At 72.3% G+C, this 41510-nt stretch carries 43 protein-coding genes; 14 read left to right on the top strand and 29 right to left on the bottom strand.

What is annotated here, in order from left to right; all coding sequences use genetic code 11:
* The 6 genes from ABT084_RS31095 to ABT084_RS31070 form a co-directional block, all read right to left on the bottom strand.
* Positions 1 to 1119: homocysteine S-methyltransferase family protein (locus ABT084_RS31095; protein ID WP_351051003.1), on the bottom strand; the 1119-nt coding region annotated here is incomplete at its 3' end.
* The gene (locus ABT084_RS31090; RefSeq protein ID WP_351051000.1) at positions 1116 to 2096 is read right to left on the bottom strand and encodes a carbohydrate kinase family protein; all 981 of its coding nucleotides are present in this window, start codon (positions 2094 to 2096) and stop codon (positions 1116 to 1118) included. The genes ABT084_RS31095 and ABT084_RS31090, both read right to left, overlap by 4 nt.
* Positions 2097 to 2206: 110 nt before the next feature.
* Positions 2207 to 3430 carry a methionine adenosyltransferase gene (gene metK / locus ABT084_RS31085; protein WP_351050997.1) on the bottom strand — a complete coding sequence of 408 codons (1224 nt, stop codon included), beginning with the start codon at positions 3428 to 3430 and terminating at the stop codon, positions 2207 to 2209.
* A gap of 261 nt (positions 3431 to 3691) precedes the next feature.
* The gene (locus ABT084_RS31080) at positions 3692 to 4651 is read right to left on the bottom strand and encodes an aromatase/cyclase (protein ID WP_351050994.1); all 960 of its coding nucleotides are present in this window, start codon (positions 4649 to 4651) and stop codon (positions 3692 to 3694) included.
* A 188-nt stretch (positions 4652 to 4839) separates the two neighbouring features.
* Positions 4840 to 5121, bottom strand: coding sequence for a phosphopantetheine-binding protein (locus ABT084_RS31075; protein ID WP_351050992.1), 282 nt, complete (start codon positions 5119 to 5121; stop codon positions 4840 to 4842).
* A gap of 166 nt (positions 5122 to 5287) precedes the next feature.
* Entirely contained in the window at positions 5288 to 6775 is a 1488-nt protein-coding gene (locus ABT084_RS31070) for a multicopper oxidase family protein (protein ID WP_351050989.1), read from the bottom strand.
* A gap of 264 nt (positions 6776 to 7039) precedes the next feature.
* Between ABT084_RS31070 and ABT084_RS31065 the strand changes: the two genes are divergently transcribed.
* Genes ABT084_RS31065 through ABT084_RS31055 form a run of 3 tightly spaced genes read left to right on the top strand, consistent with a single transcriptional unit; the run spans position 7040 to position 9726 of the window.
* Positions 7040 to 8434: a pyridoxal phosphate-dependent decarboxylase family protein gene (locus ABT084_RS31065; RefSeq protein WP_351050987.1), complete on the top strand. Its 1395-nt coding sequence runs from the start codon at positions 7040 to 7042 to the stop codon at positions 8432 to 8434.
* 15 nt (positions 8435 to 8449) lie between these two features.
* Positions 8450 to 9094: a hypothetical protein gene (locus ABT084_RS31060; protein WP_351050984.1), complete on the top strand. Its 645-nt coding sequence runs from the start codon at positions 8450 to 8452 to the stop codon at positions 9092 to 9094.
* On the top strand, positions 9091 to 9726 hold the full coding sequence (locus ABT084_RS31055; protein ID WP_351050981.1) for a DUF6875 domain-containing protein: 636 nt from the start codon (positions 9091 to 9093) through the stop codon (positions 9724 to 9726). Before ABT084_RS31060 ends, ABT084_RS31055 begins: the two co-directional genes overlap by 4 nt.
* A gap of 91 nt (positions 9727 to 9817) precedes the next feature.
* On the opposite strand, the gene ABT084_RS31050 is transcribed toward ABT084_RS31055, so the two are convergent.
* Positions 9818 to 10222, bottom strand: a complete 405-nt coding sequence (locus ABT084_RS31050) for a hypothetical protein (protein ID WP_351050978.1) — start codon at positions 10220 to 10222, stop codon at positions 9818 to 9820.
* A 229-nt stretch (positions 10223 to 10451) separates the two neighbouring features.
* Between ABT084_RS31050 and ABT084_RS31045 the strand changes: the two genes are divergently transcribed.
* Positions 10452 to 11024 carry a Uma2 family endonuclease gene (locus tag ABT084_RS31045; protein WP_351050975.1) on the top strand — a complete coding sequence of 191 codons (573 nt, stop codon included), beginning with the start codon at positions 10452 to 10454 and terminating at the stop codon, positions 11022 to 11024.
* A gap of 132 nt (positions 11025 to 11156) precedes the next feature.
* Here the strand turns inward: ABT084_RS31045 and ABT084_RS31040 are convergent, their stop codons facing one another.
* From ABT084_RS31040 to ABT084_RS30985, 12 genes are all read right to left on the bottom strand, one after another.
* Entirely contained in the window at positions 11157 to 11981 is an 825-nt protein-coding gene (locus tag ABT084_RS31040; RefSeq protein WP_351050973.1) for an alpha/beta hydrolase, read from the bottom strand.
* Positions 11978 to 12700, bottom strand: a complete 723-nt coding sequence (locus ABT084_RS31035; protein WP_351050970.1) for a beta/alpha barrel domain-containing protein — start codon at positions 12698 to 12700, stop codon at positions 11978 to 11980. Before ABT084_RS31035 ends, ABT084_RS31040 begins: the two co-directional genes overlap by 4 nt.
* 15 nt (positions 12701 to 12715) lie before the next feature.
* Complete coding sequence (locus tag ABT084_RS31030; RefSeq protein ID WP_351050967.1) at positions 12716 to 13480, bottom strand: phosphoribosylanthranilate isomerase; 765 nt, start codon at positions 13478 to 13480, stop codon at positions 12716 to 12718.
* A complete protein-coding gene (locus ABT084_RS31025; RefSeq protein WP_351050964.1) occupies positions 13477 to 14622 on the bottom strand; it encodes an acyl-CoA dehydrogenase family protein in 1146 nt (381 codons plus the stop codon). The genes ABT084_RS31030 and ABT084_RS31025 overlap by 4 nt, the downstream gene beginning before the upstream one ends.
* A 43-nt stretch (positions 14623 to 14665) precedes the next feature.
* Positions 14666 to 15040, bottom strand: coding sequence for an ectoine synthase (locus tag ABT084_RS31020; protein ID WP_330335463.1), 375 nt, complete (start codon positions 15038 to 15040; stop codon positions 14666 to 14668).
* 76 nt (positions 15041 to 15116) lie between these two features.
* Entirely contained in the window at positions 15117 to 15956 is an 840-nt protein-coding gene (gene trpA / locus ABT084_RS31015) for a tryptophan synthase subunit alpha (protein WP_351050960.1), read from the bottom strand.
* Complete coding sequence (locus tag ABT084_RS31010) at positions 15949 to 17004, bottom strand: hypothetical protein (RefSeq protein WP_351050957.1); 1056 nt, start codon at positions 17002 to 17004, stop codon at positions 15949 to 15951. The genes trpA and ABT084_RS31010 overlap by 8 nt, the downstream gene beginning before the upstream one ends.
* Positions 17005 to 17041: 37 nt before the next feature.
* A complete protein-coding gene (locus tag ABT084_RS31005) occupies positions 17042 to 17293 on the bottom strand; it encodes a phosphopantetheine-binding protein (RefSeq protein ID WP_330335466.1) in 252 nt (83 codons plus the stop codon).
* Positions 17290 to 18846 carry an AMP-binding protein gene (locus ABT084_RS31000; protein ID WP_351050954.1) on the bottom strand — a complete coding sequence of 519 codons (1557 nt, stop codon included), beginning with the start codon at positions 18844 to 18846 and terminating at the stop codon, positions 17290 to 17292. The genes ABT084_RS31005 and ABT084_RS31000 overlap by 4 nt, the downstream gene beginning before the upstream one ends.
* Positions 18843 to 19721, bottom strand: a complete 879-nt coding sequence (locus ABT084_RS30995) for a MaoC/PaaZ C-terminal domain-containing protein (RefSeq protein WP_351050951.1) — start codon at positions 19719 to 19721, stop codon at positions 18843 to 18845. The genes ABT084_RS31000 and ABT084_RS30995 overlap by 4 nt, the downstream gene beginning before the upstream one ends.
* The gene (locus ABT084_RS30990) at positions 19718 to 20971 is read right to left on the bottom strand and encodes a beta-ketoacyl-[acyl-carrier-protein] synthase family protein (RefSeq protein ID WP_351050949.1); all 1254 of its coding nucleotides are present in this window, start codon (positions 20969 to 20971) and stop codon (positions 19718 to 19720) included. Before ABT084_RS30990 ends, ABT084_RS30995 begins: the two co-directional genes overlap by 4 nt.
* Positions 20972 to 21015: 44 nt before the next feature.
* Positions 21016 to 22227, bottom strand: coding sequence for an aminotransferase class I/II-fold pyridoxal phosphate-dependent enzyme (locus tag ABT084_RS30985; RefSeq protein WP_351050946.1), 1212 nt, complete (start codon positions 22225 to 22227; stop codon positions 21016 to 21018).
* 506 nt (positions 22228 to 22733) lie between these two features.
* On the opposite strand from ABT084_RS30985, the gene ABT084_RS30980 reads away from it, so the two are divergent.
* The gene (locus tag ABT084_RS30980; protein WP_351050943.1) at positions 22734 to 23537 is read left to right on the top strand and encodes an AfsR/SARP family transcriptional regulator; all 804 of its coding nucleotides are present in this window, start codon (positions 22734 to 22736) and stop codon (positions 23535 to 23537) included.
* 123 nt (positions 23538 to 23660) lie between these two features.
* Here the strand turns inward: ABT084_RS30980 and ABT084_RS30975 are convergent, their stop codons facing one another.
* Genes ABT084_RS30975 through ABT084_RS30965 form a run of 3 tightly spaced genes read right to left on the bottom strand, consistent with a single transcriptional unit; the run spans position 23661 to position 25671 of the window.
* Positions 23661 to 24413 (bottom strand): SDR family NAD(P)-dependent oxidoreductase, encoded by a 753-nt coding sequence (locus ABT084_RS30975; protein WP_351050941.1) that lies wholly within the window; start codon positions 24411 to 24413, stop codon positions 23661 to 23663.
* Positions 24410 to 25396 carry a 3-oxoacyl-ACP synthase III family protein gene (locus ABT084_RS30970; RefSeq protein WP_351050938.1) on the bottom strand — a complete coding sequence of 329 codons (987 nt, stop codon included), beginning with the start codon at positions 25394 to 25396 and terminating at the stop codon, positions 24410 to 24412. Before ABT084_RS30970 ends, ABT084_RS30975 begins: the two co-directional genes overlap by 4 nt.
* Positions 25397 to 25416: 20 nt before the next feature.
* Positions 25417 to 25671, bottom strand: a complete 255-nt coding sequence (locus tag ABT084_RS30965) for a hypothetical protein (protein WP_351050936.1) — start codon at positions 25669 to 25671, stop codon at positions 25417 to 25419.
* 270 nt (positions 25672 to 25941) lie between these two features.
* Here ABT084_RS30965 and ABT084_RS30960 point away from each other — a divergent pair, with 270 nt between their 5' ends.
* From ABT084_RS30960 to ABT084_RS30935, 6 genes are all read left to right on the top strand, one after another.
* Positions 25942 to 26838: a class I SAM-dependent methyltransferase gene (locus ABT084_RS30960; RefSeq protein WP_351050934.1), complete on the top strand. Its 897-nt coding sequence runs from the start codon at positions 25942 to 25944 to the stop codon at positions 26836 to 26838.
* Between the two features lie 9 nt (positions 26839 to 26847).
* Positions 26848 to 28410: a flavin-containing monooxygenase gene (locus tag ABT084_RS30955; protein WP_351050931.1), complete on the top strand. Its 1563-nt coding sequence runs from the start codon at positions 26848 to 26850 to the stop codon at positions 28408 to 28410.
* Positions 28411 to 28423: 13 nt separating this feature from the next.
* Complete coding sequence (locus ABT084_RS30950) at positions 28424 to 29950, top strand: FAD-binding protein (RefSeq protein WP_351050928.1); 1527 nt, start codon at positions 28424 to 28426, stop codon at positions 29948 to 29950.
* A gap of 116 nt (positions 29951 to 30066) precedes the next feature.
* Positions 30067 to 30555, top strand: a complete 489-nt coding sequence (locus ABT084_RS30945) for an SRPBCC family protein (protein ID WP_351050925.1) — start codon at positions 30067 to 30069, stop codon at positions 30553 to 30555.
* Between the two features lie 8 nt (positions 30556 to 30563).
* A complete protein-coding gene (locus ABT084_RS30940) occupies positions 30564 to 31424 on the top strand; it encodes an alpha/beta fold hydrolase (RefSeq protein WP_351050923.1) in 861 nt (286 codons plus the stop codon).
* Positions 31425 to 31434: 10 nt separating this feature from the next.
* Positions 31435 to 32082 (top strand): 4'-phosphopantetheinyl transferase family protein, encoded by a 648-nt coding sequence (locus ABT084_RS30935; RefSeq protein WP_351050920.1) that lies wholly within the window; start codon positions 31435 to 31437, stop codon positions 32080 to 32082.
* Positions 32083 to 32108: 26 nt separating this feature from the next.
* On the opposite strand, the gene ABT084_RS30930 is transcribed toward ABT084_RS30935, so the two are convergent.
* The gene (locus tag ABT084_RS30930; protein ID WP_351050917.1) at positions 32109 to 32660 is read right to left on the bottom strand and encodes a hypothetical protein; all 552 of its coding nucleotides are present in this window, start codon (positions 32658 to 32660) and stop codon (positions 32109 to 32111) included.
* Between the two features lie 93 nt (positions 32661 to 32753).
* On the opposite strand from ABT084_RS30930, the gene ABT084_RS30925 reads away from it, so the two are divergent.
* Positions 32754 to 33266, top strand: coding sequence for a PadR family transcriptional regulator (locus tag ABT084_RS30925; protein WP_351050914.1), 513 nt, complete (start codon positions 32754 to 32756; stop codon positions 33264 to 33266).
* Positions 33267 to 33334: 68 nt separating this feature from the next.
* On the top strand, positions 33335 to 34261 hold the full coding sequence (locus tag ABT084_RS30920; RefSeq protein ID WP_351050913.1) for a carbon-nitrogen hydrolase family protein: 927 nt from the start codon (positions 33335 to 33337) through the stop codon (positions 34259 to 34261).
* Between the two features lie 57 nt (positions 34262 to 34318).
* On the opposite strand, the gene ABT084_RS30915 is transcribed toward ABT084_RS30920, so the two are convergent.
* The 4 genes from ABT084_RS30915 to ABT084_RS30900 form a co-directional block, all read right to left on the bottom strand.
* Positions 34319 to 35314, bottom strand: a complete 996-nt coding sequence (locus ABT084_RS30915) for an AraC family transcriptional regulator (RefSeq protein ID WP_351050911.1) — start codon at positions 35312 to 35314, stop codon at positions 34319 to 34321.
* A 153-nt stretch (positions 35315 to 35467) separates the two neighbouring features.
* Positions 35468 to 35965 (bottom strand): anthrone oxygenase family protein, encoded by a 498-nt coding sequence (locus ABT084_RS30910; protein WP_351050909.1) that lies wholly within the window; start codon positions 35963 to 35965, stop codon positions 35468 to 35470.
* The gene (locus ABT084_RS30905; protein ID WP_351050906.1) at positions 35962 to 36600 is read right to left on the bottom strand and encodes a hemerythrin domain-containing protein; all 639 of its coding nucleotides are present in this window, start codon (positions 36598 to 36600) and stop codon (positions 35962 to 35964) included. Before ABT084_RS30905 ends, ABT084_RS30910 begins: the two co-directional genes overlap by 4 nt.
* Positions 36601 to 36732: 132 nt before the next feature.
* A complete protein-coding gene (locus tag ABT084_RS30900) occupies positions 36733 to 37569 on the bottom strand; it encodes an NmrA family NAD(P)-binding protein (RefSeq protein WP_351050903.1) in 837 nt (278 codons plus the stop codon).
* A gap of 411 nt (positions 37570 to 37980) precedes the next feature.
* Between ABT084_RS30900 and ABT084_RS30895 the strand changes: the two genes are divergently transcribed.
* Positions 37981 to 38979, top strand: coding sequence for an AMP-binding protein (locus ABT084_RS30895; RefSeq protein ID WP_351050900.1), 999 nt, complete (start codon positions 37981 to 37983; stop codon positions 38977 to 38979).
* 63 nt (positions 38980 to 39042) lie between these two features.
* Here the strand turns inward: ABT084_RS30895 and ABT084_RS30890 are convergent, their stop codons facing one another.
* Both ABT084_RS30890 and ABT084_RS30885 read right to left on the bottom strand, forming a co-directional pair.
* On the bottom strand, positions 39043 to 39855 hold the full coding sequence (locus ABT084_RS30890) for an SDR family NAD(P)-dependent oxidoreductase (RefSeq protein ID WP_351050897.1): 813 nt from the start codon (positions 39853 to 39855) through the stop codon (positions 39043 to 39045).
* Positions 39856 to 39995: 140 nt separating this feature from the next.
* On the bottom strand, positions 39996 to 41345 hold the full coding sequence (locus tag ABT084_RS30885; RefSeq protein WP_351051005.1) for an AMP-binding protein: 1350 nt from the start codon (positions 41343 to 41345) through the stop codon (positions 39996 to 39998).
* Positions 41346 to 41510: the final 165 nt, after the last annotated feature.

Raw genomic sequence — 41510 nt, 5'->3', positions numbered from 1 at the left:
CCAACGCGCCTCCAGCATCGCGTCCCGGAACTTCTTCGACCCGTTCGCGTTCGTCCGCTCACCGATCGCCATGAACGCCAGATCCTGACGGAACGCAACCGTCTGGTACAGCGAGGAGGCACCCGGCTCGGGGCGGGGGTCGCGGGCCACCGGGGCCAGGCCCCGGACCCGCTCGACCACCTGGCGCAGGTGCTCCGGCGTCGTACCGCAGCAGCCGCCGACCAGCGAGAGCCCGTACTCGCGGACGAAGGTCTCCTGCGCGTCCGCCAGCTCGGCGGCCGACAGGGGGTAGTGGGCGCCGTCCTTGGTCAGGACGGGCAGGCCGGCATTGGGCATGCACGAGATCGGGATACGGGCGTTGCGGGCGAGGTAGCGCAGGTGCTCGCTCATCTCCGCCGGACCCGTCGCGCAGTTCAGCCCGATCATGTCCACACCCAGGGGCTCCAGCGAGGTCAGCGCCGCGCCGATCTCCGAACCCAGCAGCATCGTCCCCGTCGTCTCCACCGTCACCGAACAGATCAGCGGAACCGACACACCCAGCGCATCCATCGCCCGCCGCGCACCGATGATCGAGGACTTCGTCTGCAACAAGTCCTGCGTCGTTTCCACCAGCAGCGCATCCGCACCACCCGTGATCAGACCCTCCGCATTGATCTGATAGGCGTCCCGGATGGTGGAGTAGCGGATGTGGCCGAGGGTCGGGAGCTTGGTGCCCGGGCCCATCGAACCCAGTACCCAGCGCTGCTGACCGGTGGAGGCGGTGAACTCGTCGGCGACCTCGCGGGCGATCCGGGCGCCGGATTCGGACAGCTCGAAGGTGCGGTCGAGGATCTCGTACTCGGCCAGCGCGGCGTAGTTGGCGCCGAAGGTGTTCGTCTCGACGCAGTCCACGCCGACGGAGAAGTAGGCCTCGTGGACCGAGCGCACGATGTCGGGGCGCGTGACGTTCAGGACCTCGTTGCAGCCCTCCAGCTGCTGGAAGTCCTCCAGGGTCGGGTCCTGGGCCTGGAGCATCGTCCCCATGGCACCGTCCGCGACCACCACGCGGGTGGCCAGCGCCTGCCGGAGGGCGTCGGCCCGCTCCTGCGCGTTCGGCCGCTCCTGCGCGTTCGTCGTCATGCGAGCCGTCCCAGTTCTGGTGCGAGGAGGTCGGCGGCCGTGTCCCCGTACACCGCGCGGACGGTGGCGAGGAGGGCCGCGGGCCGTACTTCGTACGACTGCGAGCCCACGGCGGCGAGGACGAGGGCGGACATCGCACAGCCGAGCTGCGCCGCGGTCTCCAGCGGCAGGTTCCAGCTGAGGGCGGCCAGGAAGCCGGAGCGGAAGGCGTCGCCGACGCCGGTGGGATCCTCCGGGGTGATGCCGGGGACGGCGCGCACGGTGATCGTCGGATCGCCCTTGCGGTCGATGCGGACGCCCTGCGCGCCGAGGGTGGTGATCCAGGTGCCGACCCGGTCGAGGACGTCGGTGTGGCTCCACTCCGCGCGTTCGCGCAGCAGGGCGGACTCGTACTCGTTGGTGAACAGCCAGGCCGCGCCGTCCACCAGGGTGCGCACCTGGGCGCCGGAGAGCCGGGCGAGCTGCTGGGAGGGGTCGGCGGCGAAGGGGATGCCCAGCTCGCGGGCCTGGTCGGTGTGGTGGACCATCGCGCCCGGGTCGTTCGGGGAGACGAGGACCAGGTCGAGGGGGGCCCGGGTGTGCAGGGCGCGCAGGTCGATCCGGTCGGCCTCGGCCATGGCGCCCGCGTAGAACGAGGCGATCTGGTTCGAGTCCTGGTCGGTCATGCACATGAAGCGGGCGGTCTGGCGGTCGTCGGAGACGTACACCGCGCTGGTGTCGACGCCGTGCTCCTTGAGCCAGACCTCGTACTCGGCGAAGTCGGCGCCGACGGCGCCCGCGAGGAGCGGGCCGAGACCCAGCCCGCCGAGCCCGTAGGAGATGTTGGCCGCCACTCCGCCCCGCCGGACCTCCAGCGTGTCGACGAGGAAGGACAGCGAGACGTGTTCCAGCTGGTCGGGGAGCAGCTGGTCGACGAACCGGCCCGGGAAGGCCATGAGGTGATCTGTGGCGATGGATCCGGTCACCGCGATACGCACGTGGACTCCTGTGAGCTGATCTCGACGTCGGCGGGGCGAAGGGCGGGGCGAAGGGCGGGGTGGGACGAGGGGTGGGGCAAGGGGTGGGGCAAGGGGGTTGGGCCGGGTGCTCAGACGCCCGCGGCGGCCTTGAGGGCGTCGGCGCGGTCGGTGCGCTCCCAGGTGAAGTCGGGGAGTTCGCGCCCGAAGTGGCCGTAGGCGGCGGTCTGGGCGTAGATCGGGCGCAGCAGGTCGAGATCGCGGATGATCGCGGCCGGGCGCAGGTCGAAGACCGTGGAGATGGCCTCTTCGATGCGGTCGGTGGGCACGGTGTGGGTGCCGAAGGTCTCGACGAAGAGGCCGACGGGCTCGGCCTTGCCGATGGCGTACGCGACCTGGACCTCGCAGCGGGTCGCGAGACCGGCGGCGACGACGTTCTTGGCGACCCAGCGCATGGCGTAGGCGGCCGAGCGGTCGACCTTGGACGGGTCCTTGCCGGAGAAGGCGCCGCCGCCGTGGCGGGCCATGCCGCCGTAGGTGTCGATGATGATCTTGCGGCCGGTGAGGCCGGCGTCGCCCATCGGGCCGCCGATCTCGAAGCGCCCGGTCGGGTTGACCAGCAGGCGGTAGCCCTCGGTGTCCAGCTTGATGCCGTCCTCCGCCAGCACGCGCAGCGTGTGCTCGACGACGCTCTCGCGGATGTCGGGGGTCAGCAGGGCGTCGAGGTCGATGTCGGCGGCGTGCTGGGTGGAGACGACCACGGTGTCGAGGCGGACGGCCTTGTCGCCGTCGTACTCGATGGTGACCTGGGTCTTGCCGTCGGGGCGCAGGTACGGGATGGTCCCGTTCTTGCGGACCTCGGACAGGCGGCGCGAGAGCTTGTGCGCGAGGTGGATCGGCAGCGGCATCAGCTCGGGCGTCTCGTCGCAGGCGTAGCCGAACATCAGGCCCTGGTCGCCCGCGCCCTGCCGGTCCAGCTCGTCGCCGTCCTCGCCCGTGGCGGCGCCCTCGACCCGGCTCTCGTACGCCGTGTCCACGCCCTGCGCGATGTCCGGGGACTGCGCGCCGATGGACACCGAGACGCCGCAGGAGGCTCCGTCGAAGCCCTTGCTCGACGAGTCGTAGCCGATCTCCAGGATCTTCTCGCGGACGATGGCCGCGATCGGCGCGTACGCCTGGGTCGTCACCTCACCGGCTATGTGGACCAGGCCCGTGGTGATCAGCGTCTCGACGGCCACCCGGGAGGTGGGGTCCTCCTGGAGCAGGGCGTCGAGGATGGCATCGCTGATCTGGTCGGCGATCTTGTCGGGGTGGCCCTCGGTGACGGACTCCGAGGTGAACAGGCGGCGGGACATGTCACTCCTGATGGCTGTGGGAAACGGACGGTCGGGTTCGGGTGCGGGAGAGGTCGGCGGGCGGAGCGGTCGGGCGGGCGAGCGGTCGGGTGGGCGGGTGGAGCGGACGGCGTCGGACCGGTCGGGAGAGGTGTCCCCGATCGATCTTGTGCCATGGCGGAAGGGGGAGGCGAGCCGTGTCCGGATACCCCGGACACGTTCGTGACCTCGAAATTTGACGGGCCGTCAGGTCGCTGCGGGGCGCCGGCGCCAGGGGCGGCCTCAGAGGCTGCGGATCGCGGACTCGGCATGCCGCTTGGCCAGTTCGAGTACGGCCACGCTCTCGCGGCCGAGCTTTTCGCGCAGGTGCGCGCGCGCCCGGGGCACGTCGGCCCCCGGCCCCAGCACCCGCTCGACGTCCGCCGCGCGCAGCAGCACGCTGTGCTGGGAGATCACGGTCACGCCCGTCTCGTCGGGCAGCACGGACCACTCCCCGGTGTGCGCCTCGATCAGCGGCGGTGTCCTCGTCTGCTTGTGGACGATGCGGGAGGCGTGCGGGAAGCAGATCCGTACGGACTCGGTGGCCTGCGGGGGTACGTCGCCCCCGGCCCGGGTGATCATGCGCACCCGCTGCACCCCGGGGACGTCCTCCCGGACCTCCGCCCGGACCACGTGCGGCACCCGGCCGGGCCAGTCGGCGACCCCGTACAGGAAGTCGTAGACCAGCTCGGCCGGGCCGTGCACCCGGACGGAGTCCTCGAAGCCGAGCAGCAGCCCGTCGATTTCGCGCCACCGCTCGGCATTCTCCTTGAGCTGTTCCAGCTCGGCCCGGCTGTTGGTGTCGGTCGCGAGCAGCAGCCACGCGACGTCCCCGGGCCGGTCGGCGGCCACGGTGAACTCGTGCTCCAGGCGCAGCCTGCTGCGCCCGGCGCCGCGCGCCTCGACCGTCCAGGTCCCGGCCATGGTGACGGCGGGCGCGGCCGGGAGTTCCTGGAGGAACTCGATCCGCGTTCCCGCCGCGTCCAGGGTGCGGTGCGAGAGCGCGGACCTGACGCTCCCGTTGGCGGTGAACCACATCCGGAAGCGGTCGACGACCCCGTCGAAATCCAGCCGTTCGACATGGATGCTCGACGCCGCGATCAACGGCCACTGCGTGGTGTCCGCGATCAGCCCGTACACCACTCCGGCCGGCGCGGTCACGTCGATCTCGTACGACGCGCGGTGCACTCGCTCACCCGACATCGGCAGAACCTCCCTGACCTGTGCCCCGACCCTCCTCCCCGTCGCCGGAGGGCTACCGGAAGTCCGCTAGAAGACGGGTCCGGACGGCTCGGGACGACTCCCGGGCCGATGGCCGGATCTCGTGGGTGCCAGCTTCCCTGTCAACTCCCCTGTCAACTCCCCTGTCAGCTTCCCTGTCAGCTTCCCTGTCAGCTCCCCTGGCCCTGCTCGATCCGGGCCGACACGGCCGTGGCCAGGGCCGCGATCGTGGGGGTCTCGTAGATCTGGCGCAGCCGGAGTTCGACGCCGTAGGTGCGGGAGAGCTGGAGAAGCATGTGGTGGGCGGCCAGGGAGTCCCCGCCCAGCTCGAAGAAGCTGGCTTCCAGCGGGGGGTCGGTGATCTTGAGGAGGGTCGCCCAGACCGCGCGTACCTCGTCCAGGACCGTGCGTACGCCGTCGTGGGGTGTGAGGAACGTGAGCGAGGTGGTCATTCTGATCTCCTTGCGGGGAAATACGGACGCATGCGAAGTCATGGGGGACACGGCTGGACATGGTCTGTGCCGGCCACTCTCGCGGCCCGTGCTCGTCCGGCCCTTGAGCGCACGTCGAGCCGGGCTGCGGCGGCAACGCCACCCCAGGCCCTGTCGGCCTACGGCCTCACCGGACGCGGAAGTTGGCCATCATCCCCATGGCCGAGTGGTCCAGCAGGTGGCAGTGGTAGACGTACGTTCCCCGGTACGAGGCGAAGGTGGCGTGCAGCTTGACCGTCTCGCCCGGGAACAGCCGGACGGTGTCCTTCAGCCCCGCCTCCGCCGGTCCGGCCGGGGCGCCGTTGCGCTCCAGCACCCGGAACTGGACCAGGTGCATGTGGAAGTTGTGCGGGATCAGCTTGTTGGCGTTGGTGACCGTCCAGACCTCCGAGGTGCCGTGGGCGACGGTCTGGTCGATGCGGTCGGGATCGTAGGTCTGGCCGTCCAGGAACCCCCGCGGCTCCTGGCGCCCGTCCTCGTCCATGCTGAGCACGATGCTGCGCTGCACGGCCGGCTTCGGCAGCGCCGCCACGGCGGGCAGCGTGCGCAGGGTGTCAGGCACCCGGCTCTGGTCGGCCGCCGTCCGTACGACGTCGAAGCGCAGCACCTTGCCGACCTGGTCGGGGGTGCCCGGGCCCAGGGTGTTCTCCAGGACGATCTTCGTGCCGACCGGGTAGCGGGAGAAGTCGATGACCACGTCCGCGCGCTCCGCCGGGGAGAGCCCGATGGTGTCGGTCGGGAAGGGGTGTTCCAGCAGCCCGCCGTCCGAGCCGATCTGGATCATCTGGCCGCCGTCCGACAGCTTGAGCTGGAAGAAGCGCATGTTGGAGGAGTTCAGCAGCCGGAAGCGGTACTTGCGGGCCGCGACCTCGACGTACGGGCTCGGGCGGCCGTTGGCGAGGATGGTGGTGCGGCCGAAGGCGTCGTCCATGACGTAGACGAGCTGGCCGTACTCGTCGAAGTGCGCGTCCCGCAGCGCGATGGGTATCTCGTACTGCCCCGACGGCAGCGGCAGCGCGCGTTCCGTGTCGTCCGAGAGCAGGTAGGAGGCGGACAGGCCGCGGTAGACGTGCTCCGACTCCATGTGGTGGGCGTGGTCGTGGAACCAGAGCGGGGCGCCCGGTTGCTGGTTCGGGTAGGTGTAGGTGCGCGAGGTGCCCGGGGCGAAGGTGTCCATCGGGGAGCCGTCGTTGTCCTGGGTGACCGAGCCGCCGTGCAGGTGGACCGCGACCGGCATGGTGAGCGTGTTGCGGTGGCGGACCACCACCTTGCGGCCGCTGCGGGCGCGCAGCACCGGTCCGGGGAAGCAGCCGTCGTACGTCAGGACCTTGGCCATGCCACCGGGCAGGACCTCCCGTGACACCTCCTTGATCGTGACGGCGTAGGTGTCCTGCCCGCCCGCGGTCGATATCGGGGTCAGGACGGGCAGGGCCGGCATCCGCACCGAGAACGGCGGCGGAACCGCCACCGGCACCTGCCTCGGCTCCACACCGGGGGCGGCGTCGGCGGCCTGGGCGGTGCGGGCGTCGAGCATCGGCGTCAGCGCGCCGCCGGTGATCAGGCCGGCGCCGGCCGCGGCCAGGGCGCCGCCGAGCACGCTGCGTCTGGTGACCATGCGATGTCCTCCTGGAGGGGTGGGGCGGGTGGGGTGGGTCGGGGGTGGGTCGGGAGTGCGGCGGTGGCGCGATCCCGTCGCCGCACAGGGGTGTCGCGCGGCGAGTGCACCAGACGCCTCTCGCACATCGCTCGAGCCCAGGTGGTGTGCGGCCGTCCGGCGTTGCGCGGGGCTTGCGTCGGCTCCGTATATCTCCTCGTGCGTACGTATGACCGCGTACGCACGACTCGTGCCGCAGCGCGCGGCCACCGGGGGAGGCCCACCGTGGACCTGAACGATCTGCACGATCTGCGCGACTGGCTGCCGCGCGCCCTCGGGGTCGCCGAGCGGTGGGGCGGCCAGTTCGGCCCGTACGAGACGCACGACGCCCACCGCGTCGGCCCCGACGCCTTCGACGAGGCCTTCGAACGCCTCGCCAAGCGGATGGACCACAACTATCCGTTCTTCCACCCGCGTTACGCCGGACAGATGGTCAAGCCCCCGCACCCGGCGGCCGTCGTCGGCTATCTGACCGCGATGCTGTTCAACCCCAACAACCACGCCGCCGAGGGCGGCCCCGCGACGACCGAGATGGAACGCGAGGCCGTCGCCTCGCTGGCCGCCATGTTCGGCTTCGACGCGCACGTCGGGCACCTGACCACCAGCGGCACCATGGCCAACCTCGAAGCGCTGTACGTGGCCCGCCAGCTGCACCCGGACCGGGGGATCGCGTACAGCGGCGAATGCCACTACACGCACGAGCGGATGTGCCACGTCCTGGGCGTCGAGGGCCACCGGATCCCGGCCGACGGGCACGGGCGGATCGACCTGGACGCGCTGGAGGAGGCCCTGCGCACCGGGCGGATCGGCACGGTCGTCGTCACCACCGGGACCACCGGGCTGGGGACCGTGGACCCGGTGCACGAGGTGGTCGCGATCGCCCGCCGGTACGGGGTGCGCGTCCACGTCGACGCGGCGTACGGCGGCTTCTACGCCATCCTGGGCCGGGCCGGGGCCGAGGGCTTCGACCCGCGGCCGTGGCGGGCCATCGCGGAGTGCGACTCGGTGGTCGTGGACCCGCACAAGCACGGCCTCCAGCCCTACGGCTGCGGGGCGGTCCTCTTCCCCGACCCGCGCGCCGGACGGCACTTCGCCCACGACTCGCCGTACACCTACTTCACCGACGCCGACCTGCACCTCGGCGAGATCAGCCTGGAGTGCTCGCGGGCGGGCGCCGCCGCGTCCGCGCTGTGGCTGACCCTGGAGCTGCTCCCGCTCACCCCGGACGGCTTCGGCTCGATCCTCGCCGCGAACCGGCGGGCCGCGCTGCGCTGGGCCGACCTGATCGGCGCGTCGGCCGACCTGGAGCTGTACCAGCGGCCCGACCTCGACATCGTCACCTACTTCCCGGCGACGGCGGACGGATCGCTGTCCGCGATCGACGCCGCCTCGGACCGGCTGCTGCGCGACGGCATGACGGCGGAGGCCGACCCGGTCTTCCTGAGCGTGCTGCGCGCGGACGCCGACGCGTTCGTACGGCGCCACCCGGGCGTGGTCCGCGACGCGGACGCGGCGCGCATCGTGCGCAGCGTCCTGATCAAGCCCGAGTCCGAGCACTACCTCCCGACCCTGCACGCCCGCGTGTCGGCCCTGGCCGCGCACGGCCGCGCCACTTCCTGACCGGAGGACCCGACCATGTCCTTGTCCCTGTCACCCCAGCCCTCCTTATCCCCCGCCGCACCCTTGCGGCCCCTGCCGCCCCTGCCGCCCCTCGCCATGGGCCGGTCGGCGGTCGCCCACCTCTCCGGCCTCCTCGCGGCCGCCTTCCACCAGGACGCCCTGGCCCGGTGGATGGTCCCCGACGAGCAGGAGCGGGCCGAGCGGCTCCCCGGGTTCTTCCGGGCGTTCGTCGAGCTGTCCGCCGCCCACGGCGGGGTGTTCACCAGCCCGGACGGCGACGCCGTCCTGCTCTTCCTGCCGCCGGGTGCCGTACCGGACGAGGCACGGCTGGCGGAGGCCGCCGCGGCGCTGGGCCCGTACGCCCCGGCGCTGCACACCATCGCGGCGCTCCAGGACGAACGCCACCCCCACGGGCCGCCGCACTACTACGTCTCCTTCGCCGGGGTCCGGGCGGACCGCCAACAGGGCGGCCTGGTATCGGAGCTGGTGGCGCGGGTGACGGCGCGCGCGGACGCCGAGGGCGTCGGCGTGTACACGGAGGCCAGCTCCCCCGGCGGCGAGGCGGCGAGCCGGCGCGCCGGGTTCGAGCGGGTCGGCCCGGAGATCGTCCTGCCCGGGGGCGGACCCGCCCTGCGGCCGATGTGGAGGGATGCCCGATGAGGGGCGACGACCTGATCCAGTCGTGGACCTCGGGCGAGGTCGCCCGGGGCGAGGTGCCGGCGGAGCACATCGGTCCGCTGCTGCAAGTGCTCATGTGGAGCCGGGAGTTCCTGGTCTCCAGCCACCCCGAACTGGGCCGCACGGGCCCCGTGTGTCCGTACACCGCGCCGGCGCTGCGCAAGGACCTCTTCCATCTGGCGATGCCGTCGGACGAGTGCGACGACCTCGCCTCGGCGGTGGACTCGCTGCGCACCCGGCACGCGGCGCTCTCGGAGGGCCTCTCCCCCGAGGACCGCGAGCTCCTCACGATCCTCCTCGTCCTGCCGGGCTTCGACCCGACCGACTCGGTCGAGCTGGACGAGCTGCAGCGCAAGGCGAAGGACGAGTTCGTCGCGGAGGGCCTGATGATCGGCCAGTTCCACCCCGTCTGCGAGGAGCCCGGCCTCTACAACGAGTCCTTCCGCCCCCTGCGCTCCCCGCTCCCCCTCCTGGCGGTCCGCAAGCTCCTGGTCTTCGACCTCCCGTTCCTGGTGGGCGACGACCTCCACATGGACCACTACCTCCAGCGCTTCGCCCCGGCCATCCCGTCCCGCATCCGCGACCAACTGGTCAGCCGCGTGGTGGCGGCCTGATCCGGAGGTCCTGACCCGCACCGATGCCCCCCACCGCCGCCGGGCGGTGGGGGGCATCGGGCGTGAGGTGGCTGCCTGGGCCAGGCCCTGTCTAGCGGACCGGCGCGCAGGTCTTGTCGTCGCCCTTGAGGCACACCCAGATCGTGACGTCCTTCAGGTCCTTGCCGGTGCCGGTCGACTTGAGCACCGGGTTCTTCGTGCGGTCCATGTGGTCCTCCCGCCACGCGCCGTCCTTCCAGTAGCGGTAGCTGACCCGGAGTTCGACGCCCTTCTTGTCGGCGCAGTTGTCCTTGGTCTTGAGGGTCCACTGCGTCTTGTACATCGCGGAGCCGCCGGCATCACCGGTCTTGAACCACTGGTAGTTCCCACTGGCCTCGCCGCACCCGCCGACGGTCTTCCCCGAGACCGCTCCCCCGGACGCCTGCGCCGCCCCCGCCGCCCCGACGACCAGTCCGGCCGCTGCCACGGCCATCACGGCCTTGCGTGCGAATGTCATGTTTCCCCCTGATGTCTCTGCCCGACGTGTTCTGACGGACAGGAACCTATGGCGCGGGACCTCCTCGCCTCGCCCAACGAGAGGTTGATCCTCTTCTCCTACCGAGGTGGGCGCGGCCGTACCACCACGGGTGTAGAGGGCACCGTTCGGGTGATGGTGCGGGCCGTGCGGGACCCCGGTTCCGCGGGGGTTGTAGCTTCACCGTGACGGAGGAGAGGAGTACCGCGCCATGAGCACAGCACCGGTAAGCGGCGGGGGAGCCGCCGACTACAGCCAGGTGGACCCGGAGCAGGCGTTGAAGTTCGCCATTCAGCACATCAAGGGTGATCGCGCGGAGATCATCGAGGGGGTCATCGACACCATGTCGCCGTCTTGGGACCACGAGCGCACCGTCAAGATCGTGCGCCGCCAGATCGTGTCACGCGTCGACGAACTCGACTGCCTGGACGGCTCTGGAGACCTGGACCTGCCGGGGTCGCCCAATTGGTACGTGCCCGACATCGCCGTAGTGCCGCTGGAACTCACCAAGGACGGCGGGGCGTTGGTGCCTGATCAGACCCTGCTCGTCGTCGAAGTGACCTCGAAGTCGAACGCGGAGACCGACCGGGTGGTCAAGCGCAAGCGGTACGCCGAGTACGGGGCCCCGCTGTACCTGCTCGTCGACCGGGTCGAACGGAGCGTCAGCGTGTTCTCCGAGCCCGGGCCGCTCGGCTACACCCGCGCGGACGGCCCGCACCCCTTCGGGGTCCCGGTCCGGCTGCCCGAGCCGTTCGGGATCGTGCTCGACACCTCCGGGCTGTAGACGAGCCGTCCCGTCCGTCAACCGGCTGGCCCGCAAGACGTCCCGGAGGCCGACCACCCGTATGGGGGCCCCGATTCGCCGCAGAAACGGCACGCCTGGCACCCGTGCCGCGCCGCGACCCGCTCCCCACCCTCATCCCAGCAGGCATTCCTCCAGGAAGGCCAGGACGCGGAGGTGGTAGGCCGTGGCGGTGTGGCCCAGGCTGATGTTGTGGCCCGCGGCGGCCAGGTGGTCGACGGTGACCCTCGGGGCCGCGGTCAGCCGGGCGGTCATGGCCTTCAGGATGGCTTCGGACAGGTCCCACCAGGCCTCGTGCTGCGCGAAGGTCAGGCGGACCGGGATTCGGATCTCGGGGGCCAGGGTCTCGAACTGGCGCGGCCACCACATCGTTTCCGCCGACTCGCGCGGCGGGGTCGGGGCGAGCAGCGCACGGCTGGCCTGGAAGGTGCCGCGGGGGTAGAGGCCGAGGGGGCCCCAGTTGAGCTTGGTGGCGCCGCCGCCCAGGGTGGAGGGGAAGTGCAGGGCCGCGGGGTCGTAGTGATAGCCCACGCCGGAGGCATCCAGGCCCAGCAGGGGCGGGGCGTCGGCGCCCGCGGCGGCCGTGTGCAGGGCGACCTTGCCGCCGTCGGAGTGGCCGAGGAGGAAGACCCCGGCGCCGATGTCGTGCGTACGGGCGTGTTCCTTGAGGGCGGCCCGCAGGGTCTCCGCCTGGTCGGCCAGGTTCTGGCCCTCGGGGAGGAACTCGGCCGAGCCGCCGTAGCCGGGGCGGTCCACGGCCAGCACCGCGTGGCCGAGGCGGGTGGCCAGCGGGGTGAAGGAGTCCCAGTATCCGGCCCGCATGCCCCGGCCGTGGATGGCCAGGACGGTGGAGCGGGGCGCGCCCCGCGGCGGGAGGGTGAGCCGGGCGGAGAGCGGGATCCCGGCCCCCGTGAAGGTGTACGTGCCCGTCGTGGTCATCGGATCGCCAGGCCCTTCCGGGCGCCGACCACCGCGTCCATCCACGCGATCGGGGAGCGGGTGCGCAGCAGCGAGGTGCCGACCAGGAGGCCGGCGAAGCCCGCGTCCAGCAGGTTCGCGGCGGTCGCGGGGCCGTTGATGCCGCTGGCGCTGACCGCCGCCGGGGTGCCGGTCGCGCGGACCGCCGGGAGCAGGTCCAGGCTGCGGTGCAGGTCACCGGCGTCGCGTTCGCGCGTCTTGATGTCCTTGTTGTTGACGGCGATCACGCACTCCTCCGGGTGGTGGACCCCGGCCAGCTCGGCCTCGCTGGTGATCTCGACGAAGGGCGTGAGCCCGGCCAGCAGGCACTCCGTGACCAGGGTGCGCATGCTCGACTCGGGCAGCAGGGCCGCCGTCAGCAGCACCGCGGAGGCGCCGAGTTCCTTCGCGGCGCGGATCTGGTCCTTGCGGGTGATGAAGTCCTTCTGGAGCAGCGGCAGGCCGGTCATCGCCGCGACGTCGCGCAGCAGGGCGGGCGAGCCGCCGAACCAGCGGCCGGTGACCACCGAGATGCAGGGGGCGCCCGCGTCCTCGTACGCGCCGACGATCGCGGCCGGGGTACGGCCGCCGAGGAGGTCGTAGCCGTGCGCGTCGCGCCGCTTGACCTCCATCACCACCGGGGTCGGGGAGGCCAGGAGGGCCTCGAGAAAAGGGAAGCCGGTCCGGTTCTGCTTCGTCATCGCGACAGCTCCAGGTCAGGAGGAGGGGACAGCGGTGGGGAGGAGGGGCGTGCGCCAGGCGCGGGCCAGGGCGGCGATCTCCGGGATCCCGAAGGCCCCGGTGGCCCGGTCGCGCGCGGCGGTGTCCACGTCGGTCCCCCGGAAGCCGGGGTGGCGCACGACCTCCTCGTAGGCGGGCCGGTTGGCCGGGTCCAGGCCGCCGGCCAGCAGGAACGGCCGGGTGAGGCGGGGCAGCAGGGCCAGCACGTCGGCCGGGTCGAGGGTGTGTCCGGTGGAGCCGATCCGGCCGTCCTCGGTGGCGGTGTCGAGGAGGAAGAGGTCCGTCCCGGCCCGTTCGTAGGCCCCGATGAGCGGGCGCTCGACGCAGCCGCCCCCGCCCGGGGTCACGTGCAGCACCTTGACGATCCCGACCTCCTCGGGGAGGGCGGCGCGCAGCGCCCGTACGACCGCGGGCGGTTGGTAGGCGTGGAGCTGGATCCAGCCGACCCCCGTGCGGCGGGCCAGCTCCACCAGCTCCCCGGTGTCGGCCAGGAAGGTGACCAGGACCGGCAGGAGGCCGGCCGACCGGGTCGCCGCCGCGAGGGCGGCGAAGGTGTCCCGGTCCAGCTCGCGGGGGCCGCCGGGGACGCCGTGCCAGAGCCCGACGCAGTCCGCCCCGGCGGCCGCCGCGGCCTCGATGTCCCCCGGCGCCGTGGCTCCGCAGACCTTGAGCAGGGTCCGGGACAGCGCGGCGGCGCCGGGGGGCGCGGGGGCGTCGGTGGTCCGTCCGGTGGACGTCACTTCCCGAGCCCCATCATCGAGGCGATGCGGTTGTACTGGATCTCGTTCGTGCCGGAGTAGATGGTGCCGCCCACCGCGTTGCGGACGTCCACCTCCAGCCCGTACTCCGCCATGTAGCCGTGGCCGCCGAAGATCTGCACGGCGGTCAGGCTGGTGGCGAGGTTGCTCTCGCTGGTGACGAGTTTGGAGATGGCGAGGTCGGTGGTGATGTTCTCGCCCGCCTCCAGCTTCTCGCCCGTGTCGTAGAGCCACTTGCGGGCCGTCTCCAGCTGGATCTTCGTGTCGACGATCTTGTTGGCGATCGACTGGTACGAGCCGATCGGCTTGCCGAAGGACCGGCGCGTCTTCGCGTATTCGACGCACCGGTCCAGCCGGTGCTGCATCTCGCCGACGTTGACGATGAAGGAGTAGAGGATCTCCCGCTTCATCACGTGGTCCAGGACCATGAATCCGCCGCCGACCCGGCCGAGGACGGCCGACTTGGGGACCCGTACGTCGTCGAAGAACAGCTCGCAGAGCGGCGAGGTCCGCAGCCCCATCTTCTTGAGGGGCTGCCCCGCGGTGATCCCGGGGGTGTCGCGGTCCACCAGGAACGCCGTCGTTCCCAGCGGGCCGCCGTCCGGATGGGTGCGGGCGTAGACCACGATCACGTCCGCGACCGGCCCGTTGCTGACGAAGACCTTGCTGCCGTTGATGACGAAGTCGTCACCGTCCCGGACCGCCCGGGTGGTCATCGCCATGGCGTCCGATCCGCCCTCGGCCTCGGTGATGGCGTGGGCGCCGATCGCCTCTCCCGAGGCGATCAGGGGCAGGTAGCGCTCCTTCTGGTCGGGGGTGCCGAACTGCTGGACGGGGACGCCGGTCGAGCAGATCGAGGTGGTGACCGAGAAGCTGAGCCCGGAGTCCCGGTTGTACTCGCCGAGCCCCTCCAGCACGTACATGGTGGTGAGGACGGACTGGCCGAGGCCGCCGTACCGCTCGTCGAAGGGCAGGGAGAGGATCCCGGTCTTCTGGACGAGCTTCCACTTGTCCTCCGAGAAGGCGGACTTCTCGTCGAGTTCGATGTGGTCTGCGCTGAGTGCGTCTCCCCATCGCTCCAGGCCCTCGCGCAGATCTGCCTGGTCGGAGTTCCAACGGATCACGGCGGACCCCTTCAGATCGTGTCGGCTGCGGGTGCCGGGCGGTTCAGTAGGCCGAGGAACTGTGGGCGTCGAGGTTGTGCACCTCGTTGCCGCGCAGGGCGGGCGAGAAGACGCAGACCAGGCGCAGGTCCTCGTCGGGGCTGGCGACCAGGAAGTGGGCGTCGTGCTGGTCGAGGGCGTACATCCGGCCGGGGACGATCTCGTGGGAGGTCCCGTCGAGCTCGATGACCTCGCCGGAGCCGGCGATGCAGTAGCAGGCCTCGAGGTGGTTGACGTACTCCAGGCGGGACTTGGTGCCGGCCAGCACGACCGTGTCGGTCAGGGTGTAGCCGAGGCCGTCCTCGGCGAGGAGGAAGCGGCGGCTGAGGCCGTTGCCCCACTCGACGGTCTTCACGGACTCGATGTCACGAACGATCATGGCAATCTCCCTGTGGGTGAAGGTGAGGGTGCGGGCGGTGTGACGGTCGTACGGGTCAGGCGGGCAGGTCAGGAAGTCAGGCAGGCAGGACCGAGCGGACGAATTCACGGAAGGCCTCGGGTACGTCGAGCCCGTCCTGCTGGGCCCGTTCCACGGCGGCGACCGCGGCCGAGCCGATGATCGCGGCGTCGGCGCCACTGGCCCCGACGGCTTCCACGTCCTGGCGGGTGCTGACCCCGAAGCCGACGGCGATCGGGGCGGCGGTGTGTTCCCGCAGTGCGGTGACGGTCTCGGCGAGCGCGGCGTGGCCGGTGGCGGGGGCCGTGCCGCTGCGCCCGTAGTGGGCGACGAGGTAGAGGTAGGCCGATGCGGCGGCGGCCGCCTGGGCGCGGGTCGCGGACGGGCTCTGGGTGTAGCAGGTGGTGACCACCGGGAGTCCGGCCGCGGCGGCCGTCTCCAGGTGCTCCGCGCGCAGCCGGGGCGGCAGGGCGTGGACGAGGAGTCCGTCCGCGCCCGACGCGGCGATCTCGCGGGTGGCGGCGCCGAGGTCGCGGTCCCCGAGGGAGTACCTCCAGTCGGTGAGCAGGGCGATCCGGGTGTGGTTCAGGTGCGGCCGTACGTCCGCCACGAAGGCGAGTACGTCGTCCAGCGCGGCCCCGCCCCGCTCCAGTGCCCGGCGCGCCGAGCGCCGGATGACGGGGCCGTCGGTGACCGAGTCCGGGAAGGGCACGGCCAGTTCGAGGCAGTCCACGCCCTCCTCGTCCAGCATCAGGACGAGGTCGCGCAGGACCGGGAGGGGCGGGTCGCCCGCGTTGAGGAAGAGGGCGAGCCCGGGGGCCCCGCCCGGGGTGCGGCGCCCCGGGAAGAAGGGCGCGGGGCCGGTGGCCACCGTGGGCGGCGTCGTGGTCTCAGGCACGGGACACCGCCCGGGTGCGCGGCGCCGGGGCCGGCTCGGGGGCGGCCGCGATGCGCTCGGCCAGGTCCCGGGCGGCCCCGGAGAGGATCGCGCCCTGGGCCAGGGCGACCGCGGAGGGCCAGTCCCGGCGGGTGCCCTCGGCCACCAGCAGGGCCGCGGCCCCGAGGGCGACCGTACGGCTGGCCACCGCCCCCGCCGTGCCGGAGAGCACGGACAGGAAGTGCGAGACGGCGTCGGCCGGGTCGGTGACGGGCCTCAGGTCCCCGAAGGAGCCGTCGCCCGGGGTGAGTTCGCCGGGCCTGATGATCCGGGTCATGGCGCGCTCCCCGTAGACGGTGTTGGTGGCGAAGGGCAGCAGCTCGTCCGCTCCGGTGTCGTTCGCGGTGAGCCAGATCCGCCGGGTGAGGGTGGACTCGGCCAGCCGGCGCAGGGTGTCGAGCGGCGCCGCGGCCGAGACGCCGGTGATCTGGGCGGCCACCGGCAGGTCGGCGAGGAAGGGCCCGAGCGCGTTCAGGAAGCGGCCGAAGGGCTTCATGCTCAGCGGGGCCACGGTCCGCGCCAGCCGGGTCAGCTGCGCCGGGTAGACGAAGGGCCCGGCGAAGGCGATCCCGTACGCCGCGAGGGTGTCCTCGGTCTGGGCGTAGGAGGAGGTGAGGCGGACCCCGAGCCGCTCCAGCAGGTCGACCGAGCCGAGCGAGCTGGTGTAGGCGCGGGAGCCGGTCTTGACCACCTTCACCCCGGCCGCCGCGGCGACGAACGCCGAGGCGGTGGAGATGTTGAAGGTGCGGGGGCCGCCGCCGGTCCCGACGACGTTGACGGTGCCCTCCCAGGGGCCCGTCACCGTCGTCGGCGGGCGGCGCTCGGCGAGCGAGTCGAGCAGGTGGCGCAGGGTGTCGTGGTCGGGGAGCCGGCTGGTCAGCGAGGCCAGCAGGCCGACGACCTGGGCGCGCTCGAGGCCGCCGTCGCCCAGCAGGTCCCACCAGGAACCCCAGGTGTCGCGCCCGATCGGGGCCCGCTGTTCCAGCAGGCCGGTGAGTGCCTCGTGCACGGTCGCTCCCCCTTCCTCATCCCTCTCGGTGGTTGGCTCAGGCCGCCGCGCGGGCGTCGGCGATGAAGTGGTCGATCGCCTCCACGCTGCGGAAGTTGTTCGGGTCGAGGTCGGCGTCCCCGACGGCCAGTTCGAAGCGGTCCTCGACCCAGGCGATCAGCTTGAGGACGCCGAGGCTGTCGATGACCCCGTCGTTGAGCAGGTCGTGGTCGACGGCCAGTTCGGTGGGGGCGGTGCCCGGGAGGAACTCGGTGATGACGAAGTTCTTGATGGTGTCGACGTTGCTCATGACGGGATTCCTTCGGCGAGAGGAGCGGCGGACGCGGTGGTGGTGACGGACGTGACGGGGGTGAGGCGGTCGAGCGCCTTGCGGTCGACCTTTCCGGTGGCCGTCCGCGGCAGCGGCTCGTCGGTGAGCGTGAGCTGCGTGGGGACGGCGTTCCTGGGCAGGTGGCGGGCGCAGTGTCCGCGCAGGGCGAGGACGGTGAGGGTGGAGCCGGGCATCCGCTGGACGCCGGCGACGAGCTTCTTGCCCGCGATCGGGTCCGGTACGGCGCTCACGCCCGCTTCCAGGACCTCGGGGTGGTCCCGCAGGACCCGTTCGATCTCGGCGGTGTTGACGGCGACCCCGCGCACCTTGACCTGGAAGTCGGTGCGTCCGGTCAGGTGCAGGGTGCCCTCGGCGTCGCGCCGGACGAGGTCTCCGCTGCGGAACCAGCGGCGGTCGTCCAGGCCGAGCGGGTGGCCGGTGAACTTGTCGGCGTGCCGGGTGCGGTCGAGGTAGCCGCGGGTCTGGAAGGGGGTGGAGACGTACAGCTCCCCGCTTCCAGCGCCTTCGACGACCGCGCCGGTGGCCGGGTCCAGGATCAGGGCGTGCACCCCGGGGAGCGGGCGGCCGATGGGGACGGACGGGAGGGCGGAGGCCGTGGCCCCGGAGGTGTCGACCTCGTGGAGGAAGCTGTCGTTGGTCTCGGTGCAGCCGTAGATGTTGTGGATGCGGGCCTTGGGGAAGAGCGTCGGCAGGGCGGCGAGGGTGCGGTCCGCGATGGCGTCGCCCGTGAACATCACGTGCTCGACGGTCTCGAAGGTGAAGCCGGTCTTGGCGGCGGCGTCCTGGAGCAGTCCGAAGGCCATCGGGACGGCCTGGACGACGTGGACGTCGTGCCGGTCGACCAGGTCGAGCAGGTGGCGGCCGTGGGCGGCGAGGGCGGGGTCCACCAGGACGGTCCGGCCGCCGCGGGCCAGGGTGGTCCACACGTCCAGCAGGCAGAGGTCGAAGTTGAGGGGGGCGTAGTTGAGGACGGTCCGGTCGGGGCCGATCTCGAAGGCGGCGCCGGCCCAGTCGATGAACCGGTCCACCTCCTCCCGGCCCAGCGGGACGATCTTCGGCAGGCTGGTGGAGCCGGAGGTGGTGAGCATGAAGGCCACCTCGGCGGCCTCCTCGGCGGGCAGCGGCTGGGCCGCCACGTCCGGGTTGGGGGCCACCCGGGCGCTCTCGCCGCCCGGGGCGAGTACGTGCGTACACCCGGCCTGGGCGAAGAGGTCGGCGAGCAGGGTGTCCGCGAGCGCCGGGGACGGCAGCACCAGCGGGCGGCGGGCGAGCAGGCAGGCCAGGACCAGGGCGACGGTGGCCGGGGACTTGTCGGCGAGGACGCCGACCGGCTCCCCGGGGGCGAGGGCGAGGCGCGCGAGGCGGTCGCGCTCCCGGCCGGCGAGGTCGTACAGCTCGCGGTAGGTGGTCTCGGCCCCGTTGAAGACGAGGGCGGTGGCGTGCGGCCGGTCGTGGACCTGGGTCAGGAATCCGGCGACGAGGCCGGGTACGGGCGTCTCCCGGGCGTTCATGGCAGGTCACCTCCTTCCGTGGACGGGGACGGGGACGGCCCCGCGAATTCGATCCAGCCGCTCTTGACGGCCGCGCCCTGGGGGGTCTTGCAGGTGAAGCGGACGATCCGGGCCTCGGCGTCCGGCTGGAGCACGATGTCCAGCGGGACGCCGGGGGGCACGGGGGCCGAGAAGCGGCCGCCCAGGCCCCGCACCCGGGTGGCGTCGCCGGCCGCGAAGCGGTCCACGGCCTCCTCGACGGCGAGGGCGACCACGCTCATGCCGTGGGCGATGACGCCGTCGAAGCCGGCCGCGCGGGCGGCCTCCGGGTCGAGGTGGATGGGGTTGAGGTCGCCGGAGGCGTGGGCGTACGCACGGATCCGGTCGGGGGTCAGCTCGTGCGTCGCGGTCTGCGGCGGCCCCGCGCCGAGCGGGGCGGGGGCGGCGGATCCGCCCGCGATGTCCCCGAAGGGCTCCAGCAGGGTGGCGCCCACCAGCAGGGCGGAGATGACCAGTTCCGCGAAGGGCTCCGGTCCGCTGCTCCCGGCGCCCTCGCCGGTCAGCCGGACCTTCAGCGCGATCCGGGCGCCCCGCGGCTCCTTGCGGACGCCGAGGACCTCGAGGCGGACGGTGACCCGCTCGCCGGGGCGGACGGGTCGCAGGACGCGGATGTCCTGGCCGAGGTGGACCACGGAGACCGGGCCCGGTTCGGCGGCGGTCAGCTCGGCCACGGTCTGCTCGGCGACGGTGTGGGCGAGGACGAAGGGGTGGACGGGCGAGGCGTGGCCGGGGGCCGCGGGGGCCAGCCCGGGGCGGGCGGCGGCCCGGTAGCCGGTGATGTCGGCCTCGGTGACGGTCAGGGTGCGCACGGGGGCGGGCAGGGCGAGGAGCGTCATACCGGCGTCACCACCACGGAGGAGTTGTGGCCGCCGAACCCGAAGGAGTTCGTGAGCGCGGGCCCCGGCCGGACGGCGCGCGGCGCGCCGTGGACCACGTCGATGTCCATTCCTGGCTCCAGCTGTTCGAGGTTGGCGATGGGCGGCACCTCGCAGTGCCGCATGGCCTGCACGGTGGCGATGAGTTCGACGGCGCCCGCGGCGCCGATGAGGTGGCCGATGACGGACTTGGGAGCGGTGACGGGGGGCTGCGCGGTGCCGAACACCTTGGTCAGGGCGGCGGCTTCGGAGCGGTCGTTGTAGGGGGTGGAGGTGCCGTGGGCGTTGACGTGCACGATGTCGGCGGGGTCCAGGCCCGCGTCGGCGATGGCTCCGGCCATGGCGGCGGCGGCTCCGGCGCCGTCGGGGAGCGGCATCGCCAGGTGGTGGGCGTCGGCGGTGGCGGCGTACCCGGCGATCAGCCCGTACGTCCTGGCGCCGCGGGCCCGGGCGTCGTCGAGGCGTTCCAGTACGACGAACCCGGCGCCCTCGCCCATCACGAACCCGTCGCGGTCCACGTCGAAGGGACGCGAGGCGTGCTCGGGGTCGTCGTTGCGCAGCGAGACGGCGTTGAGGTTGCCGAAGCCGGCCAGGGTGACCGGGGTGAGCGTGTGTTCGCAGCCCCCGGCGATGACGAGGTCGGCGCGGCCGGTCTGGAGCAGCATCAGGGCGTGGCCGATGGCGTCGGCGCCGCTGGCGCAGGTGTTGGCGACGGTGAGGGCGGGGCCGGTCCAGCCGAGCCGGATGGCGATCTGGGCGGCCGCCGCGTTGGGCATGGTCATGAGCGGCATGAGCGGGTTGACCCGGGCCGGTCCGGCCTCGGTGTAGTGGGCGGACTCCCGGTCGCTGGTGGCGCGGCCGCCGACGGCGTTGCCGACGACGATGGCGGTGCGGCCGGCCTCGGCGGTGGGTGACCCGGCGTCGCGGTGGGCGGCGAGGGCGGCGGCGGTGCCGTAGTGGGCGAAGGGGTCCATCCGGCGGGCTTCCTTGGCGGGGACCAGCCCGGCCAGCTCCTCCAGACCGCGGACGCGGCAGCCGATGCGTACGCGGTGGCGGCTGAGGTCGATGTGGGTCAGCTCGGCCGCGGTGGACCGGCCGGTCCGCAGCGTGGTCCACAACTCGTCCGGGGTGCACCCACCGGGGGTGACCACGCCCATGCCGGTGATGGCGACGGGCGGCTGCGCCGAACTGCCCCTGGACGATCCAGGCATGTCTCTCCTCGGTGGCGGGGACGGTGGGGTCGGTGGGGGCGGGCTCAGATGATGCGGCACTCGCGGGCGGAGGCGATGAAGGCCTCGGCGGCGAAGTCGATGTCCGCCTTGGTGTGGGCGGCGGTGATGGCGATCCGCAGCCGGGCCAGGTCGTTGGGGACGGCCGGGGTGACGACCGGGAGGCCGATGACCCCGTTCTTGCGGCAGACGGTCGCGTAGTCGTAGGCGGCCTCGTCGGACCCGGCGATGATCGGGACGACGGCGGTCTCGCTGTCGACGGTGCTCATCCCGGCGTCGTGGAGCATGCCGCGGAAGCGCGCCGACTCCTGCTGGATGAACTCCACCCGCTCCGGTTCGCGCTGGAGGATCCGCAGGGACTCCAGGGCGGCTCCGGCCTGGGCCGGGCCGAGGGCGGCGGAGAAGAGGAAGGGGCGGGCGGCGTACTTCAGGTGGTGGACGAGCTCGGCGGAGCCCGCGACCCAGCCGCCCATGGAGGGGATGGCCTTGGAGAGGGTGCCGAGCTTGATGTCGACCTTCACCTCGTAGTCGAAGTGCTCCTCGATGCCCTTGCCGGTGGCGCCGATGACACCGAGCGCGTGGGCCTCGTCGACCATCAGCAGCGCGTTGTGGGCGTCGCAGACCTTGCGCAGCTCCACCAGGGGGGCGATGTCGCCGTCCATGGAGTAGACGCTGTCGACGATGACCAGGCGGACCCCGGTGTCGGGGGCGGCGGCCAGCCGGCGCTCCAGGTGGGCCACGTCGTTGTGGCGGAAACGGGTGACCGTGGCGCCGGAGAGCTTGCAGCCGTCGACGATGCTGGCGTGGTCGTACTTGTCGATGAAGACGGTGTCGCCGGGGCCGACGATGGCACCGACGGTGCCCACGTTCGCCGCGTAGCCGGAGCCGAAGACGAGGGCCTTCTCGCGGCCCGCGAACTTGGCCACCTCCGACTCCAGTTCCTCGTGCAGCGGGGTGGAGCCGGCCAGGGCGCGCACCCCGTGGTTGCCGGTGCCGTAGAGGTCCACGGCGGCCTTGGCGGCCGAAACCACCCGCTCGTCCCCGGCGAGGCCGAGGTAGCTGTAGCCGGACATCATCAGCAGCCGCTGGCCGTCCTGGTCCGCGTACGCCGAGTCCCGCTCGACCGTGTAGGCGACGAAGCTGTTCTTGCGGTTGGGCTCGTACTCCAGCGACCGTACGCGGTCCCTGAAGTACGCCAGCTTCGGCTCCAGGCGGTCCCATCCGGGGGATGCGTTCACGTACTTCTCCTCGTCGTGATCGTCCGGCGGACCCGGAACTCCATCGGTGCCCCGCCGTTCTTCCGGCCGGGCTCTAGTGGAATTCCATTAAGACGCGTCGGCGCAATGGCGACGCAACAGCGGGATTCGAGCGCGACCACGGTCCGCGCACCAGCGGGACGCCACCCATTCACCGGTGGTCCGCGAGCGGTCCGCCAGCGAAGCTCGAATTCAGGAATCCGCACCCTCCACCCCGCTTCGACCAGGCATTTCATTCGCGAAGGAATGTTTGCCGAGCGCTGTTGACACGCGGAAGAGGCCCGCAGGTATCTTCGAACCGCACGCGAACCTGGGGGACACGGCCGGAAGTCGACCGTTTCGGAGAGTGCATAGTGCTGATCAGACTCGTAGGCCTTGTCACGATCGAGCCGGACGGAGCCCCGCCGCAGCACCTTTCCAGCGCGCAGGCGCAGGTGGCGTTCGCCCGGCTCCTCCTCGAACGGACGGGGGGCACCGAACGTGATCAATTGGCTGAAACCGTATGGCCCGAGGGACTGCCCGACACCTGGGCCTCGGCCCTGCGCAGCGTCGTGAGCCGCGTACGGACCTTCGTCACCACGCCGCAGGACCAGCCCGGGGTGACGCCCCTGGTCGCGCAGGGCGGCCGGTACATCCTGCGGATACCGGCGGACGCGGCCGTGGACGTGGAGTGCGCGGAGACGGCGGTGGCGGAGGCGGCCGAGGCGTACGCCGAGGGCGCCTACGCGGTGGCGCAGCAGCTGGCGGCCGGCGCGGTCTCGAACCTGCGCGGGTCGTTCCTGCCCTCGCACGAGGGGGACTGGGTCAACGCGGTGCGCGAGCAGCTGGAGGAGCTGCGGCTCAAGGCGCTGGAGATGGCGAGCCTGTCCTCGTCCGCGCTGGGCGACCAGCACCACGCCCTGCGGTACGCGGAGGAGGCGGTGCGCAGGGCGCCGTTCCGCGAGAGCGCGTACCGCTGCCGGATGGCGGCGCACACCAGGGCGGGCAACCGCGCGGAGGCGCTGCGCAGCTACCAGCAGCTGCGCGAGGTGCTGGCGGAGGAGCTCGGCATAGACCCGGCGCCGGAGACGGAGGCGGCGTACCTGGACCTGCTGCGCACGCCGGAGCCGCGGCCCGCGGCGCGGCCGTTCGCGGTCCTGGACCCGTTCCTGATGGGCATGTTCGAGGTGGACCGGGCGGCGGCCCCGCAGCCGTGCTCCCTGTCCGACCACGGCTGCGTGACGCACCCGACGGCGCCGGCGGCGTCGGCGGCGCTGCCGTCCCGCGCGTCGGCCTCGAGCCCGGCGGCGTAGGTCGGCGGCGTAGGTCGGCGGCGTGGGCGGGGCGTGTCCGCCGGGCGGGCACGCCGAGCGGCCCCGACCCCCCTGGGGGGGGTGGGGGCCGGGGCCGTCCGGGGGTGGTGGCTCAGGCGGTCCTCAGGTGATCGACACGCCGCTGTCGATGCTGATGACCTGGCCGGTCATGCAGTCCTGGTCCAGGAACAGACCGGCGCTGCGCGCGACCTCCTCGACCGTCACGAACCGCGGGATGGGGGCCTTGCCCTCCATGCCCTCGATCACCCGGTCCGGGAGGTCCTTCGTCATCCCCGTGATCATGAACCCCGGGGACAGCGCGTTCACCGTGACGCCGCGCCGGCCGCACTCCGACGCGAGCGTGCGGGTGAAGCCGATCAGACCGGCCTTGGAGGCCGAGTACGCCGTCTGCCCGGCCGTCGCGATGATGCCCGACGGGGAGACGATGTTGATCACCCGGCCCCACCGCTGGCGCAGCATGGCCGGGACCGAGGCCCGGGCCGTGTGGAAGGACCCGATCAGGTTGGTCTGGATGACCTGGGCCCAGTCCGCCGGGTTCTGCATCGCCATCAGGCCGTCCTTGCGGATGGCCCCGTTGTTGACGAGTACGTCGACGGGCCCGAGCCCGGCCGAGATCTCGGCGTAGATCCCCTGGACCGCCTCCCACGAGCCGACGTCACCCGTGACCAGGACGGACGGGTTGGTCAGCTTCTCCTGGACCGCCACCGCCGCGTCGCGCGAACTGTTGTAGTGCACCGCGACCCGGCAGCCCAGGGCGTCCAGCTCCAGCGCCAGCGCCTGGCCGAGGCCGCCCGAGGCGCCGGTGACGAGCGCGACCGGGGACTCGGGCCGCTGGCCCGCACTCTTGTTGCTCATGCTGCCGCACCGCCCCATTCCATCAGGATCGAACCCCATGTCATACCGGCGCCGAACCCGGCCAGCAGGACCTTGTCACCGGCCTTGATCCGGCCCTCGTCGAGGGCTTCCGCCAGAGCGATCGGGATCGAGCCGGAGGCCGTGTTCCCGTACTTCTGGAGGTTGGTGATCAGCGCCTCCTGGCGCAGCCCGGTGTGGGACATGATCGAATTGATGATCCGGATGTTGGCCTGGTGCGGCACCACGTGGTCCACGTCGGCCGCGGCCACCTTGGCGCTCTCCAGCGTCTCGCGCACCGTGCGGACGGTGTACCGGACGGCGTTGAGGTAGATCTCGTTGCCGTTGATCTGCGCGTAGTGCAGACCCGCGTCCAGCGTCTCCTGGGTGGTCGGCATCCGGCTGCCGCCCGCGAGCACCTTGAGGGATCCGGTGCAGGAGCCGTCGGCGCCCAGGTTCCAGGCCTTGACCCGGTTCTCCGGGCCGGCCTGGAGGACGATCGCGCCCGCGCCGTCGCCGACGAGGATGGACAGGTCCCGGTCGGCCGGGTTGGCCGTCAGGGTGTGGGTGTCGGAGCCGATCAGCAGGATCGGCCGGGGGTCGATCGCGATGAGGGCCATCGCGGAGACGAGCCCGTAGACGAAGCCCGCGCACTCCGAGTTCACGTCGTGCGCGCTCCCGGCGATGCCGAGTTCGTGGTGGACGAACGCGGAGGTCGCCGGGGACGGCTGCTCGGGCGTCGCCGTGGCGACGATGAGGTGGGCGATGTCGGCGCCGGTGAGGCCCGCCTTGTCCAGAGCGCGCCGGCCGGCCTCGACGGCCAGGGAGACGGTGGTCTGCCCCGGGTCCACCGCCCGCCGCTCACGGATCCCGCAGCGGCTGACGACCCAGTGCTCGTCCACGCCGAAGCGCTCCGCGAGTTCCGCACTGGTGACGACGCGCTCGGGTACGGACATGCCCCACCCGGTAATGTCGAAGCCGGTCACGTGGTTGCCTCGTCCCCTCGTTACGCCTGCGCCGGGACGAGCTCGACGATCTTCGCGTAGACATCACGCAGCGTCGTCGTGTCGTCGAGGTCCGCGAAGAGCGACTCGTCGGCCGGGATGTGCGGGTAGGTGGTCTGGAATCCGTACAGCCACTCCATCAGGTCCAGCGAGTCGACGTCCGCGATGTGCTGGAGCGGGGCGTCGGGGCTGACCTCCGCGGCACCCGAAACGGCCTCGAGCTGGCTCGCCAGTTCTTCGATGGTGGGCAGCGACATGGGGTCGGTCCTCTCTCGGCAGTGCAACTCGGCAGTGCGTCTTGGTTTTCGAGAGCGATGAAAACCCCGGGCCCGCAAGGAAGGCGCAACACGGCCTTCCCGGCCCCCCCGCCACCGCCCTTCCTTCCAGCGGATTCGGACCGTGTTGCGCCTGCCTTGCGCGTCATCGGGTTTTCTCGGACGCGAATTCGGATCGGACGGCCCCGCCGGACAGCCAGGCCCCCACCGGACAGCCCCGGACAGCCCCGGACAGCCAGGAATGAGGATCAGATGACAACGGTCGCCCCCAAGTCGGTGGACCCCGAGGTCGATGCGATCAGGCACCACTACGAGGTCAGCAACGATTTCTACCGGCTGCTGCTGGGCCCCACGATGATGTACTCCGGGGGCTACTGGGAGGAGGGCGAGGACCTCGTCGCCACCCTCGACGAGGCGCAGGAGCGCAAGCTCGACAAGTTCGCCGAGCTGGCGGGCGTCCGCGCCGGCGGCGCCAAGCGGGTCCTGGACATCGGCTGCGGCTGGGGCACCATGCTCAACCGCCTCACCACCGTCCACGGCGCCGAGCAGGCGGTCGGTCTGACCCTGTCGCGCACGCAGGAAGCCTTCATCGACGGGCTGAAGAACCCGCGGATCACCACGCTGGTCGAGAGCTGGGCCGACTACAAGGTCGCCGACGACAGCGAGAAGTACGACGCGGCGTTCTGCATCAACGCCCTGGAGCACTTCGTCTCCTCGGCGCTGCCGCCCAAGGAGCGCACCAAGCGCTACCGGTACTTCTTCCAGCAGGTCGCGAACACCCTCAAGCCGGGCGCGAAGTTCGTGCTGCACACCATGACCGCCGAGGCGCTGCCGATGAACCGCGCGCTGCTGGACGACCTGAAGTTCCTGCAGCGCTCCGAGTTCAAGGACTGCCACATCCCGCACCTGCACGAGCTGGCCGCGGGCGCCGAGGGTCTCTTCGAGATCGACGAGATCGTCAACGAGCGCGAGTCCTTCGCCATGGCCTGCCGCGCCTGGCTGGTGCTGCTCGCCGAGCGCCGGGACGAGGCCGTCGCCCTGGAGGGCGAGGAGGTCGTGGCCCGCTTCGAGCGCTACCTCGACATCTTCGCGTACACCCTCGAGGACAAGTTCTTCAACAACTTCCGCGTGACCATCACGCGCCGCTAGGAGGCCGACGTGACGAGCATTCTCGAACCGGCCAAGGACGGCGGAGCCCGCCCGACGACCACGGCGGCCGACAAGGGCCGCGGACCGACCCGGCATCTGCGGGTCGCCGTCATCGGGACCGGCTTCTCGGGCCTGGGCACCGCCATCCGGCTGCTGCAGTCGGGCATAGACGATTTCCTGGTGTTCGAGCGGGCCGATGAGGTCGGCGGCACCTGGCGCGACAACAGCTACCCGGGTTGTGCGTGCGACGTCATGTCCCACCTGTACTCCTTCTCGTTCGCCCGGAACCCGAACTGGAAGTCGACGTTCGCGTCGCGGGACGAGCTGTACGCGTACTTGCGCGACACCGCCGACCGTTTCGGCGTGCGCCCGCACATCCGGTTCCAGCACGAGCTGCTGGCCGCCCGCTGGGACGAGGGCGAGCGGCACTGGAAGATCGAGACCTCCCAGGGCGACTACACCGCGCAGTTCCTGGTGACCGGTACGGGCTACCTCAGCGAGGCGGCCGTACCGGACATCAAGGGGCTGTCCGACTTCCAGGGCAAGGTCTTCCACTCCTCGCGCTGGGACCACGAGCACGACCTGACCGGGCGCCGCGTCGCCGTCATCGGTACGGGCGCCTCGGCGATCCAGTTCGTCCCGGCGATCCAGCCCGAGGTCGGACACCTGGACCTCTACCAGCGCACGCCCGCCTGGATCGGTCCCAAGCCCGACAAGGCCAACAGCGAGCTGCACACCAAGATGCTCCGCTCGCTGCCCGGCTACCAGCAGTTCCGGCGGGGCTTCAACATGTGGGGCCGGGAGATCCTGGCCTTCTTCTGGAAGCGCCCCAAGCTCGCCGAGAAGGTCCAGAAGATGGCGAGCGACCACCTGGAGAAGTCGGTGCCGGACGAGGCGCTGCGCAAGCGCCTGACCCCGGACTACCTGGTGGCCTGCAAGCGGCTGCTGTTCTCCAACACCTGGTACCCGGCGATCCAGCAGCCCAACGTGGAGATCGTCACCGACGGCATCGCGGAGGTCCGGGCGAACTCCATCGTCGGTACGGACGGCGTGGAGCGCGAGGTCGACACCATCATCCTCGGCACCGGCTTCCGGGCCACCGACCGGCCGGTCGCGCGGCAGATCTGGGGCCGCGGCGGCGTCCAGCTGCGCGAGGCGTGGAAGGACGGGATGTCCGCGCACCGCGGTACCACCATCGCGGGCTTCCCGAACCTGTTCATGATGCTGGGCCCGAACACGGCGCTCGGCCACTCCTCGCAGACCGTCATGATCGAGGCGCAGGTCCAGTACGTCGTGGACTCCCTCAAGCAGGCCGAGAAGCACGGTCTGTCGAGCATCGAGGTCCGCCAGGAGGCTCAGGACGCCTACAACCTGAAACTCGACAAGCACCTCGACGGCACCGTGTGGATGTCGGGCGGCTGCAAGAGCTGGTACCTCGACGAGAGCGGCCGCAACACGTCCATCTTCCCGACCTACACCTGGCGCTTCCGCCGGGGCACCAAGCGCCTCGACCTGAGCGAGTACGAGCTCGCCTCCCAGGTACGCAGCACCAAGCCGGTACCTCACCAGTAGGAGACGTAGGCAGATGAGCAGCACCCACACAGACGCCGCGGGCAGCGCCGCCCAGCCGTCCCGCCGTCGGGTCCTCGGCGGGATCGCGACCACGGCGGTCGCGGTCGTCGGCTGGAACGCCGTGTCCCAGACCTGGGCGACGGCCGCCGAGGCCGCGGTCAGCACCGACGTCGTGCCCGTGCCGGGGCTGACCGGGACCCTGGAGACGTCGCCCGCGACCGTCGAAGGCTTCGGCCACGACTTCGGGCACCTCTTCGACGGTGCGGCGAGCAAGCCGTGGGCCGTCCTGCGGCCGGGCGGCGTGGACGACATCGTCACGATCGTCAACTACGCCCGGGCCAACGGCATCCAGCTCGCCGTCAACGGCCAGGGCGGCACCGGCAACGACATCGAGTCGCACTCGGTGTACGGCCAGGCCCGCGTCCCGGGCGGCATCTCCATCGACGCCAAGGGCATCTCGCGGATCCTGTCGATCGGCTCCGACCACGCGGTGGTCGAGGCCGGCGTCACCTGGGGGCAGCTGACCGACGCGACCCTCAAGGTGGGCAAGACCCCGCCGGCGCTCCCCGACTACCTGTACATCTCGGTCGGCGGGACCATCAGCATCGGCGGGATCGGCGGCACCGTGCAGCGGTACGGCCTGCTGTGCGACACCGTCCAGTCCATCGACATCGTCACCGGTGACGGCAAGCTGGTGACCGCGACGGCGCAGCAGCGGCCGGAGCTGTTCAACGCGGCGCTGTCGGGCGGCGGTCAGGTCGGCATCATCGTCCGGGCCACCGTCAAGCTGATCCCGGCGCCGAAGCGCTCGGTCATCTTCAGCCTGTTCTACGCCGACGTGGCGACCTACCTCGCGGACTCGGAGAAGGTCCTGGCCGACGGCCGCTTCCAGGTCCACGCGGGCGAGATGCTGCGGAAGCCCGACGGTTCGGGCTGGCGCTACAAGCTGGAGGTCGGCGCCACCTACAACACGACCCCGCCGGACCGCGCGAAGCTGCTGTGCGACCTGCGCGACGTGCGGGCGGACGCGGTCATCGAGGACGTGTCCTTCCGGGACTACATGTTCCGGCTCGACGCCTACGAGGCCGTGCTGAAGGAGGGCGGCCACTGGTACACGCCCAAGCCGTGGCTGAGCATGTTCCTGCCCGCGTCGAAGACGAAGCAGTTCATGCAGCGGGTGGAGCAGGAGCTGGACGCGAACTCCCTCGGCGGCGGGTTCCTGCTCTTCTACCCGTTCTTCACCTCGAAGCTGAAGCGGCCGCTGGCGATGATGCCCAACGAGTCCGTGGTCTACCTGTTCGACCTGCTGCGCTTCCCCAACCCGGGCGAGCCCAACATCCAGGGCATGATCGACCAGAACCGCAGGCTGTACGACATCGCGGTGGGCCTGGGCGCCAAGCGCTACCTGGTGGGCTCGATCCCGATGACGAACGAGGACTGGAAGAAGCACTTCGGCAACCGCTGGGCCGGCTTCGTGAACGCCAAGAAGAAGTACGACCCCAAGAACATCTTCACCCCCGGTCAGGGCTTCTTCGCCTGACGGCGGGAGTCCCACCGGTCGTGAAGTGCGGCGGGGGCGGGGCGAGGCTCCCCCGGCAGGGAGAGGCTCCCCGTCCCCGCCGTTCCCTTTCCCCGTACCCATTGGAGGGTTTCGCCATGACGACGTACGACCGGATCGACGAGGCGGTGATCGACGCCCCGGCAGCCGCCGTCTGGGAGGCGCTCGTCGCGGAGCTGCAGGGCGCCAAGGAGTGGTGGGTCCCGCACAACACCTTCGAACTGCTCTCCGGCGCCGCCGACCGCGTCGGCGGGCGGGTCGCGGTGACCGTCCACACCAAGGGTTCCGACAACGGCGGCCTCAAGCTCCGCTTCACCCAGCGCACCGTCGCCGTGGACCCGGGGCGCCGGCTGGACGTCGCGTACGTCGACGGGGTCTTCCGGGGGACCAGCGTCTTCCGGCTGGAGCCGCTGGCCGACGGCCGCACCCGGATCTCGATGCACTTCGTGGGCACCCCGAGCGGCTTCCTGAAGATCCTGTCGAAGGTCGCCGACCTGGGCGCGGAGCACTCCAAGGGGGCCCTGTCGGCCTTCGAGTCGCTCGGCCGCAAGCTGGCGGCGCCCGTGGGTGCGGGGGCGCGGGGATGAGCGCGGCCATGGAGCTGTCCCTCGCCCGGGAGCTGAGCCGGGAGCTGAGCGTGCGGACGGACGACGGCGCGGACCTCGCGGTGACCGTACTGACCCCGCTGGCGGGCACGGCGCCCGCGGTGGACGTGGTCCTGGTGCACGGCTGGGCGCACACCCGGCGGGTCTGGGGCACGGTCGCGGACCGGCTGATCCGGGCCGGGCACCGGGTGGTGCTGTACGACCAGCGCGGGCACGGCGCCTCCACCCTCGGCCGGACCCCGGTCTCGGTGGAGCGGCTCGGCGCGGACCTGGCGGCCGTACTGGGGGAGACGGACGCGCGCGGGGCGGTCGTGGTGGGCCACTCGGGCGGCGGGTTCGCGGCCCTGTCCTACGCCGCCCACGACGCCCGGGCCGGGCGGCTGCACGGGCTGGTGCTGCTGGGGACGGCCGCGCACGGCCAGGACACCCCGGACAGCGAGGTCAAGATGATGGGCAGCGCGCCGTTCTCGTGGGCGCTGCGCCGGACCTGGCTGGGCGGCAAGCTGCTGTCCTCGACGATGGGCAAGGGGGTGGACCCGGTCGCGCTGGACGTGAACCGGCAGCTGTTCGCGGCGACCGCGCCCCACGTCCGGGCGGAGTTCTTCCGCTGCACCCGGGGCTGGGACGTGCGCGAGGCGCTGAAGTCCGTGCGGGTGCCCGCGGTGGTGCTGCACGGCGAGGGCGACAAGGTGATCGCGCCGGCCCTGGCGGAGATCCTCGCGGAGACCCTGCCGGGCGCCCGCTTCGAACCGGTGTCCGGCGCGGGCCACATGCTGCCGCTGGAGCGCCCGCTGCTGGCGGTCTCGGCGGTGGCGGAGCTCGCCTCGCGCGCGCCGGCCCCGTCGCGGTGACGCCGCGGCGATGATCGAGACACTCCTGCCGCCGGGCGTCGCGTCCTCGGAAGCCTTCGACGACGCGGCGCCCGCGCCGCTCTTCCCGGCCGAGGCGGCGCTGGTGGCGGGCCGCCGGGCGCGCAGGCGCCACCAGTTCGCGACGGCCCGGGCCTGCGCCCGGCACTGCCTGGCGGACCTCGGCCACGCCCCCGTCCCGCTGCTCCCCGGCCCGGGCGGCGCCCCGGCCTGGCCGGCCGGGGTGGTCGGCAGCATCACGCACTGCGACGGCTACCGCGCGGCGGTGGCCGACCACTCGGGCCGCACCTCGGCCCTGGGCATCGATGCCGAACCGGCGGGGCCGCTCCCGCCGGGCGTCCTCGGCCTGATCACGTCCCCGGCGGAACGCGCCCACCTGGCCACCCTGACCGCGGCCGACCCGGCCACCCCGTGGGAGCGGCTCTTCTTCTCGGCGAAGGAGGCGGTGTACAAGGCCTGGTACCCCGCGACGGGCACCTGGCTCGGCTTCCGCCAGGCCACCCTGACCCTCTCCCCCACGGGCACCTTCACCTGCACCCTCCACCCCCCGCCCGAGGCCCCGCCGGTGAACCCCACGTACGAGGGCCACTGGCTGTCGACCCCGGCCCTGGTCGTCACGGCGGTACACCGGGCGGGGTGAGGGGTCACAGCACCGGGACGGGCCTCCTACCGGCCGGCCTTGGCCTGGGCCGCGGCGACGTAGCGGACCGTGAAGAGCATCGGGACGGCGAACCCGGCGACCTGGACCAGCGTCGCGGTCGTGGAGTGGCCGTGGCCGGCGTGGGCCAGGGCGCCGAGCGCGCCCGCCGTGACGGCGAAGGCGGCGGTCCACACCGCGGTGATGACGGCATTGATCCGGAGGAAGGGCCTCAGGCCCCAGACCTCGCGAGGGGTGGTGCGCTTGGCGATGCCCAGGGTGAACGGCTTGCCCGCGGCCAGCGAGCCGCCCGCGATGAGGGCCAGGGTGGCCGAGGAGAGCGCCGCCGAGTAGGCGTGCACCGCCGAGTGCGGGTCCGCGAAGGCGACGGCCGCCAGGACCGCGAAGAAGACCGCCGAGCCGGCTTCCATGATCAGCGCGTCGAACCCGGCCCCCGCCCGCCGCTGCTGGACGATGACCGCCACCGCCGCCAACAGCCCGGCGAGCGCGCCCCATTGCCACTGGGCGGACGGGACCACCGCGAAGACGATCCACGGAAGGAAGGTGCGCACGTACGACATCGAAGACCCCCGGGCCACTGATATTTCTGTTCTGACATGTCGAAAGTAGAAGGTCTGGAACGACCTGTCAAGACTGGAAGGTAAAGTGGGCGCATGAGCCTTCGACACGCCCTCCTCGGACTTCTGTCAGAGCGCCCGGCCAGCGGGTACGACCTGCTGAAGCGCTTCGAGACCTCGCTCGCCAACGTCTGGCCCGCCACCCAGAGCCAGATGTACACAGAGCTGACCAAACTCGCCGACGCCGGTCTGATCAGCGTCTCGGCGCACGGCCCGCGCGGCCGCAAGGAGTACAGCCTGACCGACGAGGGGATGGGGGAACTGCGCCACTGGCTCACGGAGACCAAACCCCAGCGCAACACCCGCAGCGACATCCTCCTGCGGGTCTTCTTCCTGAACGTGCTCACCCCCGACCAGGCGCGGAGCTACCTCACGCAGCTCATGGAGATGTCGGAGCACGAACACGGGGAGCTGCGCCGGCTGTCCGAATCCATCGACTGGGGCGACGACCCCCTGTCGGTGAACGGCAGGATCGCCCTCGAGTACGGCCTGCGCTTCAACGCGATGCGCCGCGAATGGGCCGCCTGGGCGGCCGACCAGATCCGCTGAGAGCCGAGAGCGGCCGAAGGCGAAAGCGCCGCCGGGCTCGTGGGGCGGCTCCGGTAGTTTGGCCCCCCATGGATGATCTCCGCGGCCTGCCGTCCACCGAGCCCGCCACCGAGCCCGCCACCCAGCCCAGCGCCCCGCCCAGCGCGCCGCCGTCCGTCCTGCCCGCCGAGCCGCTCACCGTCGCGGCCGGGCAGGCGGCCTGTGTCGCCCTGGACGTCGCCGCCAACGCGGCGACCGCCGCCGGTCTGGTCCGGCGCGCCGCCGACCGGGGCGGCCAACTGCTGGTCCTGCCGGAGCTCTTCCTCACCGGATACGAGCTCCCGGGCATCGCGGCCGACCCCGCGGCCCACGCGCTCGGCCCCGCGGACTCCCGGCTGGACGTCCTGGCCGCCGCCTGCGCCGAGACCGGCACCGCCGTGGTCGCCGGGGCGCCCACGCGTGACGCCGACACCGGGGAGCTGCGGATCTCCGTACTCGTGCTCGGGCGCGACGGGCACTTCGCGGCCCGGTACGACAAGCAGCACGTCACCCCGAACGAGCGCGCCGCCGGCTTCGGCCCGGGCGCCCGCGGGTGCACCCTCTCCTTCGACGGGTGGCGGCTCGGGCTCGGCATCTGCTGGGACTCGGGCTACCCCGAACACGCCCGGGCCGCCGCCCTCGACGGCGCTCACGCGTACCTGGTCGGCGCCATGTTCGGCCGGGGCAGCGGCGAGCGCCAGCTCGCGACGGTCTTTCCCGCGCGGGCCATGGACAACACCGGCTACGTCCTGCTCGCCAACCACTGCGGACCCAGCGGCCCGTACGACGGCTGCGGCCGCAGCGCCGTCTGGAACCCGGACGGCACCCTGCTCGCCGACGCCGGCACCGCCACTCCCGGCCTGGCCGTGGCCCGCCTGGACCCGGCCGCGCTGGCCCGCGCGCGAGCGGAGGAGCCCGTACTGATCGACCCCTCGCTCAGCGCCCCGGTGCTTCCCCGCGTCAGCGCGGGGATCTGACGCCCGGTCGGCGCGGGCACGTCGGAAGCGCCGCGCAAACGCCTCCTCGGAAATGCCTCAGGCCCCCAGGATCACCGTGCGGGGCGGGGCCGACGCCTCCCGGGGGGTGGTCGGGGTGGTGCCCGCGCGGAATTCCTGGGGGCTGACGCCGCGGACGCGTTTGAAGGCCGTCGACAGGGCGAAGGCGTTGCTGTAGCCGACCCGGCGGGCGACCGTGGCGACCGTGGCCTCCGGTTCGCGCAGGAGGTCGGCGGCCAGGGCCAGGCGCCAGCCGGTGAGGTAGGCGACCGGCGGCTCGCCGACGACCTCCGCGAAGCGGCGGGCCAGCGAGGCGCGGGAGACGCCGACCTTGAGGGCGAGTTCCTCGACGGTCCAGCCGTACGCCGGGTTCTCGTGCAGCAGGGTCAGCGCGGGGCCGACCACCGGATCGCTCTGCGCCCGGTACCAGGCGGGCGCGCCGCTGCCGGGATCGGCGAGCCAGGTGCGCAGGATGCCGATCAGAAGCAGGTCCAGGAGCCGGTCCAGGACGATCTCCTGGCCGGGTTCGTCCTTGCCGATCTCCATCGCGAGCAGCCGGACCAGGGTGTCGTCCCCGAACGAGGCCGGCCGCACCAGGATCGCGGGCAGCGCGTTCAGCAGCCGCCGGCCGATCTCGCTGGGCGCCTGGTAGGTCCCGCTGAGCATGATCGCCGAGCCGTCGTCCTGGAAGGCCTCGCCCCAGGACCGCACGCCCAGCGCCATGGTGTCGGTGACGTCCTCGCCCGCCTCGGTGTTGCACCGCTGCTCCGGGCCCACCGTGATCTGGACCGGGGTGCCCGGGCTGTCGGCGACCGTGTAGGGCTCGGGGCCGCGTACGACCGTCAGGTCGCCGGGCCGGATCAGTACGGGCGTTCCCCGGTCCGGGACCAGCCAGGCCTCGCCGCGCACCATCGTGACGACGGACAGCGGAGCCCGGTCCTCGACGCGCAGCGACCAGGGCGGGTTGAAGACGGATTTGAGGAGGAAGGCACCGCGGGCCTTGGGGCCTTCCAGCAGACCGGTCAGCGTGTCCATGGGTTCCTTGCTGCGCGGGTGGGGGCGGGGACGGGGAACGACGGTGCAGCGCCCGCTCTCCCGCGGGGGACGGAATTGAGAGCGGGCGCCGTTCGAGGGGTGGTGCCGGGTGGAGCTTCTTACGCCGATGCCGACGCCGACGCTTACCGACGCCTACGCCGCCACGGAGCCGCGGCCGTGCAGGGTCAGCGCCCGGCCCAGCGCGGCGAGGGCCGCCGTGCAGGCCACGGTGCGCACGATGTTGCCGCCGGTCCAGCGGGCCCCGAAGCGGGACCGGGCGGCCCCGAAGTCGGCTCCGGCGCGCGCCAGTTGGGTGTTCAGCGGGATGTTGATCGCCGCGGTCACCACCAGCGAGAGGGCGTACAGGCCGAAGGCCGTCCAGCCCCAGCGCGCCGCGTCCGGCCGGCCGCCGCGCTGCTGCTGCGCGGCCGCCACGCCGGTGGCGAGGAACGCCCCGAGGAAGAGCAGCCCGAACAGCCCGTTGTCGATGGCGTCGTTGATGTTGCGCATCGCGGTCACGTAGGTCTGGTCGTCACCGCGCCCCAGGCCCGGCATCACCGAGATGTCAAAGGCGAAGTAGAGACCGGCCATCAGGCCCGTGCTCACCGTCGCCGCGACCAGAGTGGCCGATTGAGTCGTCGTGCTCGTCACGTCCGGAGTCCCTTCAGTGTGCGCTCGTACCGCCTGCGCAACAGCGTCGCACCGATCAACCGGACCGGCGGTGGAATGGTGGAGGACACATGGGCGACGGACTCCGGGCTCGCGCCGTCGAACATCCAGGGCTGGAGGTACGTCATGACGCGCATCGGCGCGCTGGAGACCACCTTGCGTTCCTCCGCCAGGTACGCCCGCTCCCCCAGCCGGTCGAAGACCGGGAAGACCACGCGCTCCTCGTCGCGCAGGTGGCCGCGCAGGATCTCCTCGAAGGCCTTGGCGGCCGCCACCAGCCCGTCACCGCCGCGCCCCACGGCCGTGGACACCGCCGCCATGGCCGCGTCCAACTCCTCGTGGTCGTCGTGCAGTTCGCGGGCCTGCGCGTCGAAGTCCGCGTCGCGGCGGCGCAGCCCCGGCCACAGCACGTCGTCCTCGCTGGTGTGGTGCCATTCGATGACCTCGCGCAGCCGCTGCCACCACTCGGCGCCGCCGCCCCGCCAGGCGGGGGCGGCCGCGCGCAGCCGGGCCGCGTCGCGCCGCATCGCGATGTGCATCAGCGCGAAGCCGTGGAAGTGGGGTGCGAGCGCGGCCAGTCCGTTCTCGCTGGAGTAGGACGGCTGGGACGTGGTCATCGGGTCTCCTCCCGGTGGGGCCGATGGGACGACGTGCGGCGTGCGGTCCTGGGCGCCCGCGTGCGGACTGCCCGCGTACGGACTCCCCCCGCCCGGCCGGGCGGAAGCCGCCCGACCGGTGTCAGGGTGTGGTCAGACGTTCCAGACCCCGGTCGCCGCCGCCTCGCGGGCGAAGTCGGAGAAGTCCTTGGGCTTGCGGCCCAGGGCCTCCTCGACCCCGTGCACCAGGTGCGCGTTGCGGCCGTCCAGGATCATGGTGAAGAGGTCGGCGAAGTCTTCCGGGAGGTCGTTCTCCCGCAGGACGGCGCGGTACTCCTCGTTGGTGACCGAGATGTACTTGATCTCCCGGCCGGTGGCCTTGGACAGCTCCTCGGCCACATCGCTGTAGCTGAGCAGCCGCGGGCCGGACACCTCGTACGTCTTGCCGATGTGCTTGTCCTCGGTCAGGGCCGCCACCACGACGTCGGCGATGTCGTCGACATCGACGAACGCCTCGACCGCGTCCCCGGTCGGCAGGGCGATCTCGCCGGCCAGGACGGGCTCCAGGAAGAAGCTCTCGTTGAAGTTCTGGTTGAACCAGCTGGCCCGCACCACGGTCCAGTCGGCTCCGGAGGCCTTGAGGTTGTCCTCGCTGACCTCCGCGGCCTCCTCGCCGCGGCCCGAGAGCAGTACCAGGCGGCGCGCGCCGCTCGCCACGGCCACCTTGGAGAACGCGCCGACCTGCTCGGCGGCGCCCGGGAAGGCTAAGTCCGGATAGTAGGTCACGTACACCCGGTCGACGCCCTCCAGAGCGGCTGTCCAGGTGTCCGGCTGGTTCCAGTCAAAGGCCGGTTCACCATGGCGTGATCCGACCCTGACCGGAAGCCCCTTGGCGGAAAGTTTTTCGGCGACGCGCCGGCCGCTCTTGCCGGTGCCGCCGATGACGAGGGTGATCCGGGCGTTCTGCGTGTTCTGCGGGTTCTGAGTCATGAGTACAGTCAAGTCCAGTCTCGCGAGACGGGCCATAGCCACAAAGCTCTCCTCCATACGCGTGCGTCTACGGCGTACGGCCCCGGGACACGGTGTGGAAGGCGTGGCGGCGGCGGGAACCCTGGAATCGTAGGCATGCCTTACCCGGCCCTGCCACAGCCTCCCCAGCTCCGCTCGACCCCCCGTGGAGCCGTCCACGAGCCGCTCTCGAGCGGGTCGGGAGCCGGTCCTGAGCGGCTCCCGAGCGGCCGTCCGGCGCACCCCGGCCGCGGCCCCGGCCGGTCCCCAGCGCGCCCCCACCGGACCTCCGCCCCGCCCCGACCCGTTCTGTACGCCGGGACTTGAGCGATCCTCCGGCGCGCGCCGACACCATCGGGCCGTGGAAGACCGCAGCGAGGTCCGGGAGGCCCCATGAACCCCACTCCGGAGCATCCGGAGCTCGACCAGTTGTCCGCCGACCTGGGCGGTCTGCTCGGCCGGATCGGGCTCGACCCGGGCGGAGAACGGCCGGAGCGCCGGGACCGCATCGACATCCGCTTCGCGACCGCGGCCGCCCGCCACCCGGTCCGGATCGCCGCGCGCGACCCGGAGGAGCAGGCGACGTATCTGGAACTGGACTGGCTCGCCGACGAGATCGCCCGCAAGCTCTCGGGGCGTACGGGCCCGGGCCACGCCGTCGCGGTGCGCGCCCGGCGCTCCTGCATGTCCGCGGGCGCCGTCGTCGGCACGCTGCGCTCGGGAGCGGCCGTACTCCCGCTGGAGCCCGGGCACAACGCGGGGCTCCAGGAGTTCCTGATGCGTGACGCGGGCGCTTCGCTCGTCCTTTCGGACAGCGGACTGCTGCGCGACGAGATCCCCGTGGCCAAGGCCGGTCCGTTCGTCCTCGCGACCCGTCCGCGGAGCGCCGTCGTACGTCGTGAACTCCCCGAGGAGGCCGCCTTCCTGGCGCTCCCCTCGGGCGGGCACCCCGGCCGGGCGCTGTCCGTGGACCCGGTGACGCACGGGGACGTGCTGGCGTGGGTGGACAGCATCGTGCCGCTGCTGGAGGCGGGGCCGCAGGAGGTGTGGACCGCGTTCCACTCGCTGAGCCTGGACCTCGGCATGCGGGAGATATGGGGGCCCCTGCTCTCGGGCGGCCTCGCGGTGGTCGTCGACGGGGACACCGGGGCGGACGCGCGGGAGTTCGCGGAGCTGCTGGAGGACGAGCAGGTGACGGTGCTGACGCAGCTGCCCTCGGGGCTGGCGCGGCTCACCGGAGCCGCCGCGCGCGGGACCACGCTGCCCGCGCTGCGGCACGTACTGCTGTCGGACGAACCGGTGGAGGAGCGGGTGCCGGCCGCCTGGAAGGCCTCGGGGATCGCGCCGTGGGCCGTGGTGTGGGAGGTCTCGGGATCACCGACGGTGCTGTGAGCACCGGCCGGGTGGTGAGCACCGACCGTGCCATGATCGCCCGCCGTGCGGCCGCCGAGCGTCTCAGACGTTCCCGAGCCCGCCGCACACGTTGAGGGCCTGCGCGGTGATGGAGGCGGCGAGGTCGGTGGTCAGGTAGCCGACCAGTCCGGCCACCTCCTCGGGGGTGGAGTAGCGCCCCAGCGGGATCCTGGCCTCGAACTGCTCCTGCACGTACTGCTCGGTGGTGTCCCACACCTGCGCGTACCCGCTGCGCACCCGGGCCGCGGTGGGCGTCTCGACGTACCCGGGGCAGACCGCGTTGACGGTGACCCCGACCGGAGCCAGCTCCTTGCCCAGCGCCTTCGTGAATCCGACGACGGCGTGCTTGGCGGCGGAGTAGGGGGCGCCGAGCAGGACGCCCTGCTTGCCCGCGGTGGACGCGATGTTGACGATGCGGCCCCAGCCCGCGGCGCCGAGGCCGCCCCGGCCGAGCACCTCGCGGGTGACGAGGAAGACGCTGTTGAGGTTGGTGTCGATGACCTCGTGCCACAGCTCGTCGGTGAGGTCGGCGGTCGCGCCGCCGCCGCTGCGGCCCACGTTGTTGACGAGGACCGAGACCGGCGCGTCGAAGGCCAGGGCGGCCGCCGTGACGAGGGCCGCGACCGACGCGCGGTCGCGTACGTCGGCTGCCGTGCCCTCCACGTCCAGCCCCTCGGCCCGCAGGTCCTCGACGGTCTGCTTGACGACCGCCTCCGTGCGCGCGCAGAGGAACACCCGGTGCCCGCGGGCGCCCAGGTCCCGGGCGATGGCCAGGCCGATCCCGCTGGTCGCGCCGGTGACCAGGGCCACGGGCCGTTCGGGGGATCTGTTCATCGCCGTCGGCTGTGCCTTCATCGGGCGCCCTCCCATGCTCGTGTTGACGTCATGACGGTCGCGGAGGCGACTCGGGGCGCACCGGAAGGGGGATGGAGGAAATCGGGCCGGAGGGCGTTAACGGCGTTAACGCCGTTAACGCCTCCCGCCCCGGCGGTGGTTCAGCGCTCCTCGGGTGAAAGCAGCAGCCGCTTCTGGGGTTTGCCCATCGCGTTGCGCGGGAGGGACGCGACGAAGCGCACCTCGCGCGGGCGTTTGTGCACCGAGAGGTGAGCGGCGACGAAGTCCGTCAGTTCGGCCGCGCCGACCCCCTCGGCGACGACGAAGGCGACGATGCGCTGGCCGAGGTCGGCGTCGGGGACACCGACCACGGCGGCCTCGCTGACCGCCGGGTGGTCCAGGAGCGCGTTCTCGACCTCGCCCGCGCCGATCCGGTAGCCGCCCGACTTGATCATGTCGATGGAGGCCCGGCCGACGATCCGGTGGAGGCCGTCCGCGTCGATGGCGGCGATGTCGCCGGTACGGAACCACCCGTCCTCGGTGTACGAGGCGGCCGTGGCCTCGGGCCGCCCCAGGTAGCCGCTGAACAGGGTGGGCCCGGTCAGCTGGAGCTCGCCGATGTCGGCCCCGGGTTCGGCGGCGATCCGGGTACGGACCCCCGCGACCGGGGTCCCGACCGTCCCGGGCCGGGGCACCGCGTCCGCCCGGGCGCTGAGCGTGATCAGGGTCTCGGTCATGCCGTAGCGCTCCAGCGGCGCGTGGCCGGTGAGCCGCGCCAGCTCGCGGAAGACGGGGGTGGGCAGGGGCGCGCTGCCCGAGACCAGCAGCCGGGCCCCGGCGAGGGCCGCGGCGGCGGCCGGGTCGGCGGCGATCCGGGACCAGACCGTGGGCACGCCGAAGTACAGGCTGCCGCCCGCGGCGGCGTACGCCTGCGGGGTGGGGCGGCCCGTGTGCACCAGGCGGCTGCCGGTGCGCAGGGCGCCCAGGACCCCGAGGACCAGGCCGTGGACGTGGAACAGCGGCAGCCCGTGGACCAGGGTGTCCTCGGCGCTCCACTGCCAGGCGTCGGCGAGGGCGTCGAGCCCGGCGGCGAGGGCGGCGGCGGTGTGGACGACGCCCTTGGGGGCGCCGGTGGTGCCGGAGGTGTAGAGGATCAGGGCCGGGTCCCCGGGGGCGGGTTCCCGTACACCGGTGACGGCGCTCGCGGGGGCCCGGCGCGCGACGTCGGCCTCGATCGGCGAGGCGCCGGAGTCGCGCAGGATGTGGTCGCGCTCGGCGGGCCCGGCGTCCGGCGCCAGGGGCACCACGGGCACCCCGGCGAGCAGCCCGCCCACCACTGCGGCGACGGTCTCCAGGGAGGCGGTCGCGGTCACGGCGACGGCGGGCGCCCCGGTGATGTCGGCGGCCACCGCTCGGGCCGCGCCGAGGAGGTCCTCGTACGAGGTGGAGCGGCCGGCGATGGTGACCGCGTCCGCGCGGTCTCCGTGGATGCCTTGCAAGGCCTTGAGCAGCAACGCGGGTCCCCTGTCCGGCGGCGGTCACGTGATCGACCGCCCCAGGGTGTCAGACGGCGGACGGGCGCGGCGGCTGAATGTGGCTGAATGCCGCCCTGTGCACACACCCTGTGCGCACCTGGTGCGCAACGGGACGTACGACCGGTACAGTCCACTCCCATG

It is taken from the genome of Streptomyces sp. NPDC002138 (genome assembly GCF_040296485.1).
GTDB lineage: Bacteria > Actinomycetota > Actinomycetes > Streptomycetales > Streptomycetaceae > Streptomyces.
Note: the sequence above shows the minus strand (reverse complement) of the source record. Positions and strands in the feature narration are given on the sequence as shown.

Bases quoted from the DNA above. Each gene is read 5' to 3' on its own strand.
- metK (WP_351050997.1), bottom strand. From the start codon at position 3,430: ATGTCCCGCCGCCTGTTCACCTCGGAGTCCGTCACCGAGGGCCACCCC.
- ABT084_RS31080 (WP_351050994.1), bottom strand. From the start codon at position 4,651: ATGTCGGGTGAGCGAGTGCACCGCGCGTCGTACGAGATCGACGTGACC.
- ABT084_RS31075 (WP_351050992.1), bottom strand. From the start codon at position 5,121: ATGACCACCTCGCTCACGTTCCTCACACCCCACGACGGCGTACGCACG.
- ABT084_RS31070 (WP_351050989.1), bottom strand. From the start codon at position 6,775: ATGGTCACCAGACGCAGCGTGCTCGGCGGCGCCCTGGCCGCGGCCGGC.
- ABT084_RS31060 (WP_351050984.1), top strand. From the start codon at position 8,450: ATGTCCTTGTCCCTGTCACCCCAGCCCTCCTTATCCCCCGCCGCACCC.
- ABT084_RS31055 (WP_351050981.1), top strand. From the start codon at position 9,091: ATGAGGGGCGACGACCTGATCCAGTCGTGGACCTCGGGCGAGGTCGCC.
- ABT084_RS31050 (WP_351050978.1), bottom strand. From the start codon at position 10,222: ATGACATTCGCACGCAAGGCCGTGATGGCCGTGGCAGCGGCCGGACTG.
- ABT084_RS31045 (WP_351050975.1), top strand. From the start codon at position 10,452: ATGAGCACAGCACCGGTAAGCGGCGGGGGAGCCGCCGACTACAGCCAG.
- ABT084_RS31040 (WP_351050973.1), bottom strand. From the start codon at position 11,981: ATGACCACGACGGGCACGTACACCTTCACGGGGGCCGGGATCCCGCTC.
- ABT084_RS31035 (WP_351050970.1), bottom strand. From the start codon at position 12,700: ATGACGAAGCAGAACCGGACCGGCTTCCCTTTTCTCGAGGCCCTCCTG.
- ABT084_RS31020 (WP_330335463.1), bottom strand. From the start codon at position 15,040: ATGATCGTTCGTGACATCGAGTCCGTGAAGACCGTCGAGTGGGGCAAC.
- ABT084_RS31005 (WP_330335466.1), bottom strand. From the start codon at position 17,293: ATGAGCAACGTCGACACCATCAAGAACTTCGTCATCACCGAGTTCCTC.
- ABT084_RS31000 (WP_351050954.1), bottom strand. From the start codon at position 18,846: ATGAACGCCCGGGAGACGCCCGTACCCGGCCTCGTCGCCGGATTCCTG.
- ABT084_RS30995 (WP_351050951.1), bottom strand. From the start codon at position 19,721: ATGACGCTCCTCGCCCTGCCCGCCCCCGTGCGCACCCTGACCGTCACC.
- ABT084_RS30990 (WP_351050949.1), bottom strand. From the start codon at position 20,971: ATGCCTGGATCGTCCAGGGGCAGTTCGGCGCAGCCGCCCGTCGCCATC.
- ABT084_RS30975 (WP_351050941.1), bottom strand. From the start codon at position 24,413: ATGAGCAACAAGAGTGCGGGCCAGCGGCCCGAGTCCCCGGTCGCGCTC.
- ABT084_RS30965 (WP_351050936.1), bottom strand. From the start codon at position 25,671: ATGTCGCTGCCCACCATCGAAGAACTGGCGAGCCAGCTCGAGGCCGTT.
- ABT084_RS30960 (WP_351050934.1), top strand. From the start codon at position 25,942: ATGACAACGGTCGCCCCCAAGTCGGTGGACCCCGAGGTCGATGCGATC.
- ABT084_RS30950 (WP_351050928.1), top strand. From the start codon at position 28,424: ATGAGCAGCACCCACACAGACGCCGCGGGCAGCGCCGCCCAGCCGTCC.
- ABT084_RS30945 (WP_351050925.1), top strand. From the start codon at position 30,067: ATGACGACGTACGACCGGATCGACGAGGCGGTGATCGACGCCCCGGCA.
- ABT084_RS30940 (WP_351050923.1), top strand. From the start codon at position 30,564: ATGGAGCTGTCCCTCGCCCGGGAGCTGAGCCGGGAGCTGAGCGTGCGG.
- ABT084_RS30935 (WP_351050920.1), top strand. From the start codon at position 31,435: ATGATCGAGACACTCCTGCCGCCGGGCGTCGCGTCCTCGGAAGCCTTC.
- ABT084_RS30930 (WP_351050917.1), bottom strand. From the start codon at position 32,660: ATGTCGTACGTGCGCACCTTCCTTCCGTGGATCGTCTTCGCGGTGGTC.
- ABT084_RS30925 (WP_351050914.1), top strand. From the start codon at position 32,754: ATGAGCCTTCGACACGCCCTCCTCGGACTTCTGTCAGAGCGCCCGGCC.
- ABT084_RS30920 (WP_351050913.1), top strand. From the start codon at position 33,335: ATGGATGATCTCCGCGGCCTGCCGTCCACCGAGCCCGCCACCGAGCCC.
- ABT084_RS30915 (WP_351050911.1), bottom strand. From the start codon at position 35,314: ATGGACACGCTGACCGGTCTGCTGGAAGGCCCCAAGGCCCGCGGTGCC.
- ABT084_RS30905 (WP_351050906.1), bottom strand. From the start codon at position 36,600: ATGACCACGTCCCAGCCGTCCTACTCCAGCGAGAACGGACTGGCCGCG.
- ABT084_RS30900 (WP_351050903.1), bottom strand. From the start codon at position 37,569: ATGACTCAGAACCCGCAGAACACGCAGAACGCCCGGATCACCCTCGTC.
- ABT084_RS30895 (WP_351050900.1), top strand. From the start codon at position 37,981: ATGAACCCCACTCCGGAGCATCCGGAGCTCGACCAGTTGTCCGCCGAC.
- ABT084_RS30890 (WP_351050897.1), bottom strand. From the start codon at position 39,855: ATGAAGGCACAGCCGACGGCGATGAACAGATCCCCCGAACGGCCCGTG.